Origin of the sequence: Paenibacillus sp. FSL M7-1046 (assembly GCF_038007405.1) — a bacterium.
In the GTDB taxonomy this organism is placed as follows: Bacteria; Bacillota; Bacilli; order Paenibacillales; family Paenibacillaceae; genus Paenibacillus_AQ.
On the sequence record NZ_JBBOXB010000001.1, the window covers coordinates 4,612,883 to 4,670,553 of the forward strand.

General features: G+C 49.3%; 50 protein-coding genes and 1 riboswitch (2 of these 51 running past the window's edge). Of the genes, 42 read left to right on the forward strand and 8 right to left on the reverse strand.

Annotated features, from left to right (window positions below; all coding sequences use genetic code 11):
* The 4 genes from NYE29_RS20280 to NYE29_RS20295 all read left to right on the forward strand — a co-directional run.
* Positions 1-462 carry the 3' portion of a Crp/Fnr family transcriptional regulator gene (locus NYE29_RS20280; protein ID WP_038595026.1) on the forward strand. 39 nt of this gene lie to the left of the window's left edge, so the window shows 462 of its 501 coding nt (coding positions 40-501); its start codon lies beyond the left edge, outside the window; it ends in the stop codon at positions 460-462.
* 316 nt (positions 463-778) lie between these two features.
* Positions 779-1,450, forward strand: a complete 672-nt coding sequence (locus NYE29_RS20285; protein WP_038595024.1) for a YitT family protein — start codon at positions 779-781, stop codon at positions 1,448-1,450.
* 493 nt (positions 1,451-1,943) lie between these two features.
* Positions 1,944-2,876, forward strand: a complete 933-nt coding sequence (locus NYE29_RS20290; RefSeq protein ID WP_076108827.1) for a phosphotransferase family protein — start codon at positions 1,944-1,946, stop codon at positions 2,874-2,876.
* 87 nt (positions 2,877-2,963) lie between these two features.
* Complete coding sequence (locus tag NYE29_RS20295; protein WP_076108828.1) at positions 2,964-3,758, forward strand: TIGR00266 family protein; 795 nt, start codon at positions 2,964-2,966, stop codon at positions 3,756-3,758.
* Between the two features lie 138 nt (positions 3,759-3,896).
* Here the strand turns inward: NYE29_RS20295 and NYE29_RS20300 are convergent, their stop codons facing one another.
* Positions 3,897-4,631: a class I SAM-dependent methyltransferase gene (locus tag NYE29_RS20300; protein WP_076108829.1), complete on the reverse strand. Its 735-nt coding sequence runs from the start codon at positions 4,629-4,631 to the stop codon at positions 3,897-3,899.
* A gap of 29 nt (positions 4,632-4,660) precedes the next feature.
* Positions 4,661-5,455 carry a class I SAM-dependent methyltransferase gene (locus NYE29_RS20305; protein WP_076108830.1) on the reverse strand — a complete coding sequence of 265 codons (795 nt, stop codon included), beginning with the start codon at positions 5,453-5,455 and terminating at the stop codon, positions 4,661-4,663.
* Positions 5,456-5,573: 118 nt separating this feature from the next.
* Here NYE29_RS20305 and NYE29_RS20310 point away from each other — a divergent pair, with 118 nt between their 5' ends.
* The gene (locus NYE29_RS20310; protein ID WP_076108831.1) at positions 5,574-6,275 is read left to right on the forward strand and encodes a response regulator transcription factor; all 702 of its coding nucleotides are present in this window, start codon (positions 5,574-5,576) and stop codon (positions 6,273-6,275) included.
* Complete coding sequence (locus NYE29_RS20315; protein WP_038595014.1) at positions 6,272-7,246, forward strand: sensor histidine kinase; 975 nt, start codon at positions 6,272-6,274, stop codon at positions 7,244-7,246. Before NYE29_RS20310 ends, NYE29_RS20315 begins: the two co-directional genes overlap by 4 nt.
* Here the strand turns inward: NYE29_RS20315 and NYE29_RS20320 are convergent.
* A complete protein-coding gene (locus tag NYE29_RS20320) occupies positions 7,236-7,514 on the reverse strand; it encodes a PQ-loop domain-containing transporter (protein WP_076108832.1) in 279 nt (92 codons plus the stop codon). The genes NYE29_RS20315 and NYE29_RS20320 overlap by 11 nt on opposite strands.
* Positions 7,515-7,641: 127 nt before the next feature.
* Positions 7,642-8,076 (reverse strand): MarR family winged helix-turn-helix transcriptional regulator, encoded by a 435-nt coding sequence (locus NYE29_RS20325; RefSeq protein WP_038595010.1) that lies wholly within the window; start codon positions 8,074-8,076, stop codon positions 7,642-7,644.
* Positions 8,077-8,324: 248 nt separating this feature from the next.
* On the opposite strand from NYE29_RS20325, the gene NYE29_RS20330 reads away from it, so the two are divergent.
* From NYE29_RS20330 to metE, 5 genes are all read left to right on the forward strand, one after another.
* Complete coding sequence (locus NYE29_RS20330; RefSeq protein WP_340897249.1) at positions 8,325-9,095, forward strand: ABC transporter ATP-binding protein; 771 nt, start codon at positions 8,325-8,327, stop codon at positions 9,093-9,095.
* Complete coding sequence (locus tag NYE29_RS20335; protein WP_340897250.1) at positions 9,070-11,019, forward strand: ABC transporter permease; 1,950 nt, start codon at positions 9,070-9,072, stop codon at positions 11,017-11,019. Before NYE29_RS20330 ends, NYE29_RS20335 begins: the two co-directional genes overlap by 26 nt.
* Positions 11,020-11,036: 17 nt before the next feature.
* The gene (locus tag NYE29_RS20340) at positions 11,037-11,669 is read left to right on the forward strand and encodes a DedA family protein (RefSeq protein ID WP_076108835.1); all 633 of its coding nucleotides are present in this window, start codon (positions 11,037-11,039) and stop codon (positions 11,667-11,669) included.
* Positions 11,670-11,740: 71 nt separating this feature from the next.
* Positions 11,741-12,601, forward strand: a complete 861-nt coding sequence (locus NYE29_RS20345; protein WP_038595003.1) for an undecaprenyl-diphosphate phosphatase — start codon at positions 11,741-11,743, stop codon at positions 12,599-12,601.
* Between the two features lie 286 nt (positions 12,602-12,887).
* Positions 12,888-13,098, forward strand: a riboswitch (cobalamin riboswitch).
* 162 nt (positions 13,099-13,260) lie between these two features.
* Positions 13,261-15,561, forward strand: a complete 2,301-nt coding sequence (metE, locus tag NYE29_RS20350; protein WP_340897251.1) for a 5-methyltetrahydropteroyltriglutamate--homocysteine S-methyltransferase — start codon at positions 13,261-13,263, stop codon at positions 15,559-15,561.
* A gap of 235 nt (positions 15,562-15,796) precedes the next feature.
* On the opposite strand, the gene NYE29_RS20355 is transcribed toward metE, so the two are convergent.
* Positions 15,797-15,949: a DUF1540 domain-containing protein gene (locus NYE29_RS20355; RefSeq protein ID WP_076108838.1), complete on the reverse strand. Its 153-nt coding sequence runs from the start codon at positions 15,947-15,949 to the stop codon at positions 15,797-15,799.
* 407 nt (positions 15,950-16,356) lie between these two features.
* Between NYE29_RS20355 and NYE29_RS20360 the strand changes: the two genes are divergently transcribed.
* Together NYE29_RS20360 and NYE29_RS20365 are read left to right on the forward strand one after the other, a co-directional pair.
* Complete coding sequence (locus NYE29_RS20360; protein ID WP_076108839.1) at positions 16,357-17,499, forward strand: DUF4349 domain-containing protein; 1,143 nt, start codon at positions 16,357-16,359, stop codon at positions 17,497-17,499.
* A gap of 138 nt (positions 17,500-17,637) precedes the next feature.
* On the forward strand, positions 17,638-18,252 hold the full coding sequence (locus tag NYE29_RS20365; protein WP_052092225.1) for a hypothetical protein: 615 nt from the start codon (positions 17,638-17,640) through the stop codon (positions 18,250-18,252).
* A gap of 83 nt (positions 18,253-18,335) precedes the next feature.
* Here the strand turns inward: NYE29_RS20365 and msrA are convergent, their stop codons facing one another.
* Positions 18,336-19,322 carry a peptide-methionine (S)-S-oxide reductase MsrA gene (gene msrA / locus NYE29_RS20370; RefSeq protein WP_340897252.1) on the reverse strand — a complete coding sequence of 329 codons (987 nt, stop codon included), beginning with the start codon at positions 19,320-19,322 and terminating at the stop codon, positions 18,336-18,338.
* Positions 19,323-19,492: 170 nt separating this feature from the next.
* Positions 19,493-20,101 carry a TVP38/TMEM64 family protein gene (locus tag NYE29_RS20375; protein WP_340897253.1) on the reverse strand — a complete coding sequence of 203 codons (609 nt, stop codon included), beginning with the start codon at positions 20,099-20,101 and terminating at the stop codon, positions 19,493-19,495.
* A gap of 135 nt (positions 20,102-20,236) precedes the next feature.
* On the opposite strand from NYE29_RS20375, the gene NYE29_RS20380 reads away from it, so the two are divergent.
* The 11 genes from NYE29_RS20380 (at position 20,237) to NYE29_RS20430 (ending at position 30,436) form a co-directional block, all read left to right on the forward strand.
* Entirely contained in the window at positions 20,237-21,172 is a 936-nt protein-coding gene (locus NYE29_RS20380; RefSeq protein WP_340897255.1) for a Gfo/Idh/MocA family protein, read from the forward strand.
* 24 nt (positions 21,173-21,196) lie between these two features.
* The gene (locus NYE29_RS20385; protein WP_340897257.1) at positions 21,197-21,520 is read left to right on the forward strand and encodes a hypothetical protein; all 324 of its coding nucleotides are present in this window, start codon (positions 21,197-21,199) and stop codon (positions 21,518-21,520) included.
* Between the two features lie 125 nt (positions 21,521-21,645).
* Positions 21,646-21,963 (forward strand): winged helix-turn-helix transcriptional regulator, encoded by a 318-nt coding sequence (locus NYE29_RS20390; protein ID WP_038594991.1) that lies wholly within the window; start codon positions 21,646-21,648, stop codon positions 21,961-21,963.
* 368 nt (positions 21,964-22,331) lie between these two features.
* On the forward strand, positions 22,332-23,054 hold the full coding sequence (locus NYE29_RS20395; RefSeq protein WP_340897260.1) for a hypothetical protein: 723 nt from the start codon (positions 22,332-22,334) through the stop codon (positions 23,052-23,054).
* 21 nt (positions 23,055-23,075) lie between these two features.
* Positions 23,076-24,206 carry a MerR family transcriptional regulator gene (locus NYE29_RS20400; protein WP_340897263.1) on the forward strand — a complete coding sequence of 377 codons (1,131 nt, stop codon included), beginning with the start codon at positions 23,076-23,078 and terminating at the stop codon, positions 24,204-24,206.
* Positions 24,207-24,400: 194 nt separating this feature from the next.
* Positions 24,401-25,069, forward strand: coding sequence for an iron-sulfur cluster repair di-iron protein (gene ric, locus NYE29_RS20405; RefSeq protein ID WP_340899765.1), 669 nt, complete (start codon positions 24,401-24,403; stop codon positions 25,067-25,069).
* Between the two features lie 197 nt (positions 25,070-25,266).
* Entirely contained in the window at positions 25,267-25,965 is a 699-nt protein-coding gene (locus NYE29_RS20410; RefSeq protein WP_340897264.1) for a hypothetical protein, read from the forward strand.
* A gap of 226 nt (positions 25,966-26,191) precedes the next feature.
* A complete protein-coding gene (gene nirB / locus NYE29_RS20415) occupies positions 26,192-28,618 on the forward strand; it encodes a nitrite reductase large subunit NirB (RefSeq protein WP_340897266.1) in 2,427 nt (808 codons plus the stop codon).
* Between the two features lie 25 nt (positions 28,619-28,643).
* Positions 28,644-28,985: a nitrite reductase small subunit NirD gene (gene nirD, locus NYE29_RS20420; protein WP_038594983.1), complete on the forward strand. Its 342-nt coding sequence runs from the start codon at positions 28,644-28,646 to the stop codon at positions 28,983-28,985.
* 29 nt (positions 28,986-29,014) lie between these two features.
* Positions 29,015-29,806, forward strand: coding sequence for a formate/nitrite transporter family protein (locus NYE29_RS20425; RefSeq protein ID WP_340897269.1), 792 nt, complete (start codon positions 29,015-29,017; stop codon positions 29,804-29,806).
* Between the two features lie 141 nt (positions 29,807-29,947).
* Positions 29,948-30,436, forward strand: coding sequence for an NUDIX hydrolase (locus tag NYE29_RS20430; protein ID WP_340897271.1), 489 nt, complete (start codon positions 29,948-29,950; stop codon positions 30,434-30,436).
* A 151-nt stretch (positions 30,437-30,587) separates the two neighbouring features.
* Here NYE29_RS20430 and NYE29_RS20435 read toward each other — a convergent pair whose 3' ends face one another.
* Positions 30,588-31,307: a Crp/Fnr family transcriptional regulator gene (locus NYE29_RS20435; protein ID WP_379140765.1), complete on the reverse strand. Its 720-nt coding sequence runs from the start codon at positions 31,305-31,307 to the stop codon at positions 30,588-30,590.
* Positions 31,308-31,657: 350 nt separating this feature from the next.
* On the opposite strand from NYE29_RS20435, the gene NYE29_RS20440 reads away from it, so the two are divergent.
* The 18 genes from NYE29_RS20440 to NYE29_RS20525 all read left to right on the forward strand — a co-directional run.
* Positions 31,658-33,964 (forward strand): glycoside hydrolase family 65 protein, encoded by a 2,307-nt coding sequence (locus tag NYE29_RS20440; protein WP_340897272.1) that lies wholly within the window; start codon positions 31,658-31,660, stop codon positions 33,962-33,964.
* Positions 33,961-36,246, forward strand: coding sequence for a glycosyl hydrolase family 65 protein (locus NYE29_RS20445; RefSeq protein ID WP_340897273.1), 2,286 nt, complete (start codon positions 33,961-33,963; stop codon positions 36,244-36,246). Before NYE29_RS20440 ends, NYE29_RS20445 begins: the two co-directional genes overlap by 4 nt.
* A 44-nt stretch (positions 36,247-36,290) precedes the next feature.
* Positions 36,291-36,920 carry a beta-phosphoglucomutase gene (pgmB, locus tag NYE29_RS20450; RefSeq protein WP_340897275.1) on the forward strand — a complete coding sequence of 210 codons (630 nt, stop codon included), beginning with the start codon at positions 36,291-36,293 and terminating at the stop codon, positions 36,918-36,920.
* 84 nt (positions 36,921-37,004) lie between these two features.
* Positions 37,005-37,808, forward strand: a complete 804-nt coding sequence (locus tag NYE29_RS20455) for an alpha/beta hydrolase (RefSeq protein WP_076109006.1) — start codon at positions 37,005-37,007, stop codon at positions 37,806-37,808.
* A 160-nt stretch (positions 37,809-37,968) separates the two neighbouring features.
* Positions 37,969-39,762, forward strand: coding sequence for a cache domain-containing sensor histidine kinase (locus NYE29_RS20460; RefSeq protein WP_076108854.1), 1,794 nt, complete (start codon positions 37,969-37,971; stop codon positions 39,760-39,762).
* Between the two features lie 16 nt (positions 39,763-39,778).
* Positions 39,779-41,101 carry a response regulator gene (locus NYE29_RS20465; protein WP_340897278.1) on the forward strand — a complete coding sequence of 441 codons (1,323 nt, stop codon included), beginning with the start codon at positions 39,779-39,781 and terminating at the stop codon, positions 41,099-41,101.
* Positions 41,102-41,215: 114 nt separating this feature from the next.
* Positions 41,216-42,139, forward strand: a complete 924-nt coding sequence (locus NYE29_RS20470; protein ID WP_038594970.1) for a carbohydrate ABC transporter permease — start codon at positions 41,216-41,218, stop codon at positions 42,137-42,139.
* A gap of 1 nt (position 42,140) precedes the next feature.
* Positions 42,141-43,013 (forward strand): carbohydrate ABC transporter permease, encoded by an 873-nt coding sequence (locus NYE29_RS20475; protein ID WP_038594969.1) that lies wholly within the window; start codon positions 42,141-42,143, stop codon positions 43,011-43,013.
* A gap of 134 nt (positions 43,014-43,147) precedes the next feature.
* Positions 43,148-44,617 carry an ABC transporter substrate-binding protein gene (locus NYE29_RS20480; RefSeq protein WP_340897280.1) on the forward strand — a complete coding sequence of 490 codons (1,470 nt, stop codon included), beginning with the start codon at positions 43,148-43,150 and terminating at the stop codon, positions 44,615-44,617.
* Between the two features lie 442 nt (positions 44,618-45,059).
* Positions 45,060-47,681: a bifunctional acetaldehyde-CoA/alcohol dehydrogenase gene (gene adhE, locus NYE29_RS20485; RefSeq protein WP_340897282.1), complete on the forward strand. Its 2,622-nt coding sequence runs from the start codon at positions 45,060-45,062 to the stop codon at positions 47,679-47,681.
* A 260-nt stretch (positions 47,682-47,941) separates the two neighbouring features.
* The gene (pflB, locus tag NYE29_RS20490) at positions 47,942-50,203 is read left to right on the forward strand and encodes a formate C-acetyltransferase (protein ID WP_076108859.1); all 2,262 of its coding nucleotides are present in this window, start codon (positions 47,942-47,944) and stop codon (positions 50,201-50,203) included.
* A 136-nt stretch (positions 50,204-50,339) separates the two neighbouring features.
* The gene (gene pflA / locus NYE29_RS20495) at positions 50,340-51,080 is read left to right on the forward strand and encodes a pyruvate formate-lyase-activating protein (protein WP_340897284.1); all 741 of its coding nucleotides are present in this window, start codon (positions 50,340-50,342) and stop codon (positions 51,078-51,080) included.
* A gap of 357 nt (positions 51,081-51,437) precedes the next feature.
* Positions 51,438-52,844 (forward strand): extracellular solute-binding protein, encoded by a 1,407-nt coding sequence (locus tag NYE29_RS20500; RefSeq protein WP_038594964.1) that lies wholly within the window; start codon positions 51,438-51,440, stop codon positions 52,842-52,844.
* Positions 52,845-52,942: 98 nt separating this feature from the next.
* Positions 52,943-53,827, forward strand: coding sequence for a carbohydrate ABC transporter permease (locus NYE29_RS20505; RefSeq protein WP_038594963.1), 885 nt, complete (start codon positions 52,943-52,945; stop codon positions 53,825-53,827).
* Positions 53,827-54,654 carry a carbohydrate ABC transporter permease gene (locus tag NYE29_RS20510; RefSeq protein ID WP_038594962.1) on the forward strand — a complete coding sequence of 276 codons (828 nt, stop codon included), beginning with the start codon at positions 53,827-53,829 and terminating at the stop codon, positions 54,652-54,654. The genes NYE29_RS20505 and NYE29_RS20510 overlap by 1 nt, the downstream gene beginning before the upstream one ends.
* A gap of 27 nt (positions 54,655-54,681) precedes the next feature.
* Positions 54,682-56,535 carry a cache domain-containing sensor histidine kinase gene (locus tag NYE29_RS20515; RefSeq protein WP_038594961.1) on the forward strand — a complete coding sequence of 618 codons (1,854 nt, stop codon included), beginning with the start codon at positions 54,682-54,684 and terminating at the stop codon, positions 56,533-56,535.
* A complete protein-coding gene (locus NYE29_RS20520) occupies positions 56,513-57,295 on the forward strand; it encodes a response regulator transcription factor (protein ID WP_038594960.1) in 783 nt (260 codons plus the stop codon). The genes NYE29_RS20515 and NYE29_RS20520 overlap by 23 nt, the downstream gene beginning before the upstream one ends.
* A 293-nt stretch (positions 57,296-57,588) precedes the next feature.
* Positions 57,589-57,671 carry the 5' portion of an ABC transporter permease gene (locus NYE29_RS20525; RefSeq protein WP_038594959.1) on the forward strand. 895 nt of this gene lie beyond the right edge of the window, so 83 of the gene's 978 nt are visible here — the first part of the coding sequence; the start codon lies at positions 57,589-57,591; the stop codon falls past the right edge of the window.

The window sequence follows — 57,671 nt, forward strand, 5'->3', positions numbered from 1 at the left end:
GACAGCTGCCAAAATCTGTACAAGGTAAAGAGCGGGCTGTTTAAGGTGACAAGGCTGCATGAGAACGGGAACATGGTGCTGTTCAACCTGTTGTATCCCGGTGAGACGGTTCCCCATCATTCCCTCATTTCGCCAAAGGAGGCGCATGGAACGGCGGTGGCGATGATGAGGAGCGAGGTGGAGGTCATTCCGGCTGCGGAATGGTACCGCGAGCTGCGTGAGGAGCCGGATAAAGTGATGGAAATCGCTCTGCTGCTCCAGGAGAAGGTTCGTTTTATGCAGACACGCATTGACCACCTTACTGTCGGATCGCCGGGGGAGCGGATGGAGCTGCTGACCCGCTGGCTGAATGAGTACTCATATGGAGCACAGCTGACAGACCTGCTGACACAGGAAGAAATTGGGCAATTGATCGGCGTCCGGCGGGAGACGGTGAACCGTCTGCTGCGAAATCCGGGCTAATTCATGCTTTTTATTGGAAAACTGTTTAGAGTGACTCCTTTGCGTGGTATAATCTAAACAGAACATATCAAACTAAAGAAAGGATCAGGATACCATGTGTCCCCGAAGGACGATTCCCCAAAGGACGATTTGGAAACGTTATGATCTGTCTTATACTTAGCTTCCCTGTAGAATGTGCGCGAACCGTTGTTAATTGACGAAGCCGCCTCTGCGTGGGAAGGGAGTATTGTATGCGAAGGAAGAACTCTTCTGGTTTTACCCCTCGTAGAGGCTGGCGGGACGTCTAAGCCGCCATTTACGATAAGGGGAGACCTGTATGAAGAAACAAGACAGTGGCATGAGGTTGCCGCTACGACTCATTATTATTTTATCCGGAACATTGTTACTTGCATTTACTTATTATCACATCAATTATCAGAATCATTTGACCGAGGGCGGGTTTGTAGGCCTGGCACTGCTCGGCAAATACGTATTAGGAATTTCACCTTCACTATCTACGCTAATCTTAGACATTCCAGTACTCATAATCGCAATGATATTCAAAGGAAAATCGTTCGTGGTGAACACCTTCATCTCCGTAGGAGCCTTCACGGTATTCTATGGATTGATGGAACGCTATTCCGGATGGGTCATCGACTTGCAGGATAACTTGCCGCTTGCGGCTTTGTTGTCCGGTGTACTGACAGGTCTAGGAGCGGGAATGGTCCTGCGCGGCGGCGGGGCGAGCGGCGGAGACGATATTTTGTCCCTGCTGATCAGTGAATGGAAAGGAATTAAAGTGGGTACGGTATTCATCCTGATGGATGTAATTGTTTTGGCGTTGTCACTCTTCTATATGCCTCTCAAGGAAACCTTGTATACGGTGATGGCCGTGGTTGTAGCCGGCTATGTGATCACCTTTACCACGTCCTTGGGCAGACCGAAGCTGAGCAAGGCGCCGAAGATCCAGCCTGCACGCGTGAAGCCGCAGGATGGTACGGTAATGTGAATAGGGCAAAGTTAGCCCCATGTCATGGGGATCATTATGAGAGGCCAGCGGGAACTTACCCGGCTGGCCTCTTGTTTGTATGGCGAAGTTAACCGCCTTCCGGTAAAAAACAATTAAAAAGTTGATGTCGGGGAATTGTGTTATATAATGGAAACAAATAAAAGAACGGTGGGATCAGCGCTTTGATGATGACTATATTCCTGACAAAAGAAATCGGTTAATCCATTAACTGAATAACGCATGAACTGACCAGGCACAGGTATTCCCGGAGTACTGAGGGATTATTCCGCATGGCCGCAGCTCATGTTTCTTTTGTTATGAACTATAGTCTAGTCTCAAGCTGCCGTATCCATTGCCGCGATAGAGGTCTCTCTATTGCCGGGCACCGTTTGCGTAAAGCCGTGGATGAACAATGTTCATTCACGGCTTTTTGCTGTGCCCTGGAGGAGGCAGACAGGCTTTATTTTACCAAATCAAAGGGAGATGATGAGTAATGAACGGAGTTAAACCAAACGTCACTGCAGAGGAAATCGAAAGGATTGTCAGAAATGACCGGGGAATGCAAGCTGAGAATATCAGTGTGATGGAAGGCGGGAATCTCAGCACTGTTTTTTCATTCAAGGCTGAGGAACGCGAGTATGTTATTAGGTTCAGTGCAATGGAGGATGACTTCCAAACCGAGTCCTATATTGCAAATCTGCTCGCCTCACAGGGAGTACCTTTTCCGAGAGTATTGGGGCTGGGGCTACATAAGGCTTACAGCTATTGTATCTCGGAGCGCGTGACAGGGCATAATCTGGCAGACTTGCAAGCAGAGCAGAGGGCTGCACTGCTTCCCGAGCTGGTTCAAGTCATTACCGGGATGAACGGGCTGAAGCTGGACAGCAGCTCTTCTGGGTATGGTTTCTTGAACAAGGAAGGCCATGGCATCTATGCCAGCTGGGAGGAGTTCATCCGCTCTTTTTACGGGCAGGAGCAGCAGGAAGGCTTCTGGGAGAATTGGCATGAGCTGTTCACCAGCAGCTGTCTGGAGAAGGATGTGTTTGACGAGTGTTACGCCCGGTTGCTTGCATACAGCAAATATAACGCGCCGCACCGCCATTTTGTCCATAATGATTGCCATGAGTGGAACATACTCACAGACGGCCGCCGGATTACCGGAATTATCGACAGTAACAGCATATACGGGGATTTCATGATTGATGTGGCCTCAATGCATGCAATGATACCCGGTGTGGATATGGCACAGGTTTTCCGCAGGCATTATGAAGAGCTGGGAAAACCGATTGCGGATTTTGCAGAGCGCTTGACCGGCGCCCATTACTTTAAAGGGCTGGATGCCATGCGGTTTTACGCAAAAATGGGCTGGGATCATGCTTATACGGAGACGCGCGACCGTCTGCTGTCCATACCCTGCAATATTTAACAAAATGCTGAAACCGCTACAGGAGGGAGCGCGTATATATCTCATTCAAAAACATAGGATTACAAAAACTTTAGGGGGATAACAAGGATGAGTGCTCACGAAATTGATTATGTCATTATGGGCGAGGAAATTCAGTGTGTGGAGGTGCAGCTTGATCCTGGAGAGAGTGTAATTGCTGAAGCTGGGAGTTTCATGATGATGGACCCGGAGATTACGATGGAGACAATCTTTGGCGACGGATCAGGATCTGGACGGACAAATGGTCTGGTAGGCAAGCTGATGGGTGCAGGCAAACGCCTGCTGACCGGAGAAAGCCTGTTTATGACGATCTTCACGCACAGCGGGGCCTATGGCCGGAAGAGTGTCACCTTTGCCGCCCCGTATCCGGGCAAAATCATCCCGCTTGATCTCCAGCAATACCACGGCAAAATCATCTGCCAGAAGGATTCATTCCTCTGCGCTGCCAAAGGCGTGTCGGTGGGCATTGAATTCCAGCGCAAGCTGGGCGCAGGCTTCTTCGGCGGTGAGGGATTTATTATGCAAAAGCTGGAGGGCGACGGCCTCTCCTTCGTCCATTCCGGGGGATATGTGCTGGAACGGACGCTGCAGCCTGGAGAGACAATCAAGATCGACACCGGCTGTCTTGTGGCCATGACTTCGTCTGTGGATTATGATATCGAATTTGTCAAAGGTGTTAAGACCGCGCTGTTTGGCGGTGAAGGATTGTTCTTTGCTACCCTGCGCGGGCCGGGCAAGGTATGGGTACAGTCGCTGCCGTTCAGCCGGATGGCGGACCGCATTCTGTCGGCAGCCGGCAACACCGGCCGCAAGGAAGAAGGAAGCATCCTTGGGGGCCTTGGCAATCTGCTGGATGGCAGATAGGATCGCCAGAGACAAGAATTAGAATTGCCGCTTTTCCACTTCGCAGGTACAGCGTGATTAGAGAAACAGCCGTCTTCACCGGATTACCCGGGAAGGCGGCTGTTTGTTTAGCTGAGTCCTTAGGACATAAAAGGAATACTAGTGTTTGACAGCGGCCATCAGCAGGAACATCGGCCGGCGAAATTCCTCTTGCCAAGCCGGATTCTGCTCCAGCATTTCCTTGGTCGGCTGAAGCTCGGAAAGCTTGGTTACCGTGAAGCCGGATTCAATCAGTGTATTGATATAGGTAGCGACATTGCGATGATATTTAATCACATCATGATCCAGGAACCTTGCTTCACGCGCTCCCTCGGTATGATAGTTGTCAACGGGCCAATGCAGTTTTTCTCCGCCGGGGCCGTAGAACCAATCCTGTGCCGCCAAGGCCGTAAAGATTGGATGCTCCACCGACAGCACGAACTCACCGCCGGGCTTAAGACAATGATGAATGCGGCGGCAGAGGTCATCGAACCGCTCCACATAGTGGATGGCCAGCGAGCTTATTACAGTATCGAATTCCTCTTTGCTGAATTCGATGTCCTCAATGGCCATCTGCAGATATTGAATCTTGGGATCGCGGGTCATTGCTCTGGCCCGTTCCAGCATATTCGCTGAAAGATCTACACCGACTACCGATTCCGCTTGCTGTTCACGCGCATACCGGCAGTGCCAGCCAAAACCGCAGCCCAAATCCAGCACTCTTTTGCCGTGGAGTCCGGGAAGCAGGGAGCGGAAGGTACTCCATTCTCCGGCAGCTTCCAATCCTCTTGTGGAACGGGGCATTTGACTGTATTTATCAAAAAAGCCTGAATCGTCATATTTGTTCTGCTTCATCAGAGGACTCCTTGGGTGGGTTGTTTGTGTTATTTTACGGCCAGAATAATATTAGTATGAATTTCTTCAGTAAAGACGCCCTTGGGGTCCAGAAGCAATAAATTCTCTTCCAGCTCTCTCTCGAATTGAGGCGCCTGGTCGCCGAGAAACCGTCTCGAGCCAAAGGAGGTGGAATACAGATTCCCCAGTATAGCTTCTATAGTCCACTGATATTCATACATTGGCAGCCGGTGAGTTTCAAGGCGGAAGCTGGATCCGGCTACGATATCCGTGTGACTTTTGACCGGATGAGAATAGGTCGTATTGCCAGCCTTGCGCTCCTCGCCATACCATTTGCGTACGATCCGGTCCACTTCGTTCTGCCAAGGCAGGGGCGCTTGATCAGGCTTGTATTGATCCACAATAGCGACTCCGCCTCCCGGAGCAACCCGGTTGTAGAGCAGTTCGAGCACCAGGTCCCTGTCCATCCAGTGAAAAGCCTTGGCTATAGTAACCAGACGGTACACGGGAAATGTGGACTGAGCCAAATATTCTTCCGCTTTTCCCGCAACCCATTCCGTATTAAGCGCTCTCATTTCCTTGCTGATCCGCACTGCCTCATTGATCATTTCCTGTTCATAGTCAAGTCCGGTCACGCGCTGGACCCAATCGGCAAAACGCAAGGCAAGCTGCCCGGTTCCACAGCCCAAATCCAGCAGTTCGCCTTCCCCGTCCAGCCCAAAGCGGTTCACAAGGAATCTTACCAGCCCGGAAGGATAGAGCGGGCGATACTTCGCGTAATAACCTGCCGATCCTTTGAAAAGATCCTGACCATAATCTATCATGCCTGTCATCAGCTCCTTTGACTGAAAATTATAACCTATATTTGACTAGCCTGCAGTGACTGTATATATTATTGGGCAAACCCCTTAGCTTCACTAGGGCGTAAACCGGAGGCCTGATATGTTCAAAATATTTATCATTGAGGATGACCGGGGGCTGGTGGCGCTGCTCCAGGAATATTTACATAGGTTCGGCTATGAAACACAGGCGGTGAACGATTTTGAAGCGGTACGGACCGAGTTTGAGCAGTATGCACCGCATCTCGTACTGCTGGATGTTAATCTGCCTAAATTTGACGGTTATTACTGGTGCCGCCAGATCCGCGGAATCTCGACCTGTCCGATTCTCTTCATCTCCGCCCGCGACGGCAAAATGGATCAGGTGATGGCGCTGGAGAACGGAGCGGATGATTACATTACGAAGCCGTTTGATTATGAAATAGCCATGGCCAAAATCAAAAGCCATCTGCGCCGCGCTTACGGATCTTATGCTGTGGGAGCGAACGAGCGCAGTCTGGCGGTGTCAGGGCTGACGCTGGATGTGGAGCGTCTGGTGCTGTCGCGCGGCAATGCCAAAGTCGACCTCAGCCATACGGAAGCGAAAATTCTCGACGAGCTGATGAAAAAAACAGGCACCATCGTCACCCGCGACCGGCTGCTGGAGAAAATCTGGGATGACCAGGCATTTGTTGATGACAATACGCTGAATGTCTATGTCACCCGTGTGCGCAAAAAGCTGGCAGCGATGGGTATTCAGGACGGGCTGCAGACCGTACGCGGGCAAGGGTACCGGTTAAGCGACAACTGGGGGGAAGTGACGTGAAGCTATTTTTGCGGGAACAGACGCCGTTAATCGTGATCTACCTTGCCCAGCTTATGATCATTACCCTGGTGTACCGGCTGGACGGAGGAAGCGGTGTGAATGTCAGTCTGTACGCCGGGCTGCTCAGCACCTTTTTGCTGCTGGCCTATCTAGCGTACCGTTATTTCTCCAACCGGTCATTCTATGAGCGGCTGGAGAGCCTGCCTTCATCGCTGGATGAATCGGGAGGGCCCGCACAGGGCTCTCCGCTCGCGGAAAGCCTGCGCAAGCTGCTGGCACAGCAGTTCCGGCTCTACCAGAATGATTTGCACAGCTACCGCCACAAGCTGGAGGAGCATATTCATTTCATCAACCAGTGGGTGCACGCTATGAAGACTCCGCTCTCGGTGATCCACTTGATTATTCAGGATAAAGACGGTCCCCCGTTTACGGCCATTGGCGATGAGCTGGACCGGCTGAAAAAAGGGCTGGATACGGTGCTCTATACCGCAAGACTGGATACGTTCGAGCATGATTTCTATGTAGAGCAGCTGGAGCTGGCGGACATCGTGCGCGGTGTGACCTCAGAACAAAAACGGCTGTTCATCCGCAAACGGGTGTTTCCGGCGATAGCGATGGACAGCGGCATAACCATCACCTCTGACGAGAAATGGCTGACGTTTGTGCTGACGCAGCTGATAACTAATGCTTTGCGCTATACGGTAGAGGAGGGGCGTGTAGTTCATTTTCGCGGATATCTTCAGGAGAAGGGCAGAGCGGTGCTGGAAGTCCGCGACGAAGGGGTCGGCATCCCGCCGGGGGATTTGCCGCGCGTCTTCGATGCTTATTTTACCGGTGTGAACGGCCGCAGCTTTCAGGAATCCACGGGAATGGGCCTCTATTTGGTGAAGCAGATCTGCAGCAAGCTGGGTCATGAGGTGGAAATTTCCTCCGAGGTGGGCAAGGGTACGGCAGTGCGGATTATTTTCTGAGCCGGGGCTGAAACCGCAGGATCAGAATAACGACAGCCGATACTACTGTTAAAGACATGGTGTTTGTGATGAAAAAAGCAAGTCCCACGCCTGTCAACACCAAGTTGACAGCATAAGTCTCCATTAAACCAATCCCCAGCAGCATCAATAAGTAGGACTTCAGGTTTAAGTCCGCAACCGATTTTGTCTTGAGAATTTGGATGATTTGCGGTAGCCAGCCGAGGGAAAGAATGACACCGCCGATCAGCTGCATAAGCGAAAAGAGCATGAGAGCACCTCACAGTTCCTTTTTGTACGTTGTATGCGCCGCGGGCGGAATGGGTTCTTTTCACCCCAAAAAAACCGCCGCCTCTGGGATGAGGCAGCGGGTCGTGCAGGAAGCCAGGCTTACGCCATCATTGCTGTTTCAGACGCAGCAACTGCTCCAGCAGCTCCTGCACCCTGGTGTCAGGGAACGACTGGGCCAGAACCTCGTTAACGGTCACCCGGGCCCGGTCCAGCTTGTCTTGCCCTATGGCAGTAAGCGAGGTATAGATGCTTCTGCGGTCATCATCACAGGTCTTTCTTTGGAGCGCGTTGCAGCCTTTGGCTTCAAAACGGCTGACCAGTCTGGAGACGGCGCTCTGGCTTAACCCGACCATCGACTCCAATTGCTGCAGCTTCAGTTTCTTCTCCGGGGCTTCGGAGAGAAACAGCAGCAGATAGAATTCTTTTAAAGACAATTGGTAGTTCTCCTGAAGTTTGGTTTCCAACTCATTTGCTACATTCATTTGTATATGGGTCAATGACAACCAGCTGGTTATCAGTTCATTGGCAAGAGTATCCTTCATTGCATATCACAATTCCTCTCCCGGCTATTTACCGACTCATGAAATTAAATATTCAACTATTATAGCATCATAGGCCCGTGGTTTGATAGATATAGAGGAATCGGCTGCAGCGTACCGGAATTCTGTCAACTCTATTCTGCTTACAATAATGTAAGGTGACTGTAAGTTTCAGAAATAGCAGCTGTAGTTTACAGTTTGTATAATGAAGACAATCCAAAACGATCAGGTGAACGAAGGAGCGGAAGCACTTGCCCATATTAGACGTCCATAATTTATCCAAAATATATGAGGGCAAGGTATCGATTCATGCGCTGAACCATATTCGTTTTGCCGTGGAGAAGGGTGAGTTTGTAGGTATTATGGGACCTTCAGGCAGTGGGAAAACAACACTGCTCAACGTGATCGCCACGATCGACGAGCCTACCTCAGGCGAGGTAATGATTAACGGCGGAAATCCGAATACGCTCGGGCGCAAGGACAAAGCACTCTTCCGGCGGAAGGAGCTGGGTTTCGTCTTTCAGCATTTCAATCTGCTTGATACGCTTACCGTAGAAGAAAATATCGTGCTGCCGCTGACGCTAACCGGGGTGCCGCTTCCGGAAATGGAACGCAGGCTGCAAGAGGTGGCTGAGCGGCTGGCCATCGGTCCGCTTCTTCATAAACGGACATATGAAATCTCCGGCGGGCAGATGCAGCGGGTGGCGATTGCCCGGGCAATGATTCACCGGCCGGCGCTGATTCTGGCCGATGAGCCTACGGGCAGCCTGGACTCCAAAACAGCGGCCGAAGTGATGAGTCTGCTGGCTGAAGTCAATGAAGCGGAAGGGTCCACGGTGCTGATGGTCACCCATGACGCAGTGGCGGCGAGCTTTTGCCACCGGGTCATCTTTATCAAGGACGGACGTTTCTACAGCGAGATGTACCGGGGCAGCAGCAGGCCGGCTTTCTTCCAGAATATCATCGACATGCTGTCGCTGCTGGGAGGAGCCAGCCATGACCTTTCGGCAGTTCGCTTATAGAAATGTAACGCGGAATAAGCGTAAATACGCTGCTTATTTTGTCAGTAGCGCATTTTCCGTAATGATCTTTTTTCTCTGTGCACTGTTTATATTTCATCCGGCGATTTCGGGCGATATGATCCTGGATACGGCGGCTGACACCATGATGGTGGCTGAGGGAATCATCTTTGTATTTTGTTCCCTGTTCGTGCTGGTGTCAGTCGGGTCTTTTCTGCAGTCCCGCAAGCTGGAATTCGGCATCCTGCTGATGCACGGCATGACGAAGCGGCAGCTGAACCTGATGGTTTTTTTGGAGAACATGATGATCGGCAGCTCCGCCATCCTCACCGGCACTTTGCTCGGTCTGCTGCTGGGCAAGCTGTTCCTGATGATTGGAGCAGGGTTCCTGGGCATTGGCCCGCTGGAATTTTATCTTTCCTGGCATGCACCGGTACTGACGATTTGCAGCTTTGCGCTACTGTTCATGCTGATCTCGTTAAGTACCTTTGCTTTTATCGGGAACGAGTCGGCGAGAGGTTTGTTTCAGCGCGGACGCAAAGGAGACAAGGAGCCGCGGGTATCTGCCTTGCTGGCGTTCGCTTCGGCCCTGCTGCTGCTTGGAGGCTATGTTCTGGCCGCTACCACGACCGCAGCGTCGGTGGAGAGAGTGATGTTTCCGGTGGTGGCCATTACAGTCGCCGGCACTTACTTGTTCTATACACAACTTAGTTTATATGTGGTTAGGATAATGAGGAAAGTCCGGCGGTTTTATTGGCATAAGACAAACATTATTACGCTCTCGGGCTTAACCTACCGCTGGAAAGACAACGGGCGGATGTTTTTTATGGTGACGATTGTTTCGGCGGTATCCTTCACCTCTGTCGGGGTATTTGCTTCTATTCATACACTCTCCAAAGAGCTGAAGCTGGACTATCCGGCAGCGGTCGGTTATGTGGCCAAGGGCAATGAGGCCGGGTCCGCTGCGGAAGAGGATTTAAGCGGGATAAAAGCGGAACTGGAGCGGTTGAATCTTCCCTATCGCTCGCTGGAGATCCAAATCAAATATGCGGAAGTAGAGTCTCAGACCGGTCCTGACCGTACAGAGCGTTTGCCGCTGATGGCTTACAGTGATTACAAACAGGCGCTCCAGCAAGCCGGATTTACCTCCCGCGAGCAGCCGCTACAGGGGAACGAAGGTCTGGTCATGATCGGTTCCCAGCGTGACCGCAGCCTGACCTCTGATCGGGTTCATGCCCTCTATAAGCTGAAGCAGGGAGTAGATATTCAGGAGATCGGATATACGGAGCATGTGCCGGTTGCTGAATATCTGCTGCCGGAGCTGGACGGGAGGGATGGCGGTGATTTTAGCGGAGTAGTCGTCAGTGACAGCTTGTTCTCCGCCATTGATCCCGTGCAAAGCGATTTGTATACCGGGTTCTATATGGATCAATTCCAACAGACGGTTGGCATTGCTTCGGGACTTGCGGATAAAGGAAAAGTGTCCTACGAGAGCAAATCCCCTTATGCCGTTGTGGTCAGCGGCACGCTGTTCGAAATTCAGCGGACGCTATACAGTACGATGCTGTTCGCTTCACTTTTGGTCGGCACCGTTTTTTTTATCGCCGCAGGCAGCTTTTTGTACTTCCGGTTGTACATGGATCTTGACCATGACCGGCTGCAGTATTCCACCTTGTCCAAAATGGGCCTGACCGACCAGGAACTGGACCGGACTGTGACCCTGCAATTGTCACTAATGTTCTTTGTTCCGGTGGGGCTAGCCATCCTGCACAGCTTGTTCGCCTTTATTGCGCTGCAGCGGCTGTTCTATCTGTCCATCGCTGCCGAAACGGGCGCGGTGCTTATCGGCTACCTGGCTGCGCAGGGGTTATACTTCTTCCTTATCCGCAGCCGTTATTTGCGCAATCTCAAAAAAAATCTCATCTGAACGCGGAGGAGCACGAAATGAAAACATGGATTACCGATTTTATGGAACAGTTCGGCTATCTGGGCATTTTTCTGATGCTGGCCCTGGAAAATATTTTTCCGCCTATCCCCTCGGAGGTAATCCTTCCGTTCGGCGGTTTCATGACAACCACTTCCGGGATGACCATCCCCGGCGTGCTGATCGCCTCAACGGCCGGCTCGCTGCTGGGAGCGCTTGTGCTGTACTGGATCGGCCGGATGCTGGACGTGAACAGACTGGAGCGGATTGTGGACCGCTGGGGCGGACTTCTCCGGATCAGCGGAAAAGATATCCGTAAAGCGGATGCCTGGTTCGACAAATACGGCTACTGGACGGTATTATTCTGCCGGATGATTCCGCTGGTGCGGAGTCTGATCTCCATTCCTGCCGGAATGTCGGGGATGAAATTCGGATTATTCATGCTGTTTACGACGATCGGGACGCTCGGCTGGAATGTGCTGCTTATTCTGCTGGGTGCTGCGCTGGGAGAATCCTGGGAGGATATTGGCGTGTACATGGAAGCTTACTCGAGTGTCGTCTACGTATTGATTGCTGTGGGAGTTGTTGTGGGTGGTGTGCTCTATTTCCGCAAACGCCAGTCCGGTAGAAAACCGGTAGATACCACGGATTAATTTAATACACAGGTTTCTCAGAACATTTAAAGCCTCGCAAAGGGTGAGGTCAATAAAAGGAGGGGATCAATATGGAGCTGCTCACTATCATGAAAGCCATCATTCTGGGAATTGTAGAAGGATTAACTGAATTTGCTCCGGTATCCTCGACCGGCCATATGGTAATCGTGGATGATATGTGGTTGAAATCCCAGGAATTCCTCGGAAAATATGCAGCAAACACGTTCAAAGTAGTCATCCAGCTGGGGTCGATCCTGGCGGTAGTCATCATTTTCCGCAACCGGTTCATCGACCTGCTGGGTCTCAAGCGGTTCAGCCGCAAGGAGCTGACGGCGGTGCCGGAAGGACAGCCTCCGGTGGAGACGGAAGGCCGGCTGAAGCTGGCGCAGGTCATTGTGGGACTTATTCCTGCAGGAATTCTCGGGTTTCTGTTCGAGGATTACATCGACGAGCATTTATTCTCGACGTCGACGGTGCTGATCGGTCTGGTCATTGGTGCAATATTCATGATTTTTGCCGACCGGTTCGCCCCCAAAAAAATCAAGACAGAGAGTGTTGACCAAATTACATATAGACAGGCGCTATCGGTAGGTTTGATCCAATGCTTGTCGCTCTGGCCCGGCTTTTCACGCTCCGGATCGACCATCTCAGGTGGAGTGCTGCTGGGTATGAGCCACCGTGCGGCTGCCGATTTCACCTTTATTATGGCAGTGCCGATCATGGCCGGTGCGAGTCTGATTTCACTGGTCAAGAACTGGCAGTATTTTACGATAGATGCCCTGCCGTTTTTTATTGCCGGGTTCATTAGTGCCTTCCTGTTCGCGCTGCTCTCTATGAAGTTTTTCCTGAAGCTGATCAACCGGATCAAGCTCATGCCGTTTGCGATTTACCGTCTCGTTCTTGCCGGGGTAGTCTACCTCGTCTGGTTCTAAAAGACAGGCTGAAATAGTCCGTTGATTGCTATCATTTATCGAAAAGGAACCGGGTGTACCTCCTTGCCAAGGACGGTGCAGCCGGTTCTTTTTGCTGTATACCAAACGTTCTGCTGAAGCTGCTTCTTGAAGAGAGGCTGTGAGGGAATGTGCGGCAGAATCCCCGCAAAATGAGCCTGTACGGCACCAGCTATAGGGAATGTGTATAACGGGAATACCCGTAAATCTGTTGCGGATAAGGTATCGGATTCAGTATGATGGCATCAGATTACGGGATGAATACAATTTGCAAATATCGGAGACAGGCGCCAGCCGGAGCATCAGAAAGGCCCGGAGGCTTAATAGGGAAATTCGGTGACAAGCCGATGCGGTCCCGCCACTGTAACGGAAGAGTTCATAGCAGCCCATGTCACTGGCCATCTCTACTTCGCCGGGAAGACTTGCTGATGGATGCCGACGCCGCTAGCCAGGAGACCTGCCTGTCTCAACAGCACTGCAGTACCTACGGAAGATAGGGAGGTGTTAAGACGTTACCCATTGGCAGCTCATGGGCGTCTTTCCCTGCGGCCTGGTTAGGGAAGACGCTCTTTTTTATTGATAACGACTGAGATCATTAACTAAAGCTTAAGGCATTTACTATAGACAAGGGAGTGACTGTAATGACAAACAACATCAAGACGAGCAGCCTCGGTTATCCGAGAATCGGAAAGAACCGGGAGTGGAAAAAGACGCTGGAGGCTTACTGGAGCGGCAAAATCAATGAAGAAACCTTCCGCGCGGAAATGGCCGGGATTCAGCTTCAGCACCTCAAGACACAGCAGCAGGCCGGGATCGCACTGATTCCTGTCAATGATTTCACCTTTTATGACCATGTGCTGGATACCGCTGCTATGTTTGGCATTGTTCCTCCGCGTTATGCCTACGATGGCGGAGACATTCCGCTCGATCTGTACTTCGCCATGGCGCGCGGCAATTCGGCCGCCCCTGCCTGCGAGATGACCAAATGGTTCAATACGAATTACCATTATATCGTGCCGGAAATCGGCGGGCAGACTCCCCGCCTGATTGAGAATAAACCGCTCGCTGCCTACCGTTTCGCCAAAGAGCAGGCAGGTATTGAGGGCAAGCCGGTTATAGTCGGGCTCTATACCTTCCTGAAGCTCTCCAAGGGATTCGCTGCGGATCAAATTGCAGAGGTTGCTGCCCGTTTCCTGCCGGTGTATGTGCAACTGCTGCAGGAGCTGCAGCAGGAAGGCGTGGCTTGGGTACAGATCGACGAACCGGCAATTGTGACCGGATTAACCGGGGAAGAAGTTGAACTGCTGGGAACTATCTACAGAGAGATTGCTGCAGCAGTGCCTGGACTTCATGTCTTGCTGCAGACTTACTTTGAAGCTGCAGAGCCGCTGGAAGCATTGCTGGAGTTGCCTGTGCAGGGTATCGGACTGGACTTCGTACATGACGGCGGGGCTAATCTGGCGTCGATCCGGCGCCTGGGTTGGCCGGAGGACAAATGGCTGGGAGCGGGTATTATCGACGGGCGCAATATTTGGCGCTCCGATCTGGATGCCAAACTTGAGCTGGTCCGCGCGCTGAAGTCCCATGTGCCGAACGAACGGCTGATCCTCCAGCCATCCTCCAGTCTGCTGCATGTGCCGGTAACTGTTCAAGGCGAGGACAAGTTAAAGCCTGCGGTACGTCAGGCGTTGGCCTTCGCCGACGAGAAGCTGGCGGAGCTGAGTCTGATTGCAGCAGCGGCGGGCGAGGATGGGCAGGTCTATGCCGCAGCGCTCGCTGAGAGCCGCGAGGCGCTGAAAGTGTTCCGCGCCCTGCCGGAACGCGGGCGCCAGGATGTGGCTGAGCAGGTGAGTAGCCTGGATAAGCTGCCGGACAGCCGCAGTTTGCCTTTCGCGGAACGCGTGAAGGTGCAGCAGCAGAAGTGGCAGCTCCCGCTGCTGCCGACAACGACGATCGGCAGCTTCCCGCAGACGCCTGAAGTGCGCCAGGCCCGGCTCAAATGGCGCAAGGGCGTCTGGAACCAGGAGCGTTATGACGGATTTATCCGCCAGCAAATTGCAGATGCGATTACTTTTCAAGAGGAGCTCGGGCTGGATGTGCTCGTGCACGGTGAATTTGAGCGGACGGATATGGTTGAATTCTTCGGCGAGAAGCTGGCAGGGTACCTCTTTACCAAAGGGGGCTGGGTTCAATCCTACGGTTCACGTTGTGTGAAGCCGCCGGTCATTTATGCCGATGTTGCTTTTACCGGCCCTATGACAGTGAAGGAAAGTCTGTACGCCCAGTCGCTCACCAGTCTTCCGGTAAAAGGGATGCTGACCGGTCCGGTGACTATTCTGAACTGGTCGTTTGTCCGTGATGATCTCAGCCGTGAAGAGGTGGCCAACCAAATCGCCCTTGCCCTGCGGTATGAGGTTCAGGCGCTTGAGGAAGCGGGCATTGAGATGATTCAGGTGGATGAACCGGCGATCCGCGAAGGCCTGCCGTTAAAGGCAGAAGATCATGAGCAATATTTGAACTGGGCGGTAAGATCTTTCCGTATCGCTACCAACCATGTGAAGGCGACCACGCAGATCCATACGCATATGTGCTACAGTGAGTTCAATGACATGATCGGACCGATCTCGGCGATGGATGCCGATGTAATCTCCATCGAGACCTCGCGCAGCCATGGGGAGCTGATCGTCAGCTTTGAAGAGCAGGAGTATGACAAGGGAATCGGTCTTGGTGTGTATGATATTCATAGTCTGCGTGTACCGAAGGTAGAGGAAATGACACAGGCTATTGAGCGGGCACTGCGTGTGCTTGATGCCGGACAGTTCTGGATTAATCCGGACTGCGGCCTGAAGACACGGGGCTGGGAAGAAACCGGAGCGGCGCTGCGCAACATGGTGCAGGCTGCCGTGATTGTCAGAGAGAAGAGCGGAGCGGTCAGCCGCTGATACGTCCGTTATACCAGGCCTCCAATTTCCTGGTAATCCGGAGGGGGCTAATATCCCGGAGGAAGTCCATCTAGAGTCAGCATATATACTGTAAAAACCAATCCGGGGTATTACACCCCGGATTGGTTTTTTGTGGCGATCTTTTTTAGTATAAACACTTGATAATAATTCTCATTCTTGATAGAATGGGAAACAGAAAAGAAGGAACCGTGGAGGGTCCCTTCTAAGTCTAACCTTATTTACTTTCGAAAGTTTTGCAGTCTGTTTCTTCAGACTGTGTAGGCTCTTTGGAGCTGTGATAAGCAACAAAAATGGACTCAGCGTTGCATTTGTTCTCTTCAGCCCAATAGGTGCAAGAGTTCACTGCGCACAATACGTCTTTTGCCATGAGGGTTCACCTCCCCTTATAGTGGATTGGCAACATAATTAAGAACGATTTGATTTGTCCTGTTCAGCAAGGTGGAGCTTGTCCGAACAGAACCATACCCTTATTCCTTGTGAATAGAGGGTTTTTGGTGTTTCGTGTCTTTTCAGACACGATTATTGTAGCAAATTAAGCCTCATTTCGCAAACAGGATCATTCAGCATTCGAATGATCCTGTTTGCGATGTAAACGGTGTTAATTTTGGGAATAAACATCAAAAAAGGTCCGGAATTCTCCAATCTCCTGCAACCTTCCAGCTTTTGGAACGTCAAATAAATAACGCGGAAGAGACTCAGAGATCAAAGGGCCTTTCGCCGGGGTAGTTTATATAGAAGAAGCTGAAATTCCACTACACTTTTGGAGGAATGAGAATGCGAAAATGGGGTCTGCATTACTTTATATCTTTATTGGTTCTAGCAGTTGTGCTGGCAGGCTGCGGTTCAGGCGACGACAGCAACTCGGCTGCTGATCAACTCAGTGCGAACACCTTCTCTGAGGGAGGGGCGGCAGATTCAGTACCTGCGGCTGCTTCGGTTCAATCAAAGGATTCTTCGGCGGAGTCTGCTACAGTAACAGCAGGCGGACAGGATCAGAAAACCGATGCGAACAAGACGGGTACAGCCAAGAATCTTGGTACAGAACAGGGTGCTGAACAACCTTCAGGATTTACCGGGAGCGATGTTGTAGCCGGACTGAACAAGAAGCTTATCTACCGGGCCAACCTCAGTATGGAAGTGGAGGACTATGCGTCAGCACAAAGTGATGTACGTAACATGATTACTTTGGCCGGCGGCTATATTATTGAATTCTCGGAGAATATGTCTGAATACGAGAAGGGCGGGACCTTTATTCTGAAGGTGCCGGCTTCCGGATTCTCGTCTTTTCTGGATAATCTGGAGAAGATCAAGAATGAGAACATTCAGCAAAGCATCACAGGGCAGGACGTCTCAGAAGAATATGTTGATCTGGAATCACGTCTTAAGGCTAAGCAGCTGATGGAGAACCAGTATATCGAGTTTATGAAAAAAGCAACCAAATCGGCCGACCTGGTCGCTTTCGCTAATCAGCTTGGAGCGATTCAGGAGGAAATCGAGCAGATTAAAGGCAGAATGCGTTATATTGATCAAAATGTCTCCTTCTCCACCGTGGAGCTCCGCCTCTATCAGACGGACGAAAGCCTTGCTGTTACGCAGAAGAAAGAGCAGGGTCCGCTGTTAGAGCGGGCATCGGATGCGCTCAAGAGCAGCCTGAACGCTATGTCTATTATGTTGCAGTGGCTGGTTGTTTTCCTTGCAGCGGCACTTCCGGTGCTCCTTGTAGGCGGAGTGGTTACAGTGATTGTCCTCTGGTTCCGGAGAAAATCCAAGGAGCGTGAGAAGACGCATATGGAGCGGATCGGCCAGATCAACCGGGAGCAGAACAGGGAGAATCTGAACCGCAGCAGCACAGAGCCTGCGCCGGAGAATAGAACTGCCCCCGAGGAAGATGGCGGTGAACCGGAGAATAAAGGATAAAGAATGGTCACCCTGTATGGGATGATAAGTTTTTTTGGAGCTTGGTTGTAATTCTCTTTTGAAATTTCCCTAATAGATGAGAAGCAAAGATGGCGCGCCAGCTTCTACTAACTAATATGTATAGGGAGATGGATAAGAATGAACAGACACGGAGCAGTTAGAACAATTACCAATGCAGCCAGCTACACAGGGGTAACAACAAAGCTTATTCTGCCGACAACGATTAATCCGGTAAACGGCTACGTCGACTGGTACTTGGGCATCGGAGATGCCTCCATTGAAGCGGGGATTTCCTACTCTTACCTCGGGTTCAAAGTGTTTCTTGGAGCCTCCTACGGAGGAACCAGCACGTACTATGATTCCCAAGTTGTATCGAGTCTTGCCAAAGGCCAGACGGTTGACCTTAAGCTCACTTATGATCATTCCACGCGTCAAGCCACCTTGTATCTGAATGGTGCGGCGCTCCCTTGGACCGACCACAAGGATGTCGGCAATGCGTCGAAGGCGCTGGGGACGTATAACAAAGTGAAAATGATACACGGTGTGGAGGATCAAGGCGCCAGCTCGTACAGCCAGGCCAGCTTCTCCCAAACCCAGCTGCGTACGGACACAGCCGGGGCAAATTACACCCCTTGGACCAGCAGCCTCTCAACAACACAAAAGGTTGCTGTAGGCAGTGGTGATCCAACCAGTGCGAATAAATTCTCAGTGATTAATTTTGCACCACTTATTACGAAGCTTGACCCTGCATAAGCAAATACAAAAAAAGAAACTCTCTAATCAGAGTTTCTTTTTTTTGTATGGGTTAGATGTTTAGAATTCCTGTTCGTTATGAATCAGGCATGCTGGAAGAGTACGCGGTACTCTCCATAGCCTTCCTTCTCCAGATCTTCTTTTGGCACAAAACGCAGGGCAGCCGAATTGATGCAGTACCGCAGGCCATTTTCACCGGGACCGTCGTTGAACACATGACCAAGGTGGGAATCGGCAGTTTTGCTGCGCACTTCCGTGCGGATCATCAAGTGGCTGAGATCGGTTTTCTCCTTGACTGAATAGTCGCGGATCGGCCGGGTAAAGCTGGGCCACCCGCAATCGGAATCGAATTTATCATGGGAACTGAAGAGCGGCTCACCGGATACGATATCTACGTATATACCGTCTCCATGATGATCCCAGAATTCGTTACGGAAAGGCGATTCCGTAGCGCTGTTCTGCGTTACTTCGTATTGCAGCGGAGTCAAACGTTCCTTCAGACTGTTCTTATCCTCCTGATGTGTCCAGTGATTCTCGATAAAAGCATCCCGGCCGGAGCCCTTCCGGTAACGCTTGTAGTGTCCGGGATTCTTATGATGATAACCCTGGTGGTACTCTTCGGCAGGGTAAAACGGTTTGGCCGGCAGGATTGGGGTTACAATTGGCCCCGGGAAACGTCCGCTGGCCTGTAGCGCAGTCTTGGAAGCTTCTGCCTGCTGGCGCTGCTCCTCCGAATGGGTGAATATTGCCGTGCCGTAAGAGGTTCCGCGGTCATAGAATTGTCCTCCGGCATCGGTAGGGTCTATCTGTTGCCAGAACAGCTCCAGCAGCTTGCTGTATGGGAAAATATCCGGGTTAAAGGTAATCTGTACCGCTTCAACATGGCCGGTCGTTTCTGAGCACACTTCTTCATAGGTCGGATTGACTGTATGCCCGCCTGTATAGCCGGAGAGGACCTCGACAATACCCGGCAGCTCCTCAAAAGGAGATACCATGCACCAGAAACAGCCTCCCGCAAAAGTCGCTTTTTCTGTTTTGGTGCCTATATGGTTAGACTGAACATCACTCATAAATATCCCTCCATTCATAGAATGCAATTAAATAGATCACAATTCAATTTAATTATAAAGCAAATTCGATCACTCTGCCAGCGGATGGCATTCGTGTGGCGGAATGCTTGTAAGCAACATCCTCATAGCTGCCGGGACTCACACTGCCACATGTGTGCTCCGTTGACTCTTTATCCCAAGGAACGGCGGGGCCTAAGGGACCATACGGCCAGTGCGATTACGGCGACATAGACCAGAATAGCTATAACAGCGCTTTTCGGATGGAGGAACAGCTGTCCTCCAAGAAAGGCGTACAGCGATATGCCAGGGATTTTGCCTAGGCCGGTAGCGGCGAGATAACTCCAGAAGTGCAGTCCGGATACACCGGCGTAGATGTTCACCGCCATTTGCGGAATTACCGGAGTCAGGCGGGCAAGCACAATGGAAGCAAAGGGGCGCCGCTGCACGGCAGACGAGAATTTCTCAAGCAGTGGTATAGAGGCTAAGTATGTACCGGCCCTGTCTTGAAATATATATTTTACGATGCCGTACACGAGCGCGGCAGCTATAGTGGTCGCTAACCAGCAGATGGCTGCGCCGGCTACACTTCCGTAGGCATATCCGAATAAAGCGATGACAGCCTTATAGGGTATGACAGGAATAAAGGCCAGCAATGTGGCCGCGCCGATCGACAGGAGGAGATTGTGATCCTCCCGCAGCCAGCCCAGGATTTCATTTCTATAGATAAACGCAAGGATTACACCCGCAACATACAGCAAAGCCATCAGCCATTTTCTCATTCTACTATTCCCTTTCTTCCGTTCATTCATCTCATCATACTGAAAAAAAAGTAATTAATGAAGCAAAGATCATTTGTCGAATGAGCTTGTCACTGTATAATACATCTAAGAATGACAGAAGAGGGAGAGGCTACGATGAATAACACTGCACGTAAAAGAGTGGCGATGGTCGGCATTGGGGATATCGCCCGTAAAGTCTATTTGCCGCTGCTCTCCCGTCATGACCAGGCCGAGGTAGTTGGAGTGCTAAGCCATTCTCCGGCGACGGTTCAGGGAGCGGTCCGTATGTACCGCCTGCCCAAAGGCACCACCGATCTAAATGAGCTGCTGTCCTGGGATCTTGATGCGGTCTTCGTGCACAGTCCCACGCCTACTCATTATGAGATTGTGACCCAGTGCCTGGAGCACGGATTATCGGTGTATGTGGATAAGCCGCTGTCTTATGAGCTGGAACAATCCCGGCGGATGGCCGAGCAGGCCGAAGACAAAGGACTGCTTCTGGGTGTAGGCTTCAACCGCCGGTATGCCCCGATGTATATGGCAGCCAAGGCCTGGCTAGCCAAAGCCGGCGGTATCAGCCATTGTCAGGCGGTCAAACACCGCACGAAGCTGCAATCCGGCAGCAGCCGTGAAACTGTGCATGATGATCTGATTCATATGCTGGACCTGCTGCTCTGGCTCTGCGGCGGGGATTATGAGCTGCTTCACAGCAGCCTTAAGTCCGATCGGGAAGGCAGGCTGCTTCAATCCTCCGGAATGCTGTCATGGACCAGCGGGGAGAGCGGAATGTACAGTATGGTCAGGGATGCCGGAGCTGACCTTGAGAAGCTGGAGCTGCACGGAAACGGCAGATCAGTAGAAGTGGTGGACATGGAGAAGGTTACGTTATTCGAGAAGGGTTCCCTGCCACGCAACCAAAGCTTCGGAAGCTGGGATACGATTCTGGAGCGGAGAGGCTTCAGCGGCGTGATCAGTCATTTTTTGAACAATATTCATACCCCGGAGCAATGCAGCATCTCAGCTTCCGCCGTTCTGCCCAGCCATGTGCTGGCAGCAAAGCTTGCCGAATGACAGAAGAGCAGAAAGGAGCACACTATGGACGAGTACAGCAAATCAATGGAAGAGCAGATTATCGAAAGCTACAAACGGGATGAGGAAATGATGATTCTCGTGTTTGCCCAATGGTGTGTGAACAATAAATTAGACCCGCATGCGCTGTATCTGCAGGCTTACCCGCAGCAGGAGGGCAATGCCGCGCTCAGCAGGGCACTGGCGCTGACTGTACCCGAGGAGGAAGCAGGATTTATCTCCGATGATACGGTTCTTGGAGTGTTCTCCCTCTATAGTAACGATGATCTGGCTTACGTGGTAACCGAGGCGATTGCACAGCGAAAGCCGCTGCAAGGCACCGTGGATTGACATCAGGGATATAATAAGGTAGGCTAATGAACTTTTTTTTGGTAAACGATGTTCATTACGCTATAAATGTGGTAAAATTATATATACTAACTAATTGTAAGTTTCACAAGTGAGAGGTGAGAACAATGGAAGAACATCAGCTGACGATGTGCCCAAGATTCGAAACGGCCTTCTCTTTCTTAGGCAAACGTTGGAATGGGCTGATTATCCAGACATTGATGAGTGGACCGAAACGTTTTAAGGATATTTCCGGCCTGATTCCATCAATGAGCGATAAGATGCTGTCCGAACGAATGAAGGATCTGGAATGTGAGGGTATTCTGGTAAGGCATGTGTATCCGGAAACTCCGGTGCGCATCGAGTACGAATTAACCACTAAGGGCCGCGCACTTGAGCCGGTTATGCAGCAAATTCAGTCCTGGGCAGAGAGCTGGGTCGAGTAGCCCGCGCTTCAGCGTCCTATTGATCGCCTCTTTTCCGCTCCTTGGAAAAGGGGCTTTTTCAAATTTATTCAAATTTATTCAAATAAAACTTGCACAATCAACCGCAGGATATAATATAATAGAAAAAACTGTAGCCGGACGTGTGTGAGCGTTACCAAATATATGAATATGCTTTCGAAGTAGTTTTGTCGTAGTGAACTCGAAGAAGTAACGCTAACAAAACTAAGTGTATGCTTTCGAAGTAAGTTTTGTCGTAGTGGACTCGATAGAAGTAACGCTAACAAAACTAAGTGTATGCTTTCGAAGTAGTTTTGTCGTAGTGGACTCGATAGAAGTAACGCTAACAAAACTTTTAGGAGGCGAGGAAGATGAAAACCACCTTGTTTTCCCGGGAAATAACATATGGAAAAGACGATGTTGCCGAGCTGGAGACCGCCTCAATTAAAGTTCAGCTCATTTACGACAAGACGTTGTTTATGCTGCACGGACATCTTCCCGGCTCGTTATGGGATGCGTGGATTGGAGTGCCCTACGAAATCATATCCTCCTTATACAAGGGAGATAACGATAGCGGGAGCGTGTTTCAGAAATGGATCCAGAGCCCGGCCGGCTGGAAATGCATCGGCTGTGAACGGCATTGCCTGGAACCATCGGCAGTCCCGGACAATCTCAGCTCCAGCCAGCAGCGCAGGTTCACCTTCCATAATGGCATCCGGCAGAGCATGGTGCTGCAGGCTGTAATATGGTCGCTATATGAGAATACGGTGCTGTTTCAGCCATACTTGGGCGAAGAAGCCTTTCTGGATGGCGATGATCTCGATACGATTTCCACGTATTTCGTACCGACCTATATGAATAATCTAAGGCTGGCCGAGATTGGCAAACCCAGCAAAGAATATAAAGAAAAGAACATAAGGGTGTATCAGGAATGGATCGCAGCTCCCGATCTTGTACTGCAGTGGAATGGCGGCCTGACTGAGGGCCGATGGATGACAGGAGTCTATGTAGACCATTCCCGCTTTGCCGGTCTGGGACCTTATTTGAAGGATTCTGAGGGTAAACGGACGTATATGCAGGCTACGGTTCGATAACGAAGCTTGGTAACAAGAAGGATGGTAAGAATATATAAAAATAAACCAGTGGGAATGTCTATGACAACAGCGCGTGCCGGCACAATCGGTGCGCGCTGTTTTGAGTTGGGCTTGAAATCGCTGAGAGTAATAAGTACGGACAATCTGAACAATGGCTGTGAAAATAAGTTATTGACTGTTCCCTTGGGTATTAGCTTATTTTATTACAAGGAGGTGTTATTGATGAAAATAAGTGCGATTATGGATATTACGGGCCTTACCAAAAAAGCAATAAACTATTATGAGGAAGAAGGGTTACTAAGCCCTCATGTTAATCCTGAAAACAATTATCGGGAGTATTCGCAAAGTGATGCCGGTGTATTGGTGCAAATATCAGTTTTGAGACAATTTGATGTACCTCTAAAGGATATCAAAACCATGATATCGAACCCTCAAAGGTTAAAAGATTGTTTAGAACAACACTTAGTAAGACTTGACAATGAGATCAAAAGACTTGAAAAAAGCAAAAATGTGCTTCGATCCAGCCTGGGCAGTTTCGATTCTGATGAGATTGGACTTCTGCAATTAACACAACAACTATCGGTGCTGAATAAAACTCTTGAGCTGGATGAGCGTAGCAGAGAGGGTTTTATGAAAAAGCAGATTGAGCGTATTTTTCCAGGGAACTTTGGGAAGATGTTGATCATGCAATACAGTTCTTTCTTAAATGAACCTATAGATACGCCGGAAAAAGAGGAAGCGTGGATTTCCATAGTTAAATTCTTAGATGAAGTCGAAGTGATAAAATATCCACAGGAAATAGTCGACATGTATGAAAAGCTGACAATTAAAGATATTGAAAAGTATGAAAAACATATTAATGACTATATCGAGAAACGGCTTACCATAACAGACGAGGGACTTGTAAACGAAAGAGAGAAAATTTCTGATTATATTCACCGATTAAAACACGATCCTGATATGCAGGCAGAATATATAAGATTGACAAATCTATCCGAAGGGATGAGGGGATTGATGAATGAAATTGGATATTATGATAAGTTTGTTAAAAATCTAAAAATTCTAAGCAAAGCGTTTTGTGCTTATAATGAAAAAGTGGAAGAGCTTTCGGAATTTTCAAAGTTATCAAATATTACATTTGACGTTCAATAAAATTTTATATATTCAGTGCGTTCAATCACTAGCTTGAGCTTCTCTGGGCGTTAAGGTGGAAGGGTAACAGAAACCAATAACGTAAGGGAGGGGCCATTATGACGGCCAATCAATTCAATAATACAATTACAGGAACACGGGACAATGCGGGAAGCGATTCTGCGGCAGCGCCTATCCAGTTTACCGGAGCGGACATGGTCAGAGATATTGTACTGCAATTCCCGAAGGCGGCAGATTATTTCAAGGGACAGCGGATCGACTTCTGCTGCGGGGGTGCAAAGCCGCTGGCCGAAGTGGCAGCTGAGAAAGGGCTTGACCCGGAGACACTGCTTGCAGATCTGCATAAGCTGCTGAAAGAGCATCCTGTGCTTGATGTAGACACTGCATGGAAGGAGGCATCTTCCGCTGAGCTGGTTGAGTATATTGTGAACAAGCATCACCGGTACTTGCGCGAAGAGCTGCCCCTGATCAGTCAGAATGTAACCAAGGTATTCCGCGTCCATGGCGAGGATTCTCCGCATCTGGGCGAAGTTTACCGGTTGTTTAACCTCCTGCGGGAAGATTTGCTGCAGCATACAGCGAAGGAGGAGGAATCCGAATTCCCTAAGATGCTGGCCTACTCCGAGAATCCGAGCGAAGAAGGATTGGCCGAGCTGCGCGGGCTGCTGCATACGCTGGAAGAAGAGCATGACGGAGCCGGTGAGATTTTGCGGGAGCTCCGCAGAGTTACGAACGACTTCACTCCGCCAGAGCATGCCTGCACAACCTACCGCCTGACCTATGCCCGCCTGGAGGAGTTAGAGGGAATGACCTTCGAGCATGTGCATCTGGAGAATAACATCTTGTTCCTGCGTTATCAGTAAAATAGAGCATGCTGTTCTCAAAGTCCCTGCGGGGACTTTTTTTCTTCTGCACCGCTTCGCTGCCTGATTAATGCCCGAAATTTATCGTTTGAGAACAAAGCTAGTTTGCGTTATTCTTAAAAGATAGTATACATAATGACTAAAGACCTGAGAGAATGATTGAGGTTATGATCGGGCGGAAGAGGGCGGTGCCGGGAATGTCCACGAAATTTCTGTGGCGTTTATGGTTAGGATTAATTATCATTGCGACGTTAGGCGGATGCTCGGCATTTGGTTCAGATGCGAACGGAAACAATGCCGCAGCCGGGGCTGCAGGCCCTGCTTTTTCACTAATGGCCGGTGATAATGAGCTGGCAGGGAATTCGGGGAGACAGCTCAGCGAAGCATACAAGCCAGGAATAACGCTTATAGAGCTGCTGAAGAGTAGCGGTGTCGTTACTTTTGCCGAAGACGGATTTAGCATATTGGCAGTCAATAAAATTTTTCTTGCCCCGGACATGATCTGGCAGATTCAGCTTGGCGGCAAAATCATAACCGATTGGAATAGTCCAGTCTCGCGGGAGCAGGCGATTGTTATTACTGCGAAGCCGGCAGCCGGAGATGCCCCGCTTCTGCCCATTATTCTTACAGTGAACGGCGGGAGTGAGCAGCCTGAACTGACACATTCACATATTTTATCTTATAGCGAGGACCTGTCTGTCCGGGGTCTGCTGAAGAGCAGCGGAATTGTTCAGTTGGCGGAAGACAACAAGACGGTACTCACGGTCATGGGGTACACGCCGCTCACCAGTGAAGACTGGAAGCTGAAAGTGAACGACAAGACGCTGCTTGACAGCGGAATTGATATGAAACTCAGACCTCAAGATGTACTCGAGATTTCACTGGTTCTCCGGTAAGATGTTAAGTATCATAGCCAGATGTCCTTAATGCAAGAGGAAGCATAAGGGAAGCTGGCTATTTTTGTTTCACCAAAAAACCTTACATACGCTGGCATAAAAATATGTGAAAAGATTCACATTTATTGTGATTCTAATCACAAATGCTCTTCAAATTTAAAACGTATAATTTTGTTATCAGATATGTATATGAAGAAATCCAGAAGCATTGAGGAGGGTCTTAACAGTGACCGTGGAGAGAGAAAAGTTAGTTTTGATAGGGAATGGTATGGCTGGCGTAGGCACTATCGAACAGATCCTTAAGCTTGGCGGCGCTTATGATATTACGATCTTTGGAAGCGAGCCTCATCCCAACTACAACCGGATAATGCTGTCCTATGTCCTCGAAGGAAGCAAGAGCATTGAAGATATCATTCTGAACGACCGCCAGTGGTACGAGGATAACAATATTACTCTGCATACTGGAACCACTGTTGTCCGGATTGATGAAGCCTCCCGTCAGATCATTACAGATAATGGAATGTCGGTTCCTTACGATAAAGTTATTATTGCAACAGGTTCAAATTCATTCATTCTGCCGGTACCGGGCAGCACAAAGGACGGAGTTGTAGGCTTCCGTGACATTGCGGATTGCGACGCCATGCTGGCTGCGGCACAACAATACCGCACAGCGGCGGTGATTGGCGGCGGACTGCTTGGTCTTGAAGCAGCCAAAGGACTTGTGAACCTCGGTATGGATGTTACCGTTGTGCATCTGCTGGAGGATTTGATGGAGCGTCAGCTTGACCATACTGCTTCCTCCATGCTTCAAGCTGAGCTTGAGCGCCAGGGCGTGAAGTTTGCTATGGGCAAACAGACGGTTGAGCTGACCGGGGAGGAACGGGTAAACGGCCTGCGTTTCAGCGATGGTACTGAGCTGCAATCAGATTTTGTAGTGATGGCGGTCGGAATCAAACCTAATGTCCAGCTGGCCAAAGACAGCGGCATCACGGTGAACCGCGGAATTGTTGTGAATGATTATCTCCAGACCTCGATGGCGAATGTCTATTCTGTAGGAGAATGTACAGAGCACCGTGGCACCTGCTACGGGCTGGTAGCTCCACTGTTCGAGCAGGGTATGGTGCTGGCGAAGCATTTGTGCGGCGCCTCCACCCAACCGTATGAAGGTTCTGTCGTAGCCACCAAGCTGAAGATCTCGGGGGTGGATGTCTTCTCTGCCGGTGATTTCACTGAAACAGCGGAACATACCGTCATTTCGGCTAAAGATGAATGGAAGAGAACCTATAAGAAAATTCTGCTCAGAAACAATATTATTGTCGGTGCAGTCCTGTTCGGCGATGTGACTGAGTCTGCCAGTCTGCAGAAGCTGGTCAAGCAGGGCACCGAAATGACCGACGAAATTTATGGCGAAGTAATGGGCACGGGCTGCTGCGGCGGAGGCGGTGCAAAAAAAGGCTTGTCGGTCGAAGCGATGGCTGATGAGGAGATCGTCTGCGGCTGCAACGGCGTGACCAAGAAGGTGATCGTCGATGCCGTTACGGAGAACGGTTTTACCACGGTAGACGAAATTAAAGCCTGCACCGGAGCTACCCGCTCCTGCGGTGGCTGCAAGCCGGTTGTCGAGCAGATTCTGCAGTTTGTTCTCGGTGACAGCTTCCAGGAAAGTGCGAAGCAGGGGATTTGCGGATGCACCACCTTGAGCCGCGATGAGATTGTAGCAGAGATTACCGCTAAAGGCTTGAAAACGACCAAAGAGGTCATGAATGTGCTGGGCTGGAAACAAGCGGAAGGCTGCTCCAAATGTCGTCCGGCTGTGAACTATTATCTTGGCATGATCTACCCGGACACCCATGAGGATGAGAAGGAATCGCGGTTCGTCAACGAACGGATGAGTGCGAACATCCAGAAAGATGGTACCTTTACCGTTATTCCACGGATGTACGGCGGGGTAACTACACCGGAAGACCTGAGACGAATTGCCGATGTTTCCTTGAAATATAACGTGAAGGTTGTAAAAGTGACCGGTGGTCAGCGTCTGGATCTGGTCGGTATCCAAAAAGAGGATGTGCCTAAAGTATGGGAAGAGCTGGATATGCCTTCCGGTTATGGCTATGCGAAATCGCTTCGTACGGTAAAAACTTGTGTGGGTTCGCAGTTCTGCCGCTTCGGGACACAGGATTCCATGGGTATGGGAGCTTTTATTGAACGTAAATATGAACGCCTTGATTTGCCGGCCAAATTCAAAATAGCAGTCAACGGCTGTCCGCGCAACTGTGCGGAATCCTGCACGAAGGATATCGGCATCGTCGGCAACGACGGCGGCTGGGAAGTGTTCATTGGCGGCAACGGCGGGATCAAACCGCGGATAGCCGATGCCTTCTGCAAGGTGAAAACCGATGATGAGCTGATCGAAATCTGCTCCGCCGTGATTCAGTACTACCGTGAAACCGGGAACTACCTGGAAAGAACCTCGGAGTGGGTCGAACGCATGGGACTGGAAAATATCCAGAACGTGATTCTGAACAATGAGGACAACCGCAAGGAGCTGGCTGCACGGATTGATTTTGCCCTGGCTCAGGTAACTGATCCTTGGAAAAAAATGCTGAATGACGACAGCACCCGCACCGCGCTGTTTGAGAAGGCAAGAGTCTAATCATAACCCAAAAGGAGAGAGAACAATGGATAGCGCAAAACAAGAATACGCCGTAGGACCGGTACAGAGTTTCCTGCCGCAAATTGGACGTGTTGTAACAGCCGGGAATCTGGAGCTGGCCATATTCCGCACCTCGGACGGAGCTTTCTATGCCGTAGAGAACAGCAGCCCTCATCCCAAGGGTGGGCCTCTCGCTGAGGGAATCGTATCGGGACATTATTTGTACGATCCGCTGTATGACTGGAAGATTGACCTTCGCAGCGGCGAGGTTCAGGCACCGGACCACGGTACAGTAGCAACCTTTCCCGTTTCTCTGGACGGAGATATCGTGAAAGTCAGCCTGCAACAGGCAGTTTTTCAAAGCTAAATTAAGATGAGGAATGGCGGGGTGGAGAGATGTTTACGCAAAGTGTCGAGAACATCGTAGAAACAGCAGTAGGCAAACGCGACAAAATGAACGAGAGTCTGCCGAGGTATTTTCTGGCTGCATTATTGGCCGGGGCTTACGTTGGGATCGGAATCATTCTTATTTTCTCACTCGGCGCACCGCTAGCGGCGGCCAAATCTCCTTTTCAGCCGCTTGTGATGGGCACCTCCTTCGGGATTGCACTGACACTGGTCGTATTTGCCGGATCTGAGCTGTTTACCGGGAACAATATGTTTTTTACCGTAAGTACACTTGCCGGAAGAACCAGTGTCTGGGATACGGTAAAGAACTGGATTATTGTATTTGTCGGCAATGTTGCCGGTGCGGTCATTCTGGCGCTGCTGATTCAAGGAACGGGCCTGTTCAATGCAGCTCCTGCTGAGCATCTGATCTTTACCGCTGCCGCCAAAAAAATGACACTGCCCTTCTCGGAGCTGTTCTTCCGCGGTATCCTCTGTAACTGGCTGGTCTGTCTGGCCTTGTGGATGTCCTCGCGTGCGAAAAGTGAAGCGGCAAAACTGGTGCTGATCTGGTGGTGTCTGTTCGCCTTTATCGCCAGCGGATATGAGCACAGTGTGGCTAACATGACACTGCTAAGCGTAGCCGTACTGCTGCCGAACCATCCGGAGACCATCAGCATTGCCGGCTGGCTGCATAACATGATTCCTGTTACCCTGGGCAATATCATCGGTGGTGGTGTGTTTGTTGGTATGGCCTATTGGCTGATTTCACCGGTGCGTGCTGCCCGAGGCAAACGTTAAGGTAATGATAAGTTTTGAATAGCAAGCAACTATAACTGTCTTGTGGGTCATAGCCCGCAGGACAGTTTTTTTGTTAAACTGTATCTGCACTGGGACTTTACATTAAGTCATATTGTTATTTTTTACAGGGAGAGATCTGCGATGAAGAGCTTCAATCATTTTGGGGTTTATGGAATTTGTGAACGCGAGGGCAGGCTGCTGGTCATACATAAAGGAAGAGGGGCTTACACCGGAAGATATGATCTTCCCGGGGGAAGGCTGGAGGAGAATGAATCGCTGGCTGATGGCTTGGTCAGAGAATTTGTGGAGGAAACCGGGTTGTCTGTAAAGGTGAGAGACAGTCTGGGCACCTTTGATTTTTTTGTACGCTATCAGGAGAATGACTTTACACATATGCATCACATCGCAGCGCTGTATACTGTGGATATCACGGACCCTCAACATGCTGTTACTATCGGCGTATTCGCGGAGCAGGATTCACTGGGGATGGAGTGGGTGGATCTGGCAGCCATTACGCTGGATTCGGCTTCACCAGTGGCGGTACTTGCAGCGGGTTGGCTAAGCGGAGGCAGCTTATCTCCAGAGGCTGGATATTATGGGGAATGGGAGATGAAAAGAGGCTCCATGTAGTATAGCTTCACAAATGGAACTCTGTCTTAAGGCAATACAAACGGAAAAAAAGACGCCCGCAAGCGTCTTAGACCACTCTATCTTTATTGTGAAGAAAATTTGGGCCCTATATGTTTCATTGAGGAGAATAGAGGGTATTATTACAAGGAAATTAAATACGGCAAATTTCGTTCGGACATAATTCACAGTGGCAGATTTCCTGCAGCATGCCAAGATCTTTAATTACGATCATGCCGTTTTCGTATTCCACAGCGTCTTTCTTGCGAAGGTCGCTTAGCATCCGGTTGACGCTCTCACGGGTAGCGCCGATCATGTTGGACAGATCCGTATGCGTAATTTTTTTGTTGATCAGAATGTTGTCGCCGTTCTTCTCGCCGTAAGTGTTGCCGAGGCGGATCAGCGTAGAACAAAGTGCGCCAGGTTTGCCGTACATCATCAAATCACGGAATTTCGTCTGGGTGAGACGGTGGTGAATGCCCATCCATTTCATAAAGTCGATGGCGAAATCACAGTGCTGGCAGATCAGAATCTCCAGATCCTTCTGCTCAATCACACCAACCTCGCTCTCCTCAATCACTTCTGCGGTGAAGCTGTGCTTCGTGCTGAAGAAAGGGTCTGCTTGGCCTACCATATCACCAGCCTGATACATATAAAGAATAAGTTCCTTACCCTCGTCAGTAGATTTGGTCAGTTTAACACGTCCACGTTTGATATAAAACAATTTATCCGAGTAGTCGCCTTCCCAAAACAAGTGAGATCCTTCAGGGACCATGCGTTCTTTCATTGTGACAAGAAGTCTGTTGAAGTTCTGTTCGGAGAAACAGTTTGTATTCCCGTGGGCTTCGATAACATTATAATGTTCCTTGATCATAATCGACATCCCCTTTATTCCCTCAGTTTTTCAGTAAATTTTAAATTAATTATACCTTGAAATCCCTCATTATGGGTAAAAATTTTCGCCAAAAAGTGTCGAATTTTTAACATTGTGATAATTTTCACTTCAAACGTGTGAGATTTAATATGCTTTTCAGGGCTGCTCAACTTCATTGATCATATCCTAAACTGCAGGATTCCTTCAACTCCGTAAAAATGCACATAACTCCATTACAGGCAGACATTGGCCAAGATTCTCCAGAAAGATACTCTTGAAGTGAGCGTCCGGCGTTTCCTGTGAGCACAGGGGGACGTGTGGATACAACTCGGGAGAAGGAGAAATCAGACATGGCAAAAGTGGCGGATAAATATTTAAAGGTCGATCCATGGGCGATCATTGAAGAGGGGTTTGACCCGGAAAGGAACCGTACCTCGGAATCGATTTTTTCACTGGGCAATGAGTATATGGGTGTGCGTGGTTATGCAGATGAAGGTTATAGCGGTGATTCACTGCCTGGCAGCTATTTTAATGGTCTGAACGAGCAGCAGGAGATTGGTAATCACTATAAGGGTATCATTCGTTCCTTGCGCTACATGGTAAATGCAGTGGACTGGCTGCACACCCGAATTACTGTGGACGGAGAAGTTCTGGATCTTGCAAAAAGCAAGGTTTCGGAGTTCAGCCGCAGACTGGATTATCAGAGCGGGACCTATTGCCGTGAATTCATCTGGCATCTGGAGTGCGGGAAGAATCTAAAAGTAACATTCACCCGGCTGGTCAGCATGACCCTGTCACATCTGGGGCTGCAGCAGGTTACCCTTCAGCCGCTGAATTTCTCAGGGACCGCAGAAGTGTGTGCAGGGCTTGATTTTAACATGATTCATGAGGAACGCGGGAAGAGTATGTGGAGAAGCCTTCGCAGCGGGGTGGAAGACGGCGTCACTGCGATTATGGCGGAAACGCTGACTACCGGCAATAAGCTGTTTAGCAGCTTTGTCCTGCAGTCTTCGCAGGTGATTAATGCTGTGCGGGTAGAACGGGATCGATTTATTGGCCAGCAGTTTACACTGGAGCTGACCCAGGGGAAAGCCGTGCATTACACGAAGCTTGCCGTCAATTGCACGGATAGTGACTCCTCACGGAGCGAAGATAGTCTGTGGGCAGAAGGAATGGAGCTTGCGGTTGCGGCAGGCAGACTAGACGAGCAAGCAGTATTCTCCGAACAAAAGACCTACTGGAGCGGCATCTGGCAGACCAGCGATATCCGCATCGAAGGAGATCCCGAGAACCAGCAGGGCATCCGCTTCTGTATCTTCCAGCTCTACCAGACATATCACGGTGACCATCCCGGCTTTAATATCGGTGCCAAAGGCTTAACGGGCGAGGCTTACCGTGGTCTTGCCTTCTGGGATACCGAGTCCTACTGCCTGCCGTTCTATATGTTCAATAATCCCAAGGCAGCTAAAAGCCTGCTCGAATTCCGCTATAAAACGCTGCCGGAAGCGATGATGCGCGCCAAAGACGTGGACTGCGAGGGAGCCTGTTATCCGATTGCCACGATTGACGGGACGGAGAGCTGCGACCTGTGGCAGCACTCTAATCTGCAGCTTCATGTTGGCACTGCCGTTTCCTACGGCATATGGCATTATGTGAAGAATACGGGCGACCGGGCCTTCCTGTACAGCAAAGGTGCAGAAATGCTGATCCAGATCAGCCGCTTCTATGCGACACGAGGGCAATGGGGACAGCGGAGCGGAGAATACGGCTATTTCGGTGTCATGGGTCCTGATGAGTTTCAATTGATGGTGAACAATAACTGCTATATCAACCTGATGGCCCAAAAATTGTTCGAATACACGCTGGCAACGGTCGCTGAAATGAAAGAGCAGGTACCTGATACGTTCGCCGGAGTGATGGCCAAGACGGGATTGCGTGACGAAGAATTAGCGGACTGGAGCCTTAAAGCGCAGCATATGCGGATTCCGCTGGACTCGAACAGCGGGATCTATGAGGAGCATGACGGATTTTTCGATATGCCGCATATTGATATTCATTCCATACCTGTCACGGATTTTCCGCTTTATGCGAATTGGTCCTATGACCGTCTCTACCGTTACGACATGATCAAGCAGCCTGATGTGCTGATGTTCATGTTCCTGTACAGCGGGCAGTTCTCCAGAGAAGCCAAAGTGGCGAACTATGAATATTACGAACCCAGATGTATCCATGAGTCTTCACTCTCTCCGTCGATCCATTCCATCCTGGCCAGTGAAATCGGCAAACATGAGGAGGCTTATACCTTCTTTGAATTTGCCACCCGGCTTGATCTGGATAATTATAACCGCAACACCCGGGAAGGCCTGCACACCACTTCAATTGCTGCCGCATGGATGAATATTGTATACGGCTTTGGCGGTATGCGTTCTGATGGCGATTGTCTGAGCTTCCAGCCTTATCTTCCGCAGCGCTGGACCTCTTACAGCTTCCAGGTGATGTATGAGGGAGTGCTGCTGCGCATCGAGGTCACGAAGGACGCGGTAAGCTTTAAAGCTGTGGATGGCGGAAGTACGGAGATTGTTGTCTATGGACAACAGTTGAAGGTGGATGCTGCCGGCACAGCGATTCCGCTGGGTGAAGGGATGTTGGCCGGATGAGCTGGACAGTAGCAGAGCATGGCTTCGACATAAGCAAGGTGACGACGAACGGAAACAAATATATGACCGGCAACGGCTATATGGGTTACCGCGGTACGCTGGAGGAATTCACCAAGGAGCAGCTGACAGCTGTAACTCTGGCCGGATTGTACGACAAATCCGGCGAGCAATGGCGAGAGCCGGTGAACGCTCCAAACGGTCTGTTCACCAAGTTGAGCTGCAATGGCCAGCCGCTTGGAGTTCTGGAGGCTGATCCGCTGTCCCATTGTCAGGAGCTGGACTTCCGTAACGCTGTCCATCGGCGGGAGACTGAATACGGGTTCCGCGGCGGCAAGCTGACCTTCACGGCCGAACGGTTTGTCAGCATGGATCAGCTGCATTTACTGGCAGGCAGGCTGACCCTGCACAGCACAGCGGATTGCCGTCTCTATATTGAGACCGGCATCGACGGAGAGGTGTGGGATATTAATGGCCCACATCTCACGGAGAGAAAAGAACAGTTCAAGGCAGGGACAGCCCTCTCCACTGCCATAACCGGAGAGTTGAAACTGCCGGTAGCTGTTGCGGAGAGGGCAGCTTTCACCTTTGATGTTCAGGAAACCGCCGGGGAAGGTGCCATGCGTGTGATCTCTTTTGACGCGAAGGCGGGAGAAACCTACGAATGGTTCAAATATGTTGCGGTTTATACCGGGCTTGATAACGCTGGCGATCCGGCAGCGGCAGCGGAGCAGGAGGTCCTGACCGCGGAAATGGCAGGCTACGAAGAGCTGCTCAAGGCTCACTGCGCGGTTTGGGAGGAGCGGTGGTCACGCTGCGATTGCCGGATTGAAGGTGATGAGGCGGCCCAGTTTGCGCTGAGGTACAGCATTTATCAGCTGCTGATTATTGCACCCGCCGAATCGGAGAAGGTTTCGATTCCGGCGCGGGGGTTATCCGGGCAAGTGTATAAAGGTGCCGTGTTCTGGGACACGGAAATGTTCATGCTGCCTTTTTTTCTGCACAGCGATCCCCGGATTGCCCGCAATCTGATGATGTACCGCATCCATACACTGGATGGAGCGCGCCGCAAGGCAGCGGAATACGGATTTCTTGGCGCTTTTTATGCCTGGGAAAGCCAGGACAGCGGAGACGATGCCTGTACATTATTTAATGTAAATGATATATTTACCGGCCGTCCGATGCGGACTTACTTCCGTGACAAGCAGGTGCATATCAGCGCGGATGTGGTGCACGGGATCTGGCAATACGTAACGTTTACCGGTGATGACAGTCTGCTGGTGGACGGTGGGGCAGAAGTGATCTGGGAATGTGCCCGCTTCTTCTATTCTTATGCCTACTATAACCCGGTCAAAAAACGGTATGAGATCCTCGATGTTACCGGGCCGGACGAATATCATGAGCGGGTGAACAACAACGCTTTTACAAATGCGCTGGTGAAGGAGACACTGGAAATCGCCCTGCGGGTTGTGCAGTTGCTGCAGGACAAATATCCCGGGCATTACCCGGGACTTGCAGCATTGTTTGCGGATGGACCTTTCGTGGCGGAATTTAACGAGATGCTGGAGCATTTTTATGTTCCACAGCCTGATCCGGAGAATCTTGTGATTGAGCAGTTCGACCGTTATTTCAAATTGGAAGAGGTGACACTTTCCGAGCTGAAATCCCGGGTCATCAACAAAAATGAATATTGGGGCGGCGGCAGCGGGCTGGCCACTACCACGACTATTCTGAAACAGGCTGATGTTGTGCTGATGCTGAATCTGTTCAAAGCTTCCTTCTCTAAGGAAGTGAAACAGGCAAACTGGGAATTCTATGAGCCGCGCACCGAGCATGGCTCCAGCCTCAGCCCCTGTATCTACGCATTGGTGGCCGCCGACATCGGCTCGCCTGATTGGGGATATCCGTATTTCATGCGTACAGCCACGGTTGATCTTACCGGGGAGTCGAAGCAATATGTCGGTGACCTCTACATCGGGGGAACCCATCCGGCCGCGAACGGCGGCGCCTGGATGGCTGCAGTACTCGGCTTTGCAGGGGTACAGTTTGACGGTGAAGTGCTGCACCTAAATCCTGCGCTGCCGGGACCGTGGCAGTCTGTGGAATTGCCTGTGATTCTGCGAGGAGGACTCTTCAGACTGCGGATCAGCCGAAATGAAGTGGCAGTCACTGCGGCTGCGGACAACCGCGAGCCATTGGCCATCAGCGCATTTGGCGGCGGGTGCGTGTTGTGTCTGCCGGGCGCCAAACTCCGTCTCTTGAATAGCGTAGCCGCCAGTGAGTAGGAGAGGACGGGCAAGGAAAGTTCATTAGAGAGGAAAGAAAATAAATGCTGGAACATATGAAAGGCGCAATCTTTGATCTCGACGGTGTGATTGTGGATACGGCCAAATATCATTTTTTGGCCTGGCGTTCACTTGCCGAGGAGCTTGGCTTCGTGTTTACAGAGGAACACAATGAACGGCTTAAGGGGGTGAGCCGGACGAGATCGCTGGACATTCTGCTGGAAATCGGCGGCATGGAATTCAGTGAAGCGGAGAAGCTTGCCATGGCAGACAAGAAAAACCGCCTGTATGTAGAGTACATCTCCGGTCTGAATGAATCTGCACTGCTGCCCGGCGTTAAGGGATACTTGAACAGCCTGAGAGCGCGTGGTGTGGCTATTGCCCTCGGTTCAGCCAGCAAAAATGCTGCGTTCATTCTGGATAAGCTGAACATTGCCGGATTATTTGATGCGGTTGTTGACGGCAACAAGGTAACCCTTGCCAAGCCGGACCCGGAAGTATTTCAAACTGCCTGCAAGGAGCTTGGTTTGCAGCCCGGCGAGTGCGTGGTGTTCGAGGATGCAGAGGCTGGCGTTGCAGCAGGCAAAGCGGCAGGGATGCTGGTTGTCGGTATCGGTAAACCGGAGGTGTTGAAGGAAGCTGATCTGGTGGTTGCCGGATTGCATGAACTGTAAGGCCTTGATAGACTAATGATAGAAGAGGATAAATTATCCTCCGTCTCATTATTCTATTATAGAAGGAAAGTATGAGGGATGCAGATGGAAACGTTGTTGTTATGGCCGGAGGGAGCTCCGGGAGCTCTGGGAAGTAGCGATGAGGACAGTCCGGCGATTACGCCGTATCTGGTAGAAGGAAAGCACAATGCTGCGGTATTGATATGCCCGGGTGGCGGCTACGGCATGCGGGCATATCATGAAGGGGAGCCGATAGCCGAGTGGCTGAATACACTGGGAATCTCAGCCTTTGTACTGCGCTATCGTGTGGCGCCATATCAATATCCAAGCGCGCTGCAAGACGCCCAAAGAGCACTGCGCACAATCCGCTTCCGTGCTGGCGAATACGGAATTGATCCCGGCAAACTTGGAATCCTGGGCTTCTCTGCCGGCGGACATCTCGCTTCGACCACTGGAGTCTCGTTTGACCGGGAAAATGCCGGGGCGGCCGAATCTCTGGACCGTCAGTCCAGCCGCCCGGACTTCATGATCCTGTGTTACCCGGTGATCACTATGTACGCCGCGGCAGCTCATGAAGGCTCCAGAACCAATCTGCTCGGGGAGACTGCGGAGGAGGAGCTGGTCAAGCTGCTCAGCAGTGAACTGCAAGTAACAGCGGACACTCCGCCAACCTTCCTCTGGCACACCTCAGATGACGGTTCAGTACCTGTGGCGAACAGCCTGCTGTTCGCCGCCGAATTAGAACGTCATCATATTCCGTTCGATCTGCATGTATACGCGCACGGGAGACATGGGCTCGGCCTGGCGGATGAAGAACCTCATACCCGCACTTGGACAGAGGCATGCGCTTCCTGGCTGCAACTGAACGGCTATGCCAAACAGCGCTAATATTTAGCTATAAGGAAATGCAAGGGAACTGTCCTGTGACAGTTCCTTTTTTGCCTGCCCACCGGAGAAATTGCATACAAATGCCCATAATAAACTTTAAAATAAACATATGTAAGCGCTTATTCATTTGATATATTATTGAAACTGGAGGTGTATCCAGATGTTGTCTGCACTTATGAAGCCGCTCGTCAGGCTGAACGTCAAGCAGCAGCTGATCCTGCTGTTTCTGATTATGGTCTCACCTATACTGATCCTGAACAGCTACGGAAATTACAAGGCGGAGGAGATTTTGAAGCGGCATGTCACCAATGCTTATGTAGAGCTGAATAAACAGAATTTTGCAATCATTAACAGGGACATTGATACAGTAAACAAAATCACTACGACGGTCATCCAGAACCCGATCCTGCAGCAGCTGAACATGCAAGGTGATGATACGGTATTGGAGCGGGTCGAACGTTATGAAACGATTGAAAAGCTCCTGGGGAGTTATTCACAGGGAGCCGAACACGGCGACGGAATCTTTTACTCTCTCTATGTGTACGATCCGGATAACTATTATTTTTTCGCACCTAACTTCCCGCAGGTGAAGAAAGCAGGCGTTTATTTTTTCTCCACAGGTGAGGAGCCGTATTGGTTCGATCAGGTGGTGCATGAGAAGGGCCGGGGGTATCTCATGTTTACGGAAAGACTCAGTCCGCAGGCCGAAAATATGAAGACACTCACCTACGTCAGAGCGGTCAACAACATTTACAGGGGAACAGGGACGATAGGCGTGCTGGTGGTGACCAAGATGGAATCCAAGATCGGCGAATCACTGAAATCCATCTCTCTGCCTGACGGAGAAATTTACTTAACGGATATGAGCAACCGTGTGCTGGCGTCCACTACAAATTCCACCGGTGAAGTGATTAAGCTGCCGGAGGGGGCAGAGAGCGGGGATCCCGAAGGGACGCGGGATGTGATTACAGATGATTTCATTTATGTTGTGAACAATAATCATATGCTGGGGCAGAAGCTGGTTTATAAGGTTCCGGTAAAAGCGCTGCTGCAGCAGCAGAATGAAATGAAGCAGGTCATTCAATACATAACGGTCGCTTATGCGCTATTCGGGATTATCATCATCACCTATTTTTGGCGCTCCCTAATGACACCGCTGCAGAAGCTGGCCTTTTTCGTCCGGAAATTTGAACCGGGGAACCGTGTGCCCGAAACGCCCAGAAGAGGGACCAACGACGAAGTCAGCGTCCTGATCTCCTCGACCTATGATATGGCCCGCAGGTTAAACGGCTTGATTATGTATAAATACCAAATGGAGCTGAAGCAGAAAGAATCCCAGCTGCAGCTGCTTTATCAGCAGATCAACCCACATTTGTTGTATAACACGCTGGAGAGCATCTACTGGAAAAGCTCGCTGGAAGGTAACGTGGAATCGGCGGAAATGATCAAGGAACTATCCAAGCTGATGAAAATCAGCCTGAGCCGGGGCAGGGAACTGATTACGCTGGAAGAAGAACTGGAGCATGCCAGTGCCTATATCAAACTGCAGCAGCACCGCTATGATTATGTTTTTGCTGTCATCTGGAGAATAGAGCCGGACACCAAAAGCAATCTGATTCCCAAGATCACTTTACAGCCATTGATTGAGAATGCCATCATACACGGTGTCAAAAACATGGATGAGGACGGAGAGATTATCATCAGCGCAAGCGCGCAGGATGACGTCATCCATATCACAATTGAAGACAACGGATATAAGCAGGCCGACTATGAGGCGATTAGGCAGGTGCTGAACGATGAGAGCCCGAACCCTGCCAGCGGCTATGGCATCCGCAATATTAATCAACGCGTGCATTTGCATTTTGGTCCTGATTATGGAATCAGTTATGCGCCGCGCCGGGAGGGCGGGACGGTAGTGACCGTCAAGCTTCCGAAGTCGGAGAATCAGGAATAGAGAGGAGAATCTGCATATGTTCAATATTTTGGTTGTGGACGATGAACCGCTCATTTGCAAAGGACTTAGCAGCCTGCTTGCTTCCTCTGGGCTGGATATCGGCCATATCTATACCGCGAACAGCGGTTTTGAGGCGCTGGATTGCGTTCGCATGGAAGAGATTGATCTGCTTGTTACCGATATCCAGATGGGAGCGATGAGCGGCATTGAACTGATGCAGCATGCGAAGCTGGCGAAACCCTGGGTGCAGACCATCGTCATTTCCGCCCATGAAACCTTTCAATATGCTCAAATGGCCGTAAGGCTGGGAGCTAAGGATTATTTGATTAAACCGCTGAACAGTGAGCAGTTTCTCGACTCGGTACGCAATGTGCTGCTCAAGATGGATAAGCCATCACCGGAGCTGGCGACTTTAATGAGCGGTATCGGCGAAAGCTTCCGGCTTGAGGAGCCGCTTCCGGCATACAGTCAGCTATTGAATGCGTTGCTGGCTGATCCGGGCGTTGTGATAGGCGATGAGGAAGGGATGCGCAAGCTGGATGAACTGCAGCTGAAGGGGCCTTATTTCTCGTTAATCAAGCTCAAGCTTCCGGGAGTAGGTCTGGGCAAGAAGTACAATGCCCGCGATAACGGCTTGCTGCGTTACGGTGTGCTTAACATCGCCAAAGAGCTGCTGGATCAGGAGTGGAGCTCCATTGCTTTTTATTCTCCCGGGGAAGAAATTACCGTTATCATCCAGTGGGATGAGAAAAGCTATGAGGAATCGGCGGCAGGCCAGGTAGGCAGGCTGGATATGCTCGGCCGCAGTCTGCATTTTAATATCCATAAATACCTGCATCTGAACGTGGTGATCGGGATCAGTCAGATTCTCAAGGGATTGTCGTTCATGGAGGTGCTGAACCGTCAGGCTTCCAAGGCTATTCTGTGGAACAAGGAACATAACGATCATTATGTGTTTTACTACGGAGATTTCAATTGGAACAATTATACCGCCGACCCCTCTGCAGAGGAGCTGCATACACGCAGCAATCTGATCGTACAGAAGGCCAAGGAATACATCGACGAGAATTACGCCCAGAAGGGCTTGACCATTCACGAGGTAGCTAAAAAAAATCATGTCAGCCCCAATTATTTAAGCTATCTGTTCAAAAAAAATACGGGCCACAACCTGTGGGAATATGTTATTAAGCTGCGGATGGAGGACAGCCGGGAGATGATTCTGCATACGGACCTGCGCCGTTATGAGATTGCCGAGCGGGTCGGCTACGAGTCACCGGAGCATTTCAGCAAGATTTTCAAAAAATATTATGGAATCAGCCCCAGTGAATTGAAGAAGTAAGAACGCTCACTACTTCGGTAGATATAGACATGTTCAGCCTCCCCCGCCTTTCCTACAATTAAGGTAGGAAGCACTTTGTCAAAGTGCTGAAGACGAAAGGAATGAGGGAGCAAGATGAACCAGACCGCTGCGTTACACGAGGAGCTGCCGGCGAAGCTCGAGAACAAACCGTACAAACAGAATCGCTGGAAAAAAAACTTTTGGGGCTATATGTTCCTTCTGCCAGCAATCATCATCTTTATCATGTTTATGTGGGTGCCTATTTTTAAAGGTTTTTTGTACAGCTTCTATACTGTAGATTTCGTTAAAGGCAATACCTTTGTCGGCATGGACAATTATGCGAGAGCCCTCACGGACCCCGATGTTCTGATTGCTGTCAAAAATACAGTCTACTATATGGGACTCTGTCTGGTTATAGGCTTTTGGGTACCGATCGCTTTTGCTATCGCTATCTCGGAACTGAGAAAATTCGGCGGTTTTGTACGCGTTGCGGCTTATCTGCCTTATGTTATGCCGGCCGTAGTGCTCTATGGGCTGTGGAGATGGCTGTATGATCCCGTAGGCCCGATCAATGCCTTGCTGGGCACGATGGGTGCAGACCAGATCCCGTTTCTGACGGACAGCAGGTGGTCGATGATCTCACTGGTGTTCATGGAAACCTGGCAGCAGTTCGGCTCCGGGATGCTGATTTATCTGGCAGCCGTGCTCAGTATTCCACGCGACTGGTATGAAGCTGCGGAAATTGACGGTGCCGGTGTCTGGGCCCGTATCCGCCATATCACACTTCCTTCACTGCGCAATCTGATTATCCTGATGCTGATCCTGCAGGTCATCGCGACTTCCCAGGGATACCAATCACAGCTGGCATTGCTTGACGGCGGACCCAATAAGACGACGCTGACCTATGCGCTGCTAATTGTGAAGTATGCATTTACCAGACTGGATTATGGAACCGCGACTGCACTGGGCATGCTGATGTTTGTTGTCCTCGGCGGTTTGGGCATTTTACAGTTCAAGCTGAATAAGGAGGACAACTAAGATGAAGAGCGCTGAGAGAGGGATTCTTTCCGAACATGATTTGAAGAAAACAAGCAACAAAATCGTCTATGGAATTATGGTGTTTTTCATTCTGATTATGATCTTTACCATGCTGTATCCCATCCTGATGACGATGTTCAACGGCCTGAAATCCAATCAGGAGGTCAACTCGTTCCCGCCGCATTTTTTCCCCCAGGAATGGCATTTCGCCAACCTGAAAGATGCGCTGGATTACATTGACCTGCTGAAATTCCTCAGGAACACGATTTATATTTTTGTCGGGAATATGATTATGACCCTGGTCGTGCTCGGTCTTGCTTCTTTCAGTATTTCGCGGATGAATGTTCCGTTCAAGAGAGTTTTCTATTTCTTCTTCCTGATGACACTGTTTATTCCGGCGACCAGCTATATGATCCCGAACTTTGTCAATCTTAAGGAACTCGGACTCTTGAACCAGTATGCAGCTTTCTGGCTTCCTGCCGGGGCGAATACGTTTTATTTCCTGCTCTTGAAGAACTTTTTTGACGGGCTCCATCCTGAGATTTTTGAAGCTGCGCGGATTGACGGTGCCTCGGAACCGCGAAGCTTCTTCTCAATCGCCGTACCACTGTCCATTCCAATCTTCGCCACACTGGCGATCTTTATCTTCTCGACAGCCTGGAATGACTGGTTCTGGCCATCGCTCGTCATGCATAGCGAGGACAAATATACACTTGCGACATCGATCTATAAATATGTGATCAACGTCAAGGCGCTCAATACTAATATCAAGTTCGCTATTCTTTTTCTAGTCTCGCTGCCGCCAATTTTGGTCTTCCTGATTTTTCAGAGATTCATTATGCGCGGGGTGGCGCTGTCAGCGGTTAAGGGCTGAATCAGAATATGACTTCTTCTATGCAGAGATCGTAAACATGCACACATAAGGAATATAAATACACCTCGTTTGTAAGCGATTTCTCTTTTATGATGATTTTGTTAGCTAATTATGAATTGAAAAGGGGAGTTTCAATGCGTAAAAATTCCAGCGTATTAGCCTGTCTCCTTGTGACCGGCTCGTTGTTATCCGCCTGCGGCAACAATAACAACAACGGAAATGCACAGGGGAATAAGGGAGGGGAAGCTTCACCAGCAGCTACTGCTGAGACAGCGGATAAAACTGCTGCTCCAACGGATGCGCCCGTGGATGATATCACTCAGAGAAAAGTAACGATCAAAATTCACTATCCTACACCTGACTTGACAGAAATGAGGGCACAGGAAGATGACCGGATCAAACGCTTCCAGGCAGAGTATCCGAATGTGGAGATCGTTAAAGACGACTGGCAGTACAACGTAAGTGAAATCGGCGTGAAGATGGCTGCGAATGAAGCGCCGACCTTCTTCAACACTTATGCTACAGAAGCCAAATTCCTGATTGAAAAAGGCTGGGTTGCCGATATTACCGATCTTTGGAACAAATATGAATACAAGGATCAGATCAATCCGGTGCTGCAGAACCAGTTCATTATTGACGGTAAAGTCTACGGGGTCACACAGAAGGGTTATGTTACCACGACAATGATCAATAAAAAAATGCTGGATGACAAAGGTGTAGCGGTGCCTGCAATGGATTGGACCTGGGATGATATGCTGAATACAGCCAAAGGTGTAGCAGATGCCAAAAAAGGCATTTCCGGTATCGCACCTATGGGTAAAGGCAATGAAGCAGGCTGGAACTGGACCAACTTCCTGTTCGAAGCGGGCGGAGAAATTCAAAAAGTTGAAGGAGGCAAGGTTGTTGCAACCTTCAATTCCGATGCAGGTGTGAAAGCGCTGGACTTCTACAAGAAGCTGAGATGGGAAGCGGAAGCAATTCCTCAGGATTGGGCACTTGGCTGGGGTGATGCTGTAGGCGCATTCCAACAAGGACGTACGGCCATGGTAATGGCGGGTTCCGACGGAGTTATTGAGCAAGCGCTGAATCAAGGCGGATTGAAGCCTGCAGATGTGCTGACCTATCCGATGCCTGCTTTTGAAAAAGGCGGCAAGCATACTGGAGTACTTGGCGGAGACTATCTGGTCATCAATCCTAACGCTACAAAAGACGAGCAGGAGATGGCGTTCCGTTACATTACCTTTGATTATTTCTCCGATAAAGGTCTCGATGCGCTCGACGCTATTCTGCAGCAGCGTAAAGCGGACGGCAAATACTTCATCCCGCCGCTTCTGGACTACTATGCTGCAGATTCCGAGTTCGGCAAGAAGACCAAAGCGGTATATGACAAGTATTCCGATATCGTGTACCAATATAACCCGGATATTATGGCCCTCTTGGACGGCAAACCGGAAGCACAGTACAATACTCAAGATTACTATGCAACCCTGTCCAATGTGATTCAGGAGCTGTTCTCCAAAAAAGGCACCGACTCCAAAGCACAGCTTGATGCTGCTGCCAAAACTGTGCAGGAGAAATTCTTTGATACTATTAAAGTAGAGTAGGGAATTTATAATTTAGTAATTTTTATAAATGAAATGTAAAAAGCGGAAGAGGCAGGGGACGTTGTTCCCTGTCTTTTTGCTGTAAATAGTTCTTCAAAGGTTAGGTGAGGGAAGAGGCGATCAAGGATGTGGCGGGAGGAATAAGATAAAGAAATATAGATGTAAATACCAATAAATAGCAAAGCAATGCTTTGTAGACCCCTGTAACAGGTTCATACGGTTAGAGTCCTTATTTTAGTGTTCGCAGATTGGACAAATATAAACGAAATTTACCATATAAAATGGAAATAATACCTGAATATGATTAAATGAAAGCGCTTTGAAAACAAATCAAAAAAAACTTTATACTTTGTGAAAGATTTCACTTTAAATATTGAAGAGGATGTGATAAGATAAATGTGTAGAGAAAAACAACCTAAAAATTGACAGGAGGACGAGGGAGATGGCAGTTAAAAACGAAGTCGCCGCCCAAGTGAAACAAACCACCGCTGAAGAGTATATTCAGATTTTGGTGGATAAAGCAAAGAAAGCTCAAGAAGCGTATATGGCGCTGGATCAAGAGCAAGTTAACACAATCGTTCATGCAATGGCATTGGCTGGGCTCGACAAGCATATGTACCTGGCAAAATTGGCTGTAGAAGAAACAGGACGCGGTGTATACGAAGACAAAATTACGAAGAACATCTTCTCAACAGAATATATCTGGCACGGAATTAAATACGACAAAACAGTAGGCGTCGTTGAAGATAATAAATATGACAGCTTCCAAAAAATTGCCGAGCCGGTCGGAATCGTAATGGGTATCACACCGGTAACCAACCCAACATCCACCACGATGTTTAAAGCACTGATTGCCGCTAAGACACGTAATCCTATTATATTCGGTTTCCATCCATCAGCGCAAGAGTGTAGTGCCGCAGCAGCAAGAATTCTTCATGATGCAGCTGTGAAAGCAGGCGCTCCTGAGAACTGTATCCAGTGGATTGAGCTTCCGACAATGGACAAAACAAACGCATTGATGAACAATCCGGACGTCGCTCTTATCCTGGCAACAGGCGGATCTGCAATGGTTAAAGCGGCATACAGCTGCGGTAAACCGGCTCTCGGCGTAGGCCCTGGTAACGTACCTGCCTTCATTGAGAAAAGTGCTGATATCGACCAAGCGGTTACTGACATTATTCTTTCCAAGACTTTTGACAATGGTATGATTTGCGCTTCTGAGCAGGCTGTTATTATTGAAGAAGCAATTTTTGACCAAGTGAAAAAGAAAATGATCGCAAATGGCTGCTACTTTGTGAATAAAGAAGAAGCTGCTAAGCTGACTAACGGCGCAATGAATGTAGAAAAATGTGCGGTTAACCCGGCAATCGTAGGTCAATCCGCTGTGAAGATCGCTGAAATGTGCGGTATTCAGGTTCCTGCCGGAACGAAGATTCTGGTAGCTGAACTCGAAGGCGTAGGCACCAAGTACCCGCTGTCCGCTGAGAAACTTAGCCCGGTTCTGGCTTGCTACAAGGTTAAGAACGCTGACCAAGGGATTGAACGCGCAGCTCAAGTTGTTGAATTCGGCGGCATGGGACACAGCTCGGCTATCCATTCCAACAATGAAGAAGTTATCATGAAGTTCTCGAACCGTCTGCAAACTGGACGTATTCTTGTTAACTCGCCTTCAACACATGGCGCCATCGGCGACATTTACAATACTAATATCGCTTCGCTGACTCTGGGCTGCGGATCTTATGGACGCAACTCGGTATCGCAAAACGTAACTGCCATCAATCTGATCAATGTGAAAAGGGTGAACCGTCGTACCGTGAATATGCAATGGTTTAAGGTGCCTGATAAGATTTATTTCGAAAAGGGATCCACTCAATACCTGGCCAAAATGCCTGATATTACCCGCGTAGCAATTATCACTGACCCTATGATGGTTAAACTGGGTTATGTAGAAAGAGTGGAGCATTACCTGCGTCAACGCCAGACTCCTGTAGCGATCGAAGTGTTCTCGGAAGTTGAACCGGATCCATCGACAACTACCGTGGAAAAAGGTACAGCTATGATGAACAGATTCCAACCGGACTGCATCATCGCACTCGGCGGCGGTTCCCCAATGGATGCTGCAAAAGGAATGTGGCTGTTCTATGAACACCCGGATGCTGACTTTAACGGTCTGAAACAAAAGTTCATGGATATCCGCAAACGGGTATACAAATTCCCTAAGCTCGGCAACAAAGCTAAATTTGTAGCTATTCCAACAACATCGGGTACAGGTTCGGAAGTAACCTCTTTCGCGGTTATTACTGACAAAACTACTGCAAATAATACTAAATATCCGCTTGCAGACTATGAGCTGACTCCGGACGTAGCGATCATCGACCCTGAGTTTGTATATAGCTTGCCTAAGACTGCTGTTGCCGATACAGGTATGGACGTATTGACACATGCGATTGAAGCTTATGTTTCTGTTATGGCAAGTGACTACTCCGATGGTCTGGCTATCAAAGCCATCCAGCTGGTATTCCAATACCTGGAGAAATCCGCACTTGAAGGCGACAAACTTGCCCGCGAAAAAATGCACAACGCATCGACGCTGGCTGGTATGGCATTTGCCAATGCATTCCTGGGCATCAACCACAGCTTGGCGCACAAATGGGGCGGTCAATACCACACGGCTCATGGACGTACCAATGCCATCCTGATGCCGCACGTTATCCGTTACAATGCCAAGAAACCAACGAAGTTTGCTTCGTTCCCTAAATATTCGCACTTTGTAGCTGACGAACGTTATGCTGAAATCGCCCGTATTCTGGGATTGCCTGCACGCACTACCGAAGAAGGCGTAACCAGCCTGATCAATGCAATCCGCGACATGAACAAAAAATTGGGCATTGAAGAGTCGTTCCAACAACTCGGCTTTGATCCTAAGGATTTCGAATCCCGCGTAGACTATCTGGCTGACCGTGCATTTGAAGACCAATGTACTACTGCCAACCCTAAACTGCCGCTGGTTACTGAACTTGCTGATGTATACCGCAACGCATTCTACGGAAGATTCGACAACTAATTGGTGATTGCTTAGCAAAGAATAAGGTTATAGGTTAATATGGAAGGGGATGGTAGTGACAAATATCACCGGAAAGGTGATATTTGTCACAGTCCTTTTTCAGAAAATAAACTAAAATGTTTATATAAAGAACGGTCCCAGTTATGAAGACGCGATTGTGAATTTAATTACAACCATATCTTTGGGATCACGAGACACGGGATTAACCTTCAAGCCCGCGATCTCTACAAATATAATAAATATAAATGGAGGGATTTAGCATGTCGGTGATTGAAAAAGATGTACAAGAAGTGAAGTCTAGTTGGAGAAGTTTTACAAAAGGTAAATGGGCCAGAAAAGTCGACGTTAACGAATTTATTTCCAAGAACATCAAGCCTTATGAAGGAAACGAAGATTTCCTCGTGGGTCCTACCAGCAATACTACTGAACTGTGGAAGATTATCTCCCAGCTGAGCAAGGAAGAAAGAGAAAGAGGCGGCGTATGGGATGTTTCCCTGGATACTGTCTCCACCATCACTTCCCACAAGCCAGGCTACATCGACAAGGACAAAGAACAGATTGTAGGCGTACAGACTGATGCTCCTTTCAGACGTTCTGTTCAACCGTTCGGCGGTATTAAGATGATGATCGATGCCACCAAAGCTTATGGCTTCGAGCTTCCGAACAACATTGTCGAAATGTTTACGAATATCCGCAAAACGCATAACCAAGGCGTGTTTGATGCATATACACCTGACATGAGAGCAGTGCGTAAATCCGGCGTTATTACAGGTCTTCCTGATGCTTACGGCCGCGGACGCATTATCGGTGACTACCGTCGTATTGCCCTGTACGGTATTGATTTCCTGATCAAAGACAAGAAACAACAACTAACCGAGCTTGAAGTTGATTCCATGACTGAAGAAGTAATCCGGTTGCGCGAAGAGCTGTCGGAGCAAATCCGCGCTTTGGGCGAGCTGAAAGAAATGGCTGCCGCTCACGGTCTTGATATTTCCAAACCGGCGAACAACTTCAAAGAAGCTACTCAATGGGTATACTTCGGTTATCTGGCAGCAGTAAAAGAACAAAACGGTGCTGCAATGTCTCTGGGACGCGTATCTTCCTTCCTCGACATCTATGCACAGCGCGATTTTGAAGAAGGTACTCTTACTGAAGAACAAGCACAAGAAATCGTTGACCATTTCGTAATGAAACTGCGTATTGTGAAATTCCTGCGTACGCCTGACTATAATGAACTGTTTTCCGGCGACCCTACTTGGGTAACGGAATCCATCGGTGGTATGGCTGAAGACGGAACAACACGCGTAACTAAGAACAGCTTCCGCTTCTTGCATACCCTGTACAACCTGGGACCTGCTCCAGAGCCTAACTTGACGGTTCTGTGGTCCGAAAGACTGCCTGAAGGCTTTAAAAAATATTGTGCCAAGGTTTCCATCGAAACCAGCGCTATCCAATATGAGAATGACGATGTAATGCGTCCATATTGGGGTGAAGATTACGCAATTGCTTGCTGCGTATCCCCAATGCGCATTGGTAAACAAATGCAGTTCTTCGGCGCCCGCGCCAACCTGGCGAAAGCTTTGCTGTACGCGATCAATGGTGGTGTAGACGAGAAATCAGGCGTACAAGTTGGACCTGAATTCCCTGCAATCACTTCCGAATATCTGGATTACAACGAAGTAATGAAACGCTTCAAACCGATGATGGAGTGGCTGGCTAAGACTTATGTCAACACCCTGAACATCATTCACTACATGCATGACAAATATTCCTACGAACGCATCGAAATGGCGCTGCATGACCGTGACATTCTGCGTACGATGGCTTGCGGTATCGCCGGCCTGTCCGTTGCTGCTGACTCCCTGAGCGCAATTAAATTCGCTAAGGTTAAACCGATCCGCAACGAACAAGGCATCGCCATCGACTTCGAAACCGAAGGAGAATTCCCTTGCTACGGCAACAACGACGATGCTGTTGACAACATCGCAGTTGAACTGGTTGAAACCTTCATGTCGATGATCCGCAAACACAAAACTTACCGTGATGCTATGCCGACTCAATCGGTATTGACTATCACTTCGAACGTAGTTTATGGTAAGAAGACTGGTACTACTCCTGACGGACGTAAGAAAGGTGAACCGTTCGCTCCAGGTGCTAACCCAATGCACGGACGCGACAAGAAAGGCGCACTGGCTTCCTTGAACTCTGTTGCCAAACTGCCGTATTCCGAGGCACAAGACGGTATTTCCAACACGTTCTCCATCGTTCCTAAGGCGCTGGGTAAAGACGAAGAGTCCCGTAAGTCCAACCTGGTATTCATGATGGACGGATACTTCCACAACAACGCTCAGCACTTGAACGTTAACGTATTTAACCGTGAACAACTGATCGATGCTATGGATCATCCGGAGAACTATCCTCAATTGACTATTCGTGTCTCCGGCTATGCTGTTAACTTCATCAAGCTGACCCGCGAACAACAGTTGGATGTTATCAACCGTACATTCCACGGTACAATGTAATTAAATTAACTGTGTAATACAGTTCTTGTATAAGATGTAATAGCAGTGAGGTGATACCGCCCTTGATTCAGGGGGCGGTAAAATCTTGCTAAAAATTAATTAAAATTTTAAGTTCTTTTCGAAAGGAAGTCATCATATGGCTAATGGACATATACATTCCTTAGAAACGTTCGGGACCGTAGACGGGCCTGGTATCCGTTTTGTTCTATTTATGCAGGGCTGCTTATTGAAATGCCAGTATTGTCATAACCCGGATACCTGGGGTCTTAATGAAGGCAGAGAAATGAGCATCGAGGAAGTGCTGGCGGAAATCGAACCTTACCTGAATTATTATAAGTCTTCAGGTGGCGGGCTTACCGTATCTGGCGGCGAACCAACGCTGCAGGCGCATTTTGTCAAACAACTGTTCACTGAAGTGAAACAGCGCTGGAATCTGCACACCACACTGGATACAAATGGCTATAATGATGGTTCGAAGATCAGCGATTTGCTGGATGTTACTGATCTTGTGCTGCTCGATCTCAAGCATATCGATGATGAAGCGCATATTAAACTGACCGGTAAATCGAATGATCGTACATTGAAGCTGGCCCGCTGGTTGTCGGATCATAACCGTAAAATGTGGATCCGCCACGTGTACGTTCCTGGCATTCATAATAAGGAAGAGGATTTACTGAATCTCGGCCGATTCATTGGAACGCTTAATGGGGTAGAGAAGTTTGAAATCCTGCCTTATCACCAAATGGGGATTTATAAATGGCAAGAACTTGGCCGTCCCTATGAACTAGAAGGGGTACCCTCACCGAACGATGAAGAAGTGCAGCGCGCTTACCGGCTGATTGAAGAAGGACGCAACGAGACAGCACTTGTTAAGTGATGATAATTATCATAGGAAGCAGAAGCCGTATCTTGCAGTAGCTTATGTACTGCGGAAACGGCTTTTTTGCTTTTTAATGATCCAGAACGCATGTTATGTTTCAGCAGATAAAGGGATTATTTTGCAGGAAGGATGATTTTGTGTAGAGGTTTAATGACGCAAGGTCTATTTCCTATGGAGTAATTTTTCAGTATATGTAACTATAAATAACGCAGAATGTGACTGTTAAGAGGTGTATTCGCTTACATTAGAGTATTTTATCCCTATAGTAGATGAATCTTAACCTTACGATTACACACACTGTTTTTTATAATAAGAGTTGTAAGGGAAATTAATAAATAGGGAGGGTCACCCGTAATGAGAAAAAGTATGACTATGCTGTTGTCCCTGGTTTTTGTCTCTTCTGCTTTGCTTGCTGGCTGTGGAGGCAACAATAATAAGGCAAGCAACAATGGAGAAACTGCAGCACCAAGCAATTCAGCTGCTGCAACCAATGCTGCTGCCACTGATGAGCCTGCCAGCGCTGAGCCTTTCGAAATGACGATCCGTCATACGCAGGTTGGTGCTGATAAGCAGAAACGTCTTGCTATTTTGGAGGATGTGGTAGGCAAGGTTCAGAGTGAAGTGCCGGGGCTGACATTCAAACTGGATGGTGTAGATTCCGATGTGAACCGCAAAGAGAAGCTACGCGGTGAAATGGCCGCCGGCAATCCTCCGGCAGTGTTCGATCTCTTTGGGAGCCCTGACTCCAAAATATACGCCAAAGAAGGAAAATTGCTTGACCTGACCCCGATCCTCGAAGAATTGGGCATTAAAGACAAGTTCTCGAATCTTGATCCATTTACTTATGAAGGCAAGATTTACGGATTGCCAATCGGCGGTTCCGGTGAAGGTTTCTTCTATAATAAAGAATACTATGGCAGCAAGGGCTGGGAAGCTCCGAAGACCTTTGCTGAGCTTGAGAAGCAACTGGCCGATATTAAGGCTGATGGCAAAGTACCGCTGGCTGGCGCTTCCAAAGCCGGCTGGGTGCCGCTGATGCTGGCCAACCACCTCTGGTCACGTTATGCCGGACCGGATGTGACGGCTAAATTCGCGACCGGTGAAGCTAAATGGAGCGATGCTAATGTTGTGAAAGGTTTTGCGAAATACAAGGAATGGGTAGATAAAGGCTACTTCAAAAAAGGCGAGCTTGGTTTCGAATATGCTGAGTATACCACCCAGTTCACTAGTGGCGAAGCCATTCTGCTCTATGATGGAACTTGGAAATCCTCTGTATTCAAAGCAGGACAATCGGGTGAAGGTCTGATCGGCAAGGTTGGATTCTTCAATATCCCGGCAGTTGACGGCGGGGTAGGCGACCAAACGGCACTGATGCGCGATGTGAACAACGGTTACGGGTTCTCTGCTTCAGCGGCAGATGACGAGCGTCAGCTGGCTGCAGTGAAATCCTTTATCAAGAATATGTACAATGAAGAAATGCAGCTTCGCGGTCTGGTAGAGGACGGAGTGCTGCCGGCCATGAAGATTGATCAGAATATCCTGAACGAGAATATTACCGATGATCTGATGAGTGAAATCGTAGCGGTACTGAATAATTCCCAGTCTTCATTCCCTGCCTTTGACTCTCTGGTTCAAGCGGATGTCACCACCGAGATCAGCAACATTCAAATTCAGAAGCTGATCGGCGGACAGACAACACCTGAAAAAATGGGCGAGGCGCTGCAAAAAGTTCAAGAAGAAGCTAATGCAGCAGTGGAATAAGGAACGGTAAATTCTATGTACCCTGGTGCTTGCTCCAGGGTGCATTTTTAAAATCTGCCCTAATCGCTCCCAGATAGTCTAAGCAATCGGAGGTAGTCATGAATAAATCACTCAGAAATCCATTGGTTTTTATCCTGTTTGTTATTCCTGCACTGGTATTGTTCTTCATGTTCTTTATATATCCGATCTTCAGCTCACTTTACTACAGCTTCACCAGTTGGAACGGAGTATCGGATACGGTTAAATTCACCGGCCTCACTAACTTCAAAAAAGCGCTTGGAGATGAACGCTTCTGGGTTTCGGTGAAGAATAACGGCTGGTTTATCCTATTCTCCGTGTGCGTGCAGGTTCCCCTGATCGTATTCTTTTCGCTTTTGATTGCCAACGTTAAGAAGCTGAAAGGACTCTACAAGACAGCCGTATTTATGCCTTCTATTATGTCTACTGCGGTAATCGGCATTCTGTGGGGATTTATTTATGAGCCCAATATCGGCCTCTTTAATAAGCTAATTGGTCTCGTTGGCATTGAGCCGGTGTACTGGCTGTCGGATGAGCGGTTTGCCATGCTGTCCATTCTGATCACGAATGCCTGGCAGTGGACCGGATTCTACATTGTTATGGTGCTGGCGGCTATTCTATCCATTCCTAGTGAACTGGATGAAGCTGCGGCCATTGACGGCGCTACCGGCTTTCAGCGTGCCACACGCATCACACTGCCGCTGATTGTGCCGATCATTTCCGTAGTTATTATGCTCTCCATCGCCGGTGCAATGAAGGCTGCGGATATCGTCATCGTGATGACGAAAGGCGGTCCGGCTGGATCGACCGAGGTCATGGCGACTTATATGATAAAATACGCGATCACCAACTTTAAGTATGGCTACGGCAATGCCATCGCAGTCCTGATCTTTGCATTCACGCTTGTGGTTACGGCGCTGTATCATCTGCTGTTTGCCCGGCGCAATGAAAGGATTGAATACTGATGCCACGCCTGAAAAAGAGTCTGCCGCATGTTGTGCTGTTGTCGTATCTGCTTGTTATTCTTTTTCCTTTCCTGTTCGTCCTGTTCTCTTCAGTAAAGAAAGACAACAACGCGATCGCCTTGAATCCATTCGGCATTCCGAAGGAATTTGCCTTCTCTAACTATGTGGAGGCCTGGGTCAACGCCAAGATCAGCACCTACTTCTTTAACAGCTTGTACATTTCTGTGCTGGCTTCTGTCGTCTCCATTTTGCTGGCGTCGATGTTTGCCTTTGCAGTCACACGGATGCGGCAGGGCAAATGGAATGGTATCCTGTTCTCGCTTGTACTGGTCGGAATGCTTATTCCTAACAATGCGCTGATGCTGCCGATTTATACGATTGTGCGCAAACTGCACATTCTGAATACACATTGGGCATTGATCATCCCTTATATTGCCAATGCAATACCGTTTACAATTATTATTTTGGCCGCATTTATGCGTTCGTTGCCCAGTGAAATTGAAGAAGCGGCAGTTATGGATGGCTTGAAGGCTCCCGGTATCTTTGCTAGAATTATTGTACCTCTGACGGTTCCCGCCATGGTTACAGTATTCATTGTTAATTTCCTGGGAAATTGGAATGAATTTTTGCTGGCTAACTATTTTCTTTCGAATGACGAGCTGCGCACACTTCCGGTGGGAATGGTCCAATTCCGCGATCAGTATCAGATGAATTATGCGCAAATGTCTGCAGGCATTGTCTACAGTGTGCTGCCGGTCATTATTATTTACGCCATTTTGCAGGAGAAAATTATTGAAGGCGTAACGGCAGGCAGCGTAAAAGGATAACCTTATTCACAGTCAGGAGCACTGCCGATGAATTTGCGCTATAAATTATTTACGGCATTTTTGGGCCTGATTATCATCCCCTTGTTTATTCTTGGCATGATTATGTTCTTCGTTACTTATAATTCAATTGAGAAGAAATACAGCCAGCAGTCCGAGTATTCACTTAAAGCGATCAGCTACAGCATCTCCAACGTCTTTAAAGATATGAACAACGTGACAGACAACGGAATTGCTACCTCGGTGTTTCATATGGCGCTCAGCGCGGATGATCCTTCAAAGCAGGATCTGACTGATGCTGAGCAGCTGAACCTGAATGCCAGCCAGCGCAATTTCCGTAGTCTGCTGTATAATCACCCTTCGATCAGCTATGCCTTTCTGTACAATTTTAACGGTAAAGGCAGCTCGGAGATCGTATCGGTATTCAACAAGGAAAATTTCCGCACACTCCCTTACGATAAATTCAAAGGAAGTGCTCTCTATCAGGAGGTCATGAAGCTCAATGGTGTACCGAAATGGCTGGCACCGCATGAATATCCGGAACTGACAGGAACAGAAGCCGTGTTCACACAGATCCGGCTAGTGAAGGAGCTTAGCTTCTTTGAGAACATCGGCATTCTGGTCGTGCAGATCAAGAACTGGGAGTTCGAATCCATATTCCGGAATTTGAAGATTGGGGACAGTAACCAAAAGGTCTCTTTCATGCTGGTGAACGATGACGGAATGATTCTGCTGGATCCGGACCGCAAGCTGGACGGACAGGATTTCCAGTCGTTTACGGCGAAAAATATTACCTTCAAGGAAGGTTTTCAAAGCTTCAAAACCCAGTTCGACGGGGAGAAAAGTATTCTGTCCGTCTATCATCTGAAGGAGTATCCCTGGAGCCTCGTTTCTATCACCTCGTGGGGTTCGTTGTCACGGGAGGTTACAGTGTTCGCCCGCTGGTTTGTCGGGGTTATCTTTCTCTGCTTCCTGGCTGCCGTCATCTTTAATTTGTTCTTTATGAACCGGATAACGGGCGGGATTGCTGTTATTGTCCGCTTTATGCGGCGGGTGGAGGATGGCGATCTTACTACAAGGGTTGAGGAGAAGGGCAATGACGAGATGACATTGCTTGCCAAAGGCTTTAACGATTTGATGGATAAAATCAACGGCTTGTTTAATCGGATCCATCTGGAGCAAAGACGGAAGAATCAGGCTGAGATGCGGGTTCTGCAGGCACAGATCAAGCCGCATTTCCTGTTCAACACGCTGGAGTCGATCAATGTGCTTGCTGTACAGAATGAAGGCCGTAAGGTTAGCGAGATGGTCTACCGGCTAGCCAGCATTCTGCGGATCAGCATTCAGGACAGGGATGAAATCACACTGGAAGAAGAAGTTACCCACCTGCGTAATTATCTCGATATCCAGAAATTTCGTTTCGAGGATGTATTTGATTATGAAATAGACATCCCGGAAGGGCTTATGGGCTGCGGTATCCTCAAGCTGACACTGCAGCCGCTGGTGGAGAACAGTATCCAGCATGGGTTCGAGGGGATCGGATACAAGGGCAAGGTGACTGTAAAGGGCTGGGAAGACCGCGGCAACTTGATCCTGCAGATTGAGGATAACGGAATCGGGATGACTCCGGCCCAGCTCTCGATGTTCCAGTATATGGTTAACGAAACAGCAAACCAGTCGGACGAAGGCCGGACGGAGCATGGCATTCATCCGGAGCGGCGTGGTCTTGGAGTGCGCAGTGTGGCCGATCGTATCCGGATTGAATACGGCGACAGATACGGGATATTCATCTGTGCCAGCCCGGGTGAAGGAACAATCATCCAATGCGTCATACCTAAATACGGGCAGGGGGAAGATCATTATGCTAAAAGTATTGTTGGTTGACGACGAAGCTCCCATTCTGAACAATCTCAACAGGGTGCTGCCATGGCAGGAAATGGGGATGGAGGTTGCCGGTATGGCCCGCAGCGGCATGGAAGCATTACGGATTGCCGAGGAGAACGCGCCGGACCTTGTGCTATGTGATATCCGCATGCCGGTGATGGACGGCTTGACGTTCATCGGCAAGCTGCGGGAGATGGGTCTGGAGAGCGAGGTACTGCTGCTCAGCGGCTACCAGGAATTTGATTACGCCCGGGAAGCCATACGACTTGGTGTAAAGGAATATATCTGCAAGCCGATTCATTATGAGGAGCTTGGCAACAAGGTGCGGGAGATCGGTACGCAAATCCGCAGCAGGCAGTACAAGGATAAGCTGTACAACAGCATTCCGCTGTTTCAGGAAGTGCCTGCAGCCGACGATTCCGTCAAAAAAACACCAGACCAGCTGATGAATCTGGCAGCACAGTATATTTCGGAGCGGCTGCATTATGATCTGGGCATAGAAGAAGTCGCGAACAAGATAGGTATCAGCGGCAGCTACTTCTGCCTGTTGTTCAAGAATCGCTTTGCGATGACCTTTGTGGAATATGTGACCCAGCAGCGGATTGAAGCCGCCAAGTTCATGCTGGCGAGCAGCGACAAGAGCATCACGGCGATTAGCTCCGGAGTAGGTTATCAGGAGCGGCGTTATTTTACCAAAGTGTTTCAGAAGCAGACAGGCATGTCCCCCAAGGAATACCGTGATCAGTACCGGAAAGTGTAACTGCGTTGCTGTCAGGGCAATGTAAGGCCTGAACGTAAGTAACGTAAGAGGAAACCGGCACTGCAAATAATACTATAAAAGGCGATTAACCTTGAACTACAAGGCTAATCGTCTTTTTTGTTTGTAATTTCTGTATGTAGTTGCTTTTCTCATAGAAATCTAAGCTGCACCTTATACTCCCAAAATAAACCATATGTTTTAATTAAAGGGCAGGGGGGTGCGGAAACAGAAGGGGATTGCAAGGGGAATCGAGGCTTCAAAGGATGATAGGAAATGAAATGGAGGAAAGAACCATGAGCGCGAGTAATCCTTCCGTCAGCTTATCCAAAGCTAACAATGCCGGCAGGACCATAAAACCTTCGATATGGCGGGTCAT

Bases quoted from the DNA above. Each gene is read 5' to 3' on its own strand.
- NYE29_RS20295 (WP_076108828.1), top strand. From the start codon at position 2,964: ATGAGTGCTCACGAAATTGATTATGTCATTATGGGCGAGGAAATTCAG.
- NYE29_RS20455 (WP_076109006.1), top strand. From the start codon at position 37,005: ATGGAAACGTTGTTGTTATGGCCGGAGGGAGCTCCGGGAGCTCTGGGA.
- NYE29_RS20335 (WP_340897250.1), top strand. From the start codon at position 9,070: ATGACCTTTCGGCAGTTCGCTTATAGAAATGTAACGCGGAATAAGCGT.
- NYE29_RS20440 (WP_340897272.1), top strand. From the start codon at position 31,658: ATGGCAAAAGTGGCGGATAAATATTTAAAGGTCGATCCATGGGCGATC.
- adhE (WP_340897282.1), top strand. From the start codon at position 45,060: ATGGCAGTTAAAAACGAAGTCGCCGCCCAAGTGAAACAAACCACCGCT.
- NYE29_RS20390 (WP_038594991.1), top strand. From the start codon at position 21,646: ATGGAAGAACATCAGCTGACGATGTGCCCAAGATTCGAAACGGCCTTC.
- NYE29_RS20480 (WP_340897280.1), top strand. From the start codon at position 43,148: ATGCGTAAAAATTCCAGCGTATTAGCCTGTCTCCTTGTGACCGGCTCG.
- NYE29_RS20340 (WP_076108835.1), top strand. From the start codon at position 11,037: ATGAAAACATGGATTACCGATTTTATGGAACAGTTCGGCTATCTGGGC.
- NYE29_RS20500 (WP_038594964.1), top strand. From the start codon at position 51,438: ATGAGAAAAAGTATGACTATGCTGTTGTCCCTGGTTTTTGTCTCTTCT.
- NYE29_RS20300 (WP_076108829.1), bottom strand. From the start codon at position 4,631: ATGAAGCAGAACAAATATGACGATTCAGGCTTTTTTGATAAATACAGT.
- NYE29_RS20425 (WP_340897269.1), top strand. From the start codon at position 29,015: ATGTTTACGCAAAGTGTCGAGAACATCGTAGAAACAGCAGTAGGCAAA.
- NYE29_RS20510 (WP_038594962.1), top strand. From the start codon at position 53,827: ATGCCACGCCTGAAAAAGAGTCTGCCGCATGTTGTGCTGTTGTCGTAT.
- NYE29_RS20445 (WP_340897273.1), top strand. From the start codon at position 33,961: ATGAGCTGGACAGTAGCAGAGCATGGCTTCGACATAAGCAAGGTGACG.
- NYE29_RS20470 (WP_038594970.1), top strand. From the start codon at position 41,216: ATGAACCAGACCGCTGCGTTACACGAGGAGCTGCCGGCGAAGCTCGAG.
- NYE29_RS20310 (WP_076108831.1), top strand. From the start codon at position 5,574: ATGTTCAAAATATTTATCATTGAGGATGACCGGGGGCTGGTGGCGCTG.
- pflB (WP_076108859.1), top strand. From the start codon at position 47,942: ATGTCGGTGATTGAAAAAGATGTACAAGAAGTGAAGTCTAGTTGGAGA.
- NYE29_RS20325 (WP_038595010.1), bottom strand. From the start codon at position 8,076: ATGAAGGATACTCTTGCCAATGAACTGATAACCAGCTGGTTGTCATTG.
- NYE29_RS20400 (WP_340897263.1), top strand. From the start codon at position 23,076: ATGGTAAGAATATATAAAAATAAACCAGTGGGAATGTCTATGACAACA.
- NYE29_RS20360 (WP_076108839.1), top strand. From the start codon at position 16,357: ATGCGAAAATGGGGTCTGCATTACTTTATATCTTTATTGGTTCTAGCA.
- ric (WP_340899765.1), top strand. From the start codon at position 24,401: ATGGTCAGAGATATTGTACTGCAATTCCCGAAGGCGGCAGATTATTTC.
- NYE29_RS20460 (WP_076108854.1), top strand. From the start codon at position 37,969: ATGTTGTCTGCACTTATGAAGCCGCTCGTCAGGCTGAACGTCAAGCAG.
- NYE29_RS20515 (WP_038594961.1), top strand. From the start codon at position 54,682: ATGAATTTGCGCTATAAATTATTTACGGCATTTTTGGGCCTGATTATC.
- NYE29_RS20505 (WP_038594963.1), top strand. From the start codon at position 52,943: ATGAATAAATCACTCAGAAATCCATTGGTTTTTATCCTGTTTGTTATT.
- NYE29_RS20385 (WP_340897257.1), top strand. From the start codon at position 21,197: ATGGACGAGTACAGCAAATCAATGGAAGAGCAGATTATCGAAAGCTAC.
- nirD (WP_038594983.1), top strand. From the start codon at position 28,644: ATGGATAGCGCAAAACAAGAATACGCCGTAGGACCGGTACAGAGTTTC.
- NYE29_RS20290 (WP_076108827.1), top strand. From the start codon at position 1,944: ATGAACGGAGTTAAACCAAACGTCACTGCAGAGGAAATCGAAAGGATT.
- NYE29_RS20355 (WP_076108838.1), bottom strand. From the start codon at position 15,949: ATGGCAAAAGACGTATTGTGCGCAGTGAACTCTTGCACCTATTGGGCT.
- NYE29_RS20435 (WP_379140765.1), bottom strand. From the start codon at position 31,307: ATGATCAAGGAACATTATAATGTTATCGAAGCCCACGGGAATACAAAC.
- NYE29_RS20520 (WP_038594960.1), top strand. From the start codon at position 56,513: ATGCTAAAAGTATTGTTGGTTGACGACGAAGCTCCCATTCTGAACAAT.
- pflA (WP_340897284.1), top strand. From the start codon at position 50,340: ATGGCTAATGGACATATACATTCCTTAGAAACGTTCGGGACCGTAGAC.
- NYE29_RS20305 (WP_076108830.1), bottom strand. From the start codon at position 5,455: ATGATAGATTATGGTCAGGATCTTTTCAAAGGATCGGCAGGTTATTAC.
- NYE29_RS20320 (WP_076108832.1), bottom strand. From the start codon at position 7,514: ATGCTCTTTTCGCTTATGCAGCTGATCGGCGGTGTCATTCTTTCCCTC.
- NYE29_RS20345 (WP_038595003.1), top strand. From the start codon at position 11,741: ATGGAGCTGCTCACTATCATGAAAGCCATCATTCTGGGAATTGTAGAA.
- pgmB (WP_340897275.1), top strand. From the start codon at position 36,291: ATGCTGGAACATATGAAAGGCGCAATCTTTGATCTCGACGGTGTGATT.
- NYE29_RS20285 (WP_038595024.1), top strand. From the start codon at position 779: ATGAAGAAACAAGACAGTGGCATGAGGTTGCCGCTACGACTCATTATT.
- NYE29_RS20365 (WP_052092225.1), top strand. From the start codon at position 17,638: ATGAACAGACACGGAGCAGTTAGAACAATTACCAATGCAGCCAGCTAC.
- NYE29_RS20375 (WP_340897253.1), bottom strand. From the start codon at position 20,101: ATGAGAAAATGGCTGATGGCTTTGCTGTATGTTGCGGGTGTAATCCTT.
- NYE29_RS20395 (WP_340897260.1), top strand. From the start codon at position 22,332: ATGAAAACCACCTTGTTTTCCCGGGAAATAACATATGGAAAAGACGAT.
- msrA (WP_340897252.1), bottom strand. From the start codon at position 19,322: ATGAGTGATGTTCAGTCTAACCATATAGGCACCAAAACAGAAAAAGCG.
- NYE29_RS20475 (WP_038594969.1), top strand. From the start codon at position 42,141: ATGAAGAGCGCTGAGAGAGGGATTCTTTCCGAACATGATTTGAAGAAA.
- NYE29_RS20465 (WP_340897278.1), top strand. From the start codon at position 39,779: ATGTTCAATATTTTGGTTGTGGACGATGAACCGCTCATTTGCAAAGGA.
- NYE29_RS20380 (WP_340897255.1), top strand. From the start codon at position 20,237: ATGAATAACACTGCACGTAAAAGAGTGGCGATGGTCGGCATTGGGGAT.
- NYE29_RS20410 (WP_340897264.1), top strand. From the start codon at position 25,267: ATGTCCACGAAATTTCTGTGGCGTTTATGGTTAGGATTAATTATCATT.
- NYE29_RS20430 (WP_340897271.1), top strand. From the start codon at position 29,948: ATGAAGAGCTTCAATCATTTTGGGGTTTATGGAATTTGTGAACGCGAG.
- metE (WP_340897251.1), top strand. From the start codon at position 13,261: ATGACAAACAACATCAAGACGAGCAGCCTCGGTTATCCGAGAATCGGA.